The organism is Rhodopseudomonas sp. G2_2311, assembly GCF_047501505.1.
In the GTDB taxonomy this organism is placed as follows: Bacteria; Pseudomonadota; Alphaproteobacteria; order Rhizobiales; family Xanthobacteraceae; genus Rhodopseudomonas; species Rhodopseudomonas palustris_H.
Genome location: NZ_JAZDRK010000027.1, coordinates 1 through 51957, shown reverse-complemented (window position 1 = coordinate 51957; position 51957 = coordinate 1). Strand labels below are relative to the sequence as shown.

General features: G+C 65.5%; 52 protein-coding genes and 1 tRNA gene. 20 read left to right on the top strand and 33 right to left on the bottom strand.

The features are described from left to right. Nucleotides 1-100: 100 nt before the first annotated feature. The gene (gene ruvC, locus VRZ08_RS23055; protein ID WP_107357407.1) at nt 101-625 is read right to left on the bottom strand and encodes a crossover junction endodeoxyribonuclease RuvC; all 525 of its coding nucleotides are present in this window, start codon (nt 623-625) and stop codon (nt 101-103) included. A 328-nt stretch (nt 626-953) separates the two neighbouring features. Here ruvC and VRZ08_RS23050 point away from each other — a divergent pair, with 328 nt between their 5' ends. Beyond that, nucleotides 954-1127 carry a hypothetical protein gene (locus tag VRZ08_RS23050; protein ID WP_234820117.1) on the top strand — a complete coding sequence of 58 codons (174 nt, stop codon included), beginning with the start codon at nt 954-956 and terminating at the stop codon, nt 1125-1127. Between the two features lie 45 nt (nt 1128-1172). Here VRZ08_RS23050 and VRZ08_RS23045 read toward each other — a convergent pair whose 3' ends face one another. Further along, on the bottom strand, nt 1173-1919 hold the full coding sequence (locus VRZ08_RS23045) for a YebC/PmpR family DNA-binding transcriptional regulator (protein WP_164573973.1): 747 nt from the start codon (nt 1917-1919) through the stop codon (nt 1173-1175). A 196-nt stretch (nt 1920-2115) separates the two neighbouring features. On the opposite strand from VRZ08_RS23045, the gene VRZ08_RS23040 reads away from it, so the two are divergent. Then, nucleotides 2116-3867 carry a methyl-accepting chemotaxis protein gene (locus VRZ08_RS23040; protein WP_414534018.1) on the top strand — a complete coding sequence of 584 codons (1752 nt, stop codon included), beginning with the start codon at nt 2116-2118 and terminating at the stop codon, nt 3865-3867. A gap of 12 nt (nt 3868-3879) precedes the next feature. Here VRZ08_RS23040 and VRZ08_RS23035 read toward each other — a convergent pair whose 3' ends face one another. The 7 genes from VRZ08_RS23035 to VRZ08_RS23005 all read right to left on the bottom strand — a co-directional run bounded on the left by VRZ08_RS23035 (nt 3880) and on the right by VRZ08_RS23005 (nt 9327). Continuing rightward, a complete protein-coding gene (locus VRZ08_RS23035; RefSeq protein ID WP_414534017.1) occupies nt 3880-4812 on the bottom strand; it encodes an MBL fold metallo-hydrolase in 933 nt (310 codons plus the stop codon). Nucleotides 4813-5002: 190 nt separating this feature from the next. After that, entirely contained in the window at nt 5003-6217 is a 1215-nt protein-coding gene (locus VRZ08_RS23030) for an acyl-CoA dehydrogenase (protein ID WP_107343256.1), read from the bottom strand. 60 nt (nt 6218-6277) lie between these two features. Continuing rightward, complete coding sequence (gene ribB / locus VRZ08_RS23025; protein WP_107343255.1) at nt 6278-7357, bottom strand: 3,4-dihydroxy-2-butanone-4-phosphate synthase; 1080 nt, start codon at nt 7355-7357, stop codon at nt 6278-6280. A 133-nt stretch (nt 7358-7490) separates the two neighbouring features. Continuing rightward, on the bottom strand, nt 7491-7862 hold the full coding sequence (locus VRZ08_RS23020; protein WP_011156656.1) for a carboxymuconolactone decarboxylase family protein: 372 nt from the start codon (nt 7860-7862) through the stop codon (nt 7491-7493). Between the two features lie 75 nt (nt 7863-7937). Next, complete coding sequence (locus tag VRZ08_RS23015) at nt 7938-8126, bottom strand: DUF2892 domain-containing protein (protein WP_107343254.1); 189 nt, start codon at nt 8124-8126, stop codon at nt 7938-7940. Nucleotides 8127-8241: 115 nt separating this feature from the next. Further along, nucleotides 8242-8916, bottom strand: coding sequence for a Crp/Fnr family transcriptional regulator (locus VRZ08_RS23010; protein ID WP_414534015.1), 675 nt, complete (start codon nt 8914-8916; stop codon nt 8242-8244). 150 nt (nt 8917-9066) lie between these two features. After that, nucleotides 9067-9327: a hypothetical protein gene (locus VRZ08_RS23005; RefSeq protein WP_414534014.1), complete on the bottom strand. Its 261-nt coding sequence runs from the start codon at nt 9325-9327 to the stop codon at nt 9067-9069. A gap of 261 nt (nt 9328-9588) precedes the next feature. Here VRZ08_RS23005 and VRZ08_RS23000 point away from each other — a divergent pair, with 261 nt between their 5' ends. Continuing rightward, the gene (locus tag VRZ08_RS23000) at nt 9589-9849 is read left to right on the top strand and encodes a hypothetical protein (protein ID WP_264075736.1); all 261 of its coding nucleotides are present in this window, start codon (nt 9589-9591) and stop codon (nt 9847-9849) included. 41 nt (nt 9850-9890) lie between these two features. Here the strand turns inward: VRZ08_RS23000 and VRZ08_RS22995 are convergent, their stop codons facing one another. The 7 genes from VRZ08_RS22995 to VRZ08_RS22965 all read right to left on the bottom strand — a co-directional run bounded on the left by VRZ08_RS22995 (nt 9891) and on the right by VRZ08_RS22965 (nt 15420). After that, nucleotides 9891-10604: a lytic transglycosylase domain-containing protein gene (locus VRZ08_RS22995; protein ID WP_414534013.1), complete on the bottom strand. Its 714-nt coding sequence runs from the start codon at nt 10602-10604 to the stop codon at nt 9891-9893. Nucleotides 10605-10687: 83 nt separating this feature from the next. Then, nucleotides 10688-11629 (bottom strand): CsgG/HfaB family protein, encoded by a 942-nt coding sequence (locus tag VRZ08_RS22990; RefSeq protein WP_264054485.1) that lies wholly within the window; start codon nt 11627-11629, stop codon nt 10688-10690. A 51-nt stretch (nt 11630-11680) separates the two neighbouring features. Further along, nucleotides 11681-12097 (bottom strand): curli production assembly/transport component CsgF, encoded by a 417-nt coding sequence (locus tag VRZ08_RS22985; protein ID WP_414534012.1) that lies wholly within the window; start codon nt 12095-12097, stop codon nt 11681-11683. Next, nucleotides 12094-12585: a curlin subunit CsgB gene (locus VRZ08_RS22980; protein ID WP_414534011.1), complete on the bottom strand. Its 492-nt coding sequence runs from the start codon at nt 12583-12585 to the stop codon at nt 12094-12096. The genes VRZ08_RS22985 and VRZ08_RS22980 overlap by 4 nt, the downstream gene beginning before the upstream one ends. Continuing rightward, nucleotides 12582-12902 (bottom strand): curli-like amyloid fiber formation chaperone CsgH, encoded by a 321-nt coding sequence (csgH, locus tag VRZ08_RS22975; protein ID WP_011156647.1) that lies wholly within the window; start codon nt 12900-12902, stop codon nt 12582-12584. The genes VRZ08_RS22980 and csgH overlap by 4 nt, the downstream gene beginning before the upstream one ends. 30 nt (nt 12903-12932) lie before the next feature. Beyond that, nucleotides 12933-14240: a curlin gene (locus tag VRZ08_RS22970; protein ID WP_414534010.1), complete on the bottom strand. Its 1308-nt coding sequence runs from the start codon at nt 14238-14240 to the stop codon at nt 12933-12935. Between the two features lie 133 nt (nt 14241-14373). Then, nucleotides 14374-15420 carry a hypothetical protein gene (locus VRZ08_RS22965; RefSeq protein ID WP_414534009.1) on the bottom strand — a complete coding sequence of 349 codons (1047 nt, stop codon included), beginning with the start codon at nt 15418-15420 and terminating at the stop codon, nt 14374-14376. A gap of 530 nt (nt 15421-15950) precedes the next feature. Here VRZ08_RS22965 and VRZ08_RS22960 point away from each other — a divergent pair. Continuing rightward, complete coding sequence (locus tag VRZ08_RS22960) at nt 15951-16430, top strand: hypothetical protein (RefSeq protein ID WP_414534008.1); 480 nt, start codon at nt 15951-15953, stop codon at nt 16428-16430. 111 nt (nt 16431-16541) lie between these two features. Here the strand turns inward: VRZ08_RS22960 and VRZ08_RS22955 are convergent. The 4 genes from VRZ08_RS22955 to VRZ08_RS22940 all read right to left on the bottom strand — a co-directional run bounded on the left by VRZ08_RS22955 (nt 16542) and on the right by VRZ08_RS22940 (nt 19950). Then, a tRNA-Pro gene (locus VRZ08_RS22955) sits at nt 16542-16618 on the bottom strand. A gap of 122 nt (nt 16619-16740) precedes the next feature. Beyond that, the gene (locus tag VRZ08_RS22950) at nt 16741-17643 is read right to left on the bottom strand and encodes an amidohydrolase family protein (protein ID WP_414534007.1); all 903 of its coding nucleotides are present in this window, start codon (nt 17641-17643) and stop codon (nt 16741-16743) included. Then, the gene (locus VRZ08_RS22945) at nt 17636-18922 is read right to left on the bottom strand and encodes an MFS transporter (protein WP_263990790.1); all 1287 of its coding nucleotides are present in this window, start codon (nt 18920-18922) and stop codon (nt 17636-17638) included. The genes VRZ08_RS22950 and VRZ08_RS22945 overlap by 8 nt, the downstream gene beginning before the upstream one ends. A 125-nt stretch (nt 18923-19047) precedes the next feature. Further along, nucleotides 19048-19950, bottom strand: coding sequence for a helix-turn-helix domain-containing protein (locus tag VRZ08_RS22940; RefSeq protein WP_414534006.1), 903 nt, complete (start codon nt 19948-19950; stop codon nt 19048-19050). Between the two features lie 245 nt (nt 19951-20195). Here VRZ08_RS22940 and VRZ08_RS22935 point away from each other — a divergent pair, with 245 nt between their 5' ends. Further along, nucleotides 20196-21182 carry an L-threonylcarbamoyladenylate synthase gene (locus VRZ08_RS22935; RefSeq protein ID WP_414534019.1) on the top strand — a complete coding sequence of 329 codons (987 nt, stop codon included), beginning with the start codon at nt 20196-20198 and terminating at the stop codon, nt 21180-21182. Between the two features lie 119 nt (nt 21183-21301). After that, nucleotides 21302-22729 carry an FAD-binding oxidoreductase gene (locus tag VRZ08_RS22930; RefSeq protein WP_346296618.1) on the top strand — a complete coding sequence of 476 codons (1428 nt, stop codon included), beginning with the start codon at nt 21302-21304 and terminating at the stop codon, nt 22727-22729. Nucleotides 22730-22731: 2 nt separating this feature from the next. Here VRZ08_RS22930 and VRZ08_RS22925 read toward each other — a convergent pair whose 3' ends face one another. From VRZ08_RS22925 to VRZ08_RS22915, 3 genes are read right to left on the bottom strand one after another with little or no spacing between them, the layout of a single operon-like run. Next, a complete protein-coding gene (locus VRZ08_RS22925; RefSeq protein WP_414534005.1) occupies nt 22732-23028 on the bottom strand; it encodes a type II toxin-antitoxin system RelE/ParE family toxin in 297 nt (98 codons plus the stop codon). Next, nucleotides 23025-23255 carry a hypothetical protein gene (locus VRZ08_RS22920; RefSeq protein ID WP_264054475.1) on the bottom strand — a complete coding sequence of 77 codons (231 nt, stop codon included), beginning with the start codon at nt 23253-23255 and terminating at the stop codon, nt 23025-23027. Before VRZ08_RS22920 ends, VRZ08_RS22925 begins: the two co-directional genes overlap by 4 nt. 25 nt (nt 23256-23280) lie before the next feature. After that, nucleotides 23281-24054: an SOS response-associated peptidase gene (locus VRZ08_RS22915; protein WP_414534004.1), complete on the bottom strand. Its 774-nt coding sequence runs from the start codon at nt 24052-24054 to the stop codon at nt 23281-23283. A 61-nt stretch (nt 24055-24115) separates the two neighbouring features. Between VRZ08_RS22915 and VRZ08_RS22910 the strand changes: the two genes are divergently transcribed. The 4 genes from VRZ08_RS22910 (at nt 24116) to VRZ08_RS22895 (ending at nt 25887) form a co-directional block, all read left to right on the top strand. Further along, entirely contained in the window at nt 24116-24613 is a 498-nt protein-coding gene (locus VRZ08_RS22910) for a hypothetical protein (protein WP_107357405.1), read from the top strand. After that, nucleotides 24610-25053 carry an NUDIX hydrolase gene (locus VRZ08_RS22905; RefSeq protein WP_414534003.1) on the top strand — a complete coding sequence of 148 codons (444 nt, stop codon included), beginning with the start codon at nt 24610-24612 and terminating at the stop codon, nt 25051-25053. The genes VRZ08_RS22910 and VRZ08_RS22905 overlap by 4 nt, the downstream gene beginning before the upstream one ends. Before the next feature lie 62 nt (nt 25054-25115). Then, nucleotides 25116-25493, top strand: a complete 378-nt coding sequence (locus tag VRZ08_RS22900) for a TIGR02301 family protein (RefSeq protein ID WP_346296615.1) — start codon at nt 25116-25118, stop codon at nt 25491-25493. Between the two features lie 130 nt (nt 25494-25623). Next, entirely contained in the window at nt 25624-25887 is a 264-nt protein-coding gene (locus VRZ08_RS22895) for a hypothetical protein (RefSeq protein ID WP_011156635.1), read from the top strand. A gap of 20 nt (nt 25888-25907) precedes the next feature. Here VRZ08_RS22895 and VRZ08_RS22890 read toward each other — a convergent pair whose 3' ends face one another. Beyond that, a complete protein-coding gene (locus tag VRZ08_RS22890) occupies nt 25908-26063 on the bottom strand; it encodes a hypothetical protein (protein ID WP_011156634.1) in 156 nt (51 codons plus the stop codon). Between the two features lie 473 nt (nt 26064-26536). Continuing rightward, nucleotides 26537-27871, bottom strand: coding sequence for a dihydroorotase (locus tag VRZ08_RS22885; RefSeq protein WP_414534002.1), 1335 nt, complete (start codon nt 27869-27871; stop codon nt 26537-26539). A 147-nt stretch (nt 27872-28018) separates the two neighbouring features. Between VRZ08_RS22885 and VRZ08_RS22880 the strand changes: the two genes are divergently transcribed. After that, nucleotides 28019-28900, top strand: coding sequence for a YgfZ/GcvT domain-containing protein (locus VRZ08_RS22880; RefSeq protein WP_414534001.1), 882 nt, complete (start codon nt 28019-28021; stop codon nt 28898-28900). Continuing rightward, nucleotides 28897-29553: a DNA-3-methyladenine glycosylase I gene (locus tag VRZ08_RS22875; protein ID WP_414534000.1), complete on the top strand. Its 657-nt coding sequence runs from the start codon at nt 28897-28899 to the stop codon at nt 29551-29553. Before VRZ08_RS22880 ends, VRZ08_RS22875 begins: the two co-directional genes overlap by 4 nt. A 6-nt stretch (nt 29554-29559) precedes the next feature. On the opposite strand, the gene VRZ08_RS22870 is transcribed toward VRZ08_RS22875, so the two are convergent. Then, nucleotides 29560-29721 (bottom strand): hypothetical protein, encoded by a 162-nt coding sequence (locus VRZ08_RS22870; protein ID WP_414534020.1) that lies wholly within the window; start codon nt 29719-29721, stop codon nt 29560-29562. A 194-nt stretch (nt 29722-29915) separates the two neighbouring features. Here VRZ08_RS22870 and VRZ08_RS22865 point away from each other — a divergent pair, with 194 nt between their 5' ends. From VRZ08_RS22865 to VRZ08_RS22850, 4 genes are all read left to right on the top strand, one after another. Then, entirely contained in the window at nt 29916-30533 is a 618-nt protein-coding gene (locus VRZ08_RS22865; protein ID WP_107343234.1) for a YfbR-like 5'-deoxynucleotidase, read from the top strand. A gap of 66 nt (nt 30534-30599) precedes the next feature. Beyond that, nucleotides 30600-31106: a tyrosine phosphatase family protein gene (locus VRZ08_RS22860; RefSeq protein WP_414533999.1), complete on the top strand. Its 507-nt coding sequence runs from the start codon at nt 30600-30602 to the stop codon at nt 31104-31106. Further along, nucleotides 31103-32098, top strand: a complete 996-nt coding sequence (locus VRZ08_RS22855) for an NUDIX hydrolase (protein ID WP_107343232.1) — start codon at nt 31103-31105, stop codon at nt 32096-32098. The genes VRZ08_RS22860 and VRZ08_RS22855 overlap by 4 nt, the downstream gene beginning before the upstream one ends. A gap of 50 nt (nt 32099-32148) precedes the next feature. Next, nucleotides 32149-34830: a DUF2339 domain-containing protein gene (locus tag VRZ08_RS22850; RefSeq protein ID WP_414533998.1), complete on the top strand. Its 2682-nt coding sequence runs from the start codon at nt 32149-32151 to the stop codon at nt 34828-34830. A 34-nt stretch (nt 34831-34864) separates the two neighbouring features. On the opposite strand, the gene VRZ08_RS22845 is transcribed toward VRZ08_RS22850, so the two are convergent. Together VRZ08_RS22845 and VRZ08_RS22840 are read right to left on the bottom strand one after the other, a co-directional pair. Then, a complete protein-coding gene (locus tag VRZ08_RS22845; RefSeq protein WP_107343230.1) occupies nt 34865-35449 on the bottom strand; it encodes a hypothetical protein in 585 nt (194 codons plus the stop codon). A 114-nt stretch (nt 35450-35563) separates the two neighbouring features. Then, entirely contained in the window at nt 35564-36550 is a 987-nt protein-coding gene (locus VRZ08_RS22840; protein ID WP_414533996.1) for an MDR family oxidoreductase, read from the bottom strand. A gap of 351 nt (nt 36551-36901) precedes the next feature. Between VRZ08_RS22840 and nadA the strand changes: the two genes are divergently transcribed. The 3 genes from nadA (at nt 36902) to nadC (ending at nt 40612) form a co-directional block, all read left to right on the top strand. After that, nucleotides 36902-38014 carry a quinolinate synthase NadA gene (gene nadA, locus VRZ08_RS22835; RefSeq protein ID WP_012494788.1) on the top strand — a complete coding sequence of 371 codons (1113 nt, stop codon included), beginning with the start codon at nt 36902-36904 and terminating at the stop codon, nt 38012-38014. A gap of 93 nt (nt 38015-38107) precedes the next feature. Beyond that, complete coding sequence (locus VRZ08_RS22830) at nt 38108-39721, top strand: L-aspartate oxidase (protein ID WP_414533995.1); 1614 nt, start codon at nt 38108-38110, stop codon at nt 39719-39721. A 15-nt stretch (nt 39722-39736) separates the two neighbouring features. Then, nucleotides 39737-40612 (top strand): carboxylating nicotinate-nucleotide diphosphorylase, encoded by an 876-nt coding sequence (gene nadC, locus VRZ08_RS22825; RefSeq protein ID WP_414533994.1) that lies wholly within the window; start codon nt 39737-39739, stop codon nt 40610-40612. A gap of 506 nt (nt 40613-41118) precedes the next feature. On the opposite strand, the gene VRZ08_RS22820 is transcribed toward nadC, so the two are convergent. The 3 genes from VRZ08_RS22820 to VRZ08_RS22810 form a co-directional block, all read right to left on the bottom strand. Next, the gene (locus VRZ08_RS22820) at nt 41119-42549 is read right to left on the bottom strand and encodes a cell wall hydrolase (RefSeq protein WP_264075711.1); all 1431 of its coding nucleotides are present in this window, start codon (nt 42547-42549) and stop codon (nt 41119-41121) included. A 320-nt stretch (nt 42550-42869) separates the two neighbouring features. After that, complete coding sequence (ppdK, locus tag VRZ08_RS22815) at nt 42870-45881, bottom strand: pyruvate, phosphate dikinase (protein WP_414533993.1); 3012 nt, start codon at nt 45879-45881, stop codon at nt 42870-42872. A gap of 91 nt (nt 45882-45972) precedes the next feature. Beyond that, entirely contained in the window at nt 45973-46128 is a 156-nt protein-coding gene (locus VRZ08_RS22810) for a DUF3096 domain-containing protein (protein ID WP_013500996.1), read from the bottom strand. A gap of 469 nt (nt 46129-46597) precedes the next feature. Here VRZ08_RS22810 and VRZ08_RS22805 point away from each other — a divergent pair, with 469 nt between their 5' ends. Beyond that, nucleotides 46598-47884 carry an MgtC/SapB family protein gene (locus VRZ08_RS22805; RefSeq protein WP_264054461.1) on the top strand — a complete coding sequence of 429 codons (1287 nt, stop codon included), beginning with the start codon at nt 46598-46600 and terminating at the stop codon, nt 47882-47884. Nucleotides 47885-47894: 10 nt separating this feature from the next. Here VRZ08_RS22805 and VRZ08_RS22800 read toward each other — a convergent pair whose 3' ends face one another. Beyond that, nucleotides 47895-49001, bottom strand: coding sequence for a hypothetical protein (locus VRZ08_RS22800; protein WP_414533992.1), 1107 nt, complete (start codon nt 48999-49001; stop codon nt 47895-47897). 587 nt (nt 49002-49588) lie between these two features. Next, nucleotides 49589-51745, bottom strand: coding sequence for a glycine--tRNA ligase subunit beta (glyS, locus tag VRZ08_RS22795; RefSeq protein WP_414533991.1), 2157 nt, complete (start codon nt 51743-51745; stop codon nt 49589-49591). Between the last annotated feature and the right edge of the window lie 212 nt (nt 51746-51957).

The following is a 51957-nucleotide window of genomic DNA, read 5'->3' as shown; positions in this document are numbered from 1 at the left end:
TCCCCGAGCACTGTGCCCGCGTCACCCTCACCCCAGCCCTCTCCCGCAAGCGGGAGAGGGAGCGGTCTGTGCTCGCAGCTAAGCATGGTCCCGATAATCCTCACGCCCCCACCGCCTTCAGCCGCTGCGCGGCGCCGCGGTGGTGGGCGTGGGTGATGGCGATCGCCAGCGCATCGGCGGCGTCGGCACTTTTCGGATCGGCTTTGGGCAGCAGGATCTTCAGCATCATCTGGATCTGGGTCTTATCGGCATGGCCGGCGCCGACCACCGTCTTCTTCACGAGATTGGGCGCGTATTCGGCGACCAGGAGGCCGCGCATCGCCGGCACCAGCATCGCGACACCGCGCGCCTGGCCGAGCTTCAGGGTCGCGGCGCCGTCCTTGTTGACGAACGTCTGCTCGACCGCCGCCTCAGCCGGCGCATGCTCAGCCAGCACTTTCGTCAGCCCGTCATGGATCGCCAGCAGCCGTTCGGCCAGCGGCAACGTATCACGCGGCTCCACCGTGCCGCACGCGACATAGACCAGCCGATTGCCCTCGCTCTCGACCACGCCCCAGCCGGTGCGGCGAAGGCCGGGGTCGATGCCAAGGATGCGGATCGGGCTACGAATCGACGCTGGGGTCATGAGCATGTGATAGCGCCGAAAAGCTTAAGAACAAAATAGCAACGGCGCGCTGCGCGGAGCCTTCCCCAGCGCCGCAACGAGAGTTCCGGCAAACGCGACGCCCCTCGTGCAAACCCGAGGTGAGCAGATTGTGTTTTACAACTTAAAGTTGTGATGATTGCATAGCGCTATCGGAGATAGTCGATAGGAGATCATCATGAGCCGAGTTATCACTCACGGTCAGGTCAAACGGGTTTCGGAAACTGACGCCTACGCAGTGCCGGTGGAGAGCCTGACTTTTCCCACCCTCCAGCCAATCGGCCCTTTGCCGCCGGCTGGAACAACGGGCGTGCTCATCACCCAACGCGTGCCGAACACGCCTTACACGCCGGCTCCGCCGCCGCCGCCACCGGTGCCGGCGAACCAGACCATCATCTACGAGGACGGAAACAACAACAACACCATCTACATGCGAGTGGTGTCGGTGGTCGGGCCTGCGAAGTACAACATCGCGGTGCTTTAAAGCGGCAAGTCATGAATGCGCGGCCGAGCGGCCGCGCAGTCCTGATCAGCCGGCCATCTTCGCCATCAGGGCGTCGGAGACTTCGAAGTTGGCGTAGACGTTCTGAACGTCGTCGTGGTCGTTCAGAGCGTCCATCAGCTTGAACAGCTTCTCGCCGGTCTCGTCATCGACCGCGACCGTGTTCTGCGGCTTCCAGATCACCGCCGCCTTGCGGGCCTCGCCGAACTTGGCTTCGAGCGCCTTGGCGACATCGCGGAAGGTTTCCTGCGAGGCATAGACCTCGTGGCCGGCCTCCGACGACACCACGTCGTCCGCGCCGGCTTCGATAGCCGCATCGAGCATATCGTCGGCCGAGGCCTTGTCGGCGTCGTATTCGACGATGCCGACGCGGTCGAACATGAACGACACCGAGCCGGTTTCGCCGAGGTTGCCGCCCGACTTGGTGAAGAACGAGCGGATGTCCGACGCGGCACGATTGCGGTTGTCGGTCAGCGCTTCGACGATCACCGCGACGCCGCCGGGGCCGTAGCCCTCGTAGCGGATCTCATCGTAGTTCTCGCTGTCGCCGCCGATCGCCTTCTTGATCGCGCGCTCGATGTTGTCCTTCGGCATGTTTTCCGCACGCGCCGCCAGCACCGCGGCCCGCAGCCGCGGGTTCATCGCCGGGTCGGGGGTGCCGAGCTTCGCGGCGACGGTGATTTCGCGGGCGAGCTTGCTGAACAGCTTGGACCGCTGCGCGTCCTGGCGGCCCTTGCGATGCATAATGTTCTTGAATTGCGAATGTCCGGCCATGCGCTCTCTCTCGCGGGTCGATCCGTTGGAATTTCGGGCTGCGGCGCGGCGTTATAAGCGGCGCATCCGCCAAAATCAAAGACTTGCCGCCGCCATCCGGCGCGAAACCCGTAATTCCACTGAAAGAAAATTTAACCGTAACTTCACGGGGTACCGCGAGAGTAGCAGACCATCTTCTAGTTCTGCGGGAGGAACCATGGCGTTCGGCCTATTTCGCAAGCGGTCGCCGGAGACGGCGGCCCTGAACGTCGTGGCGGGTCCATCTCCGGCGGCACCCGAACCGACCGTCGCGGAGACCGATTCTGCCCGTGAAATCCTCGAATTGCTGGAGCTGGAGCTCGGTTCGCTGATTCGGCAGCTCGAACGTGCCGCCCATTCCGTGACCACCGGCGTGCAGTCGACCACCTCGACGCTGCACACCATCCGCGAGCGGACCGACGCCCTCACCGGCCGGACCAGTGCGGCCCAGGCGACCGCCAGTTCGTTCTCCGAGGCCGCCGATAAGTTCACCCATTCGGCCCACGGCATCGGCGCCCAGGTCCGCCAGGCGTCGCAGCTCGCCGACGACGCCAGCGCGGCCGCCAATGAGGCCACGGCCAATGTCGAGCGGCTGCGCGATTCGTCAGCCGCGATCGGCAACGTGGTCAATCTGATCTCCCAGATCGCCCGCCAGACCACGCTGCTGGCATTGAACTCGACAATCGAGGCGGCGCGCGCGGGCGCGGCCGGCCGCGGCTTTGCCGTGGTGGCGACCGAGGTGAAGGCGCTGGCGGTGCAGACCCAGGAGGCGACCGAGGAGATCAAGCGCAAGATCGACGCCTTGCAGCGGGATGCCTCCAGCTCAGCCGATGCCGTCCATCGCATCACGAGCGCGATCGCCGCAATCCGGCCGGTGTTCGATACCGTCAACGGCGCAGTGGCCGAACAGAACGCCACCACCGGCGACATCGCCGGCAATGCCACCTCGGCCTCGACCTTCATCGCCTCGGTCGGCGACAGCGCCGCGGAAATCGACAGCGCCACCCGCGAAGCCGAGCAGCACGGCGACGAGGTCGCACGCGCCGGCCAAAACGTCACCAACTTCGCCGAGAAGCTCCGGGCCAGGACCGCGGTTCTCCTCAAGCTCGGCGACCGCGAAGACGCACGGCGGCGCGAGAAGCTGCCCTGCCACCTGCAGATCGATCTCGACACTCCACGCGGCAGGATCACCGCGCCGGTGTACGAGATCTCAATGGACGGCGTGCTGATCAGCGGCCCTGCCGCGGGCACGCTGACGACCGGCCAACAACTGGCCGCTGAGCTTCAGGACATCGGCGCCTGCCGCGTCCGCATCGCAGAGCACGGCAAGGCCGGCGCGCTGGCGCGGTTCGTCGCCCTCGACGCAGGTCTGCAGCAGCGGATCGAGGATCGGCTGTGGGCGATCCGTGACGAGAACACCGAGTTCGTCACCCGGGCCATCGAGGCCGGGCATGAGCTTTCGAAGATCTTCGAACGCGGCATTGCGTCCGGCGCGCTGACGTTGGAGCAGATGTTCGACGAAAACTACGTCGAGATCGCCGGCACCGATCCGAAGCAATACCGCACGCAATATCTCGATTGGGCCGACCGCGCGTTGCCGCCGTTCCAGGAAAGCTTCCTGGCCAAGGACCCGCGAATGGCGTTCTGCGTGATGATCGACCGCAACGGCTATCTGCCGGTGCACAACAAGCTGTACTCGCAGCCGCAGCGGCCGGGCGACGTCGCCTTCAACACCGCCAATTCACGCAACCGCCGGATCTTCAACGACCCGGCCGGGCTCGCCGCAGGACGCAATACGCGCTCGTTCCTGATCCAAAGCTACGCCCGCGACATGGGCGGCGGCCAGACTGTGATGATGCGCGAGATCGACGTGCCGGTGCGCGTACGTGGCCGGCACTGGGGCGGCTTCCGCACCGCCTACAAGCTGTGAGCGGGTCGGCTGCTAACCAGAAAGCCGGTAGCGGCCGCTGATCACCGGGTCGCCCTCGGTGGCGACAACGCCGCGCATCACCAAATCTTCCAGATGCGCCAGCACCGAGTAACCGGCGGCGCTGACGAGCCGCGGGTCGATGCCGATGTAGATCGCCCGCACCATGCTGGGAATATCGGTCTCGCCCTTGCCGAGGCGATGCAGGATCGAAGCTTCCCGCGCCAGCCGGTGCCGCTTCAGGAACCGCGAGTAGCGCGGGCCCTCGGGAATCTCGGCGCCGTGGCCGGAGAGATAGAGTTGCTCATCGCGGCCGATCAGCCGGTCGAGCGACGCCATGTAGTCCGGCATCGAGCCGTCCGGCGGCGCCACGATGGTAGTCGACCAGCCCATGATGTGATCGCCGACGAACAGCGCATCACCCTCACGCCAGGCGAACGCCATGTGGTTGGCGGTGTGACCAGGCGTCGCCACCGACTCGATTGTCCAGCCGTCGCCTTCGATCATGTCGCCATCTCGGATTTCGACGTCCGGCTTGAAGTTGCGGTCGGCGCCGGACTCGGTCGACACCGTCTCGCTCTCGAAATACGGCCGTGACGCGCGATGCGGCCCTTCGGCATAGACGGTGGCGCCGGTCGCCTGCTTGATCAGCGGCGTGCCGGGCGAATGATCCTTGTGGGTGTGGGTGACCAGGATGTGCGTGACGGTCTCGCCTTTGACGGCGTCCAGCAGCGCATTGGCATGGGCCTCGTCCGCAGGGCCCGGATCGATGATCGCGACCTTGCCGCGACCGACGATGTAGCTGACGGTGCCGGTGAAAGTGAACGGCGACGGATTGTTGCACAACACGCGGCGCAGGCCGGGACGGATTTCCTCGACGATGCCCGGCAGCAATCCGAACTCGCGATTGAACGGAACGTCGTCCTCGGGGCGATTGTCGTCGCTCATGGCGTTTCCAACCAGATTTTGATTGTTGTTTGTTCTTACCAACTCACCCGGATAGTCATCCCCCGCGCATCCGGGGGATCCAGTACTCACCGCCATCGCATATAGCGAACGCCCTGGGATACTGGGTCGCCCGCCTACGCGGGCGATGACGGCAGAGCGGGAAACGGAGGGCGCGGACTTACGCCCCGCCTTACGCGAATGCCTGCAGCCCGGTGATCGCGCGGCCGAGGATCAGCGCGTGCACGTCGTGGGTGCCCTCGTAGGTATTGACCGTCTCGAGGTTCTGGGCGTGGCGCATCACGTGGTACTCGATCTGGATGCCGTTGCCGCCGTGCATGTCGCGGGCCATGCGGGCGATGTCCAGCGCCTTGCCGCAATTGTTGCGCTTGACGATCGAGATCATCTCCGGCGCCATCTTGCCCTCGTCCATCAGCCGGCCGACGCGCAAAGACGCCTGCAGCCCGAGGGTGATCTCGGTCTCCATGTCGGCGAGCTTCTTCTGCACCAGCTGGGTCGCTGCCAGCGGACGGTTGAACTGCTTGCGGTCGAGCGTGTACTGCCGGGCGCGGTGGAAGCAGTCTTCCGCGGCGCCCATCGCGCCCCAGGAGATGCCGTAGCGGGCGCGGTTGAGGCAGCCGAACGGGCCCTTGAGGCCCGACACGTTAGGCAGCAGCGCGTCTTCCGGAACGACCACGCCGTCCATCACGATCTCGCCGGTGATCGAGGCGCGCAAGGAGAGCTTGCCGCCCACCTTCGGAGCCGACAGGCCCTTCATGCCCTTCTCGAGGATAAAGCCGCGGATCTGGTTGTCGTGCGCGGCCGACTTCGCCCACACCACGAACACGTCGGCGATCGGCGCGTTCGAGATCCACATCTTGCTGCCGGTGAGACGATAGCCGTCGGCAACCTTCTCGGCCTTGGTCTTCATGCCGCCGGGATCGGAGCCGGCATCCGGCTCGGTCAGGCCAAAGCAGCCCACCCATTCGCCGGAGGCGAGCTTGGGCAGATACTTCTTGCGCTGGTTCTCATCGCCATAGGCGTAGATCGGATACATCACCAGCGACGACTGCACGCTGTTCATCGAGCGATAGCCGCTGTCGACCCGCTCGATCTCGCGTGCCACCAGGCCGTAGGCGACGTAGCTGGCGTTGGCGCAGCCGTATTCTTCCGGCAGCGTGACGCCGATCAGGCCGAGCGAGCCCATCTCGTTGAAGATCTCACGATCGGTCTTCTCTTCAAGATACGCCTGATTGACGCGGGGCAGAAGTTTGTCCTGAGCATAAGCGCGCGCGGTATCGCGGATCATCCGCTCGTCTTCGGTGAGCTGGTCTTCCAGCAGCAGCGGATCGTCCCACTTGAAGCTCGCCGGAGCCGGCTTGTCCTTGGTTTGCGCGCGCACGCTCATCGATTGTCCTTTCAGACCTTGCCGCATCGGGCGACGTTGATGGGGAGGGTAAGACCTCGGTCAGGTGCCTTCAAGGTGCTCGTTGCCGACGATTTCGATGCCGAAACCGGACAGGCCCTTGTAGTCGATCTGCGACGTGGTGAGATGACGGATCGACGTCACGCCGAGATCACGCAGGATCTGCGCACCAACGCCGATCTCGCGCCATTGCCGATGCCGGTCGGCTTCGGCGGTCTTCTGCTCGTCCAGCGGAGCGACCGGCACACCCGCAGCGCCGTCGCGCAGATAGATCAGCACACCGGACCCGTTCGCCTTGAAATGGTCGAGCACGGCCTGCATCCGCCGAGCCCCAGTGAAAAGCTCCTTGACGATGTTCGGCTTGTGGAACCGGGTCAGCACATTCTTGCCGTCGCCGATCCCATTGTAGACGCATGCGACATGGGCGATCTCGTCGAACGGCGAGCGGTAAGCATACCCCTGCATCGGACCGATCGGACTGTCGATCGGAAACGTCGCGACGCGCTCGATCAGCTTCTCGCGCGCCTGACGGTACGAAATCAGATCCGCGATCGTAACCAGCTTGAGATTGTGCTTCTTGGCAAATTCGACGACCTGCGCACCCTTGGTGACGGTGCCGTCGTCGTTCATCAGTTCGCTGATGACGCCGACCGGCGGCAGCCCGGCGAGCTTGCAGAGGTCAACCGCGGCCTCGGTGTGGCCGGAACGGAGAAGCACGCCGCCCTCGCGCGCGATCAGCGGGAAGATGTGGCCGGGCCGAGCGAAGTCGTTGGCGCCGGCGTTCGGATTGGCCAGCGCGCGGCAGCACGAGGCGCGTTCATCCGCCGAGATGCCGGTGCCGTTGTCCGGCTTGTAGTCGATCGAGACCGTGAACGCGGTGGTGTGGTTGCTGTCGTTGTGCGCCACCATCGGGTCGAGCCGCAGCCGCCGCGCATCGTCCATGGTGATCGGCGCGCAGACGATGCCCGAGGTGTGGCGGATGATGAACGCCATCTTCTCCGCGGTGCACAGCGAGGCGGCGACCACCAGATCGCCTTCTCCCTCACGATCGTCGTCATCGGTGACGACGACGATTTCGCCGGCGGCAAAGGCTTGCAGAACTTCTTGAATGGGGTGCGCCATGGTCGGATCTCTGAGACAGGACCCGACCATATGACGCAGCGCGGGCGGCGACGCAAGGCGCGCGACGGAGCGGCCGCCTTGCGTGAAATTCCCTACCGCAGAGCGGAATTGAAGGGCCGCGCGCGGTTGGCGGTTACTCCGCAGGCGAAGCCGCTGCGGCCTTCTTCTTGACGAACTGATCGTAAGCCTCGACCGCCTGGGCGGCATACATCACGCTCGGGCCGGCGCCCATGTAGATCGCCATGCCCATCGTCTCCATCACCTCGTCGCGGGTCGCGCCGTGCTTCACCGCAGCTTCAGCGTGAAAGCCGATGCAGCCGTCACACCGCGTCGCCACGGAGATCGCCAGAGCGATCAGCTCCTTGGTCTTGGTATCGAGCGCATTGGCCTTGAGCGCGGCCTGGGCGATCGCCGAGAAGCCCTTCATGACGTCCGGCGCGCCGGTGCGGACTTCGCGGAGCGCCACCGACAACTCGCCGGTCAGATCGATCCAGTTCTTGTGCATGGTTTCACCTATTCAACAAAGGCAACTCCCGGGAGCGGGCTGCGCCGCCCCGAGAGCCACACTTGGGTAGTGACGTCAAGACTTGGTCGAGCAGGTCTTAATGCCGAGCAGCGTGTAGGCCGGGCAGAAGCCGATTCCCGCGGTCAGCAGCGGGACGACGCCGATCCAGGCCCAGATCGGACCGCCGGTCAGCGCCCAGTAGATCAGGCCGGCGCCGACGATGGCGCGCAGCAGGCGGTCGATCATTCCCATGTTCACAGTCATCTTCGTTTCCCCTCGCTCGGTTGAGTGACACGCTCGTTCTAGGGCGGGCCACCATCACGGTCTGTGACCAAGTCACCGGCGACAAAGGATCGGTCGAAAATCTGCGAATAGAGGTTCAGCGGGCGGCCTGCGCGGCGGCCCGCAGCGGAGCGGCATTGCGAAGTTCGACACGTCCGCGTCCGAGGCTGACCCAGCCGCGGCGCTCGAACGTCTTCAAGTGACGGCTGACGACTTCGCGCGCCGAGCCGATCTCGGCGGCCAGTTGGGCGTGGGTGATCGACAGTTCGCGGCCGTCCGCCGCAAGCGCCAGCAGGCGTGAGGCCAGCCGCGTCTCGATCGAGGCGAACGCCACGTTCTGGATCACCGCCATCAGATCCGCCATCCGTGCCGCCTGGGCATTGAACACGAAACTGCGGAATTGCGCCGAGCGGCCCATCAGGTCGTGGAAGGTCGCGGCGGGCAGGCCGACCGCCTCGACCGGGCTTTCGGTCACCGCGAATGCGCTGTAGCTGTCCGAGGCGAGCAAAGCCAAGGTGGTGAGAATGCAGATGCTCCCAGGCCCGAGCCGGTACAGGACGATCTCGTTGCCGGCCGGATCGAGCTGAAACACGCGGACCGTGCCGCGGCACACCAGGATGAACATGCCGCAGGGCTGGTCCGGCGCGAACACCGAAGCGCCGGCAGGCAGGCTCATAGTCATGGCTGCCTGCGCAAGCGAGGTTCGTTCCGTCTCCGGCAGTTCCCCCAGGGCCGGGAAACCGCGCAACCAATCCAATGCAGGCAAGCTCATCGCGACCAACCAGGTTCACGCTCGACCTGCCGAAGATAGGGGCCAGGACCGAAGCGCCCGGTTGATCTTAATCAACCAGGCACTGTGGCGACCAGCCGCGGCCAGATGCGCGGAAGATGCTCGCGGACGTGTGAAGGCGAATAGACCCGCTTAAGGATTGTCCGTCGCGGTCGAGGGGCCGGAGATCACGTCGCCGCCGCGATGACGCCAATAGCGGGCCCGCAGGCGGGGAGCGATCCACCAGGCGATCGGCGCAGCCAGAATGAAGCTCGCGATAACTGCCATCGGCACCCAATCCATGGCGTTCCGCGCCAAAGCCGGAACCGTCATGATCGACACCATGCCGATGCCGAACAGCACGGCGTTGGTCATCATGTACACGAGCGCAGCGATGCGAAATCGGTTGGACATTTGAACCTCCTGTTGCGGGTTCAATGTCAATGATGCGAGACTTGTTCCGAAGGGAACACGACGTCCGCTTTCGGCGAATTGCCGCGGTGTAGACGGCTACAAACCGTTCGCATCACTTGGCTCGTCAGTGATGCCGTACCGAACCGCCCTCGCACGCCTTCGATCGCGCGACGGTGCAATGTTGCTGTTGGTTGATTTTCGAGTGCTCGATATTGTCGACTAGATCCTCAGGACCTCAACGCGATGTCTTGTTTCCGGAGAATGCTGCTGATTGGTGCCGCTGTGCTGCTCGCCGTTCCGGTCCAGGCGCAGCTGTCGCCTAACCCGCGGGCAGTCAATGATTGCACGCTGCTGACCGACCCCACTGCGCTGCGCCGCTGCATCGAGAAGCAGCAGGGTGTGACGACGTTTTCAGAGACGCCGCCGCCGCGGAGCGACGTTTCGCCATTGCTGAAACGCGAGCGCGACTATTACCGCAACAGGGCCAAGAAGCCGAAGCGCAAGCGGCACCGCCTGCCGTGATCCGCATCGGCGGCGTTGCAGGACATCCTCAGCGGGAAGCTTCAATACGCCGTCTGCAGAATGCAGCTGCGTCCGCCGGCAGCGACCGAAGCACACAGCTCCGCCTCGGCGGTCGGTTTCTTTGCGCCCTTGCGACCGGCCTCGGCGCGCGACGTTGCGCGCGAGACCACCGGCGATATCGCCGCGGCAGTCGCGCGGGGTGACGCGGCTGTTGCGGACGACGTGATCGGCGGCTTGGCGGGCACGGCTGCCGTGATAGCCGTCGCGTCGGCCCGGTTGGCGGCCCAATCCTCGGCACTGAAGCCAGTGATACGCAGCACGTAATCCCGGGTCTCGGCAGGCAGGTCGGAGCTGCCGCGCAGCCAGGCCGATACCCGGCCCGCGCCGGCATTATAGGCGGCGGCGGCGAGGCCGAGATTGCCGAACTGGCGGCGCAGGTCGGCGAGGTAGCGCGCGGCGGCCGGAATCGCCTTGAACGGGTCGAATGGATCGTCGAGCCCGCGCGCGGCGGCGGTGCCGGGCATGAATTGGGCGATGCCCATGGCGCCGGCGCGACTCACCGCGAGCGTGAACATGGTGCTTTCCTGATTGAGCAGCCGAGTCAGGAACGCCGGGGGCAGACCGTTGTCCTGCGCCGCCTGCGCGATCACGTGCGCCCATGGCGCCATCGGTGCGGCCGGTGCATCAAATGACGAGTCACCGGCGCGCGCAGTCACCATTAAGCCGCCGGCATCGGCGACGCGCTGCTGCGCCATCGCACCGCCGCAACTCGCACCGACCGCGACAAGGGCAAGCGCCACTGTCCACAACCAGGCGAGAGCGGCCCGCGCTGCCATGGTCAGCTCCGCGGCGCCCATTCCGGCGAATGATCGATCTTCTCCGCCTCGATACGCTCCTCCTTGGTGAGATACGGCTTCATGAACGCCGGCTGCGGCTTGTCGCGGTCGAGATAGTCGCGGATCAACTTGGCTTCCATCACCGGATCGGCGAACCGCCACAGCTTATCGCGCGCGCCCTCCATGATGGTGGAATACACCGCGAGGTCGATCGCCTGCCGCACCGCAAGCTGGGTCGGCTCGGTGCGGGTGATGCCGGCTTCGATCTGCAGCAGCTTGTCGAGCGCGACGTATTTGTACGTGTTGCCCTGCAACGACACCGAGTACACCGTCTTCGTGGTGGTGACGCTGGTCAGCACCTCGCCGGTCTGCACCGAGGCGACCCGCAGGGCGACAGTTACCATGTCGCGGCGAAACTTGGTGTCGGCGCCGATGCCGAGATAGTTGGCGCCGATGCCGCCGGTCATGTAGTTGGCATCGAACGCGACGATGCCACCCTCGATCAGAAGTCCGGCGAAGCGCATCGGCGGCAGCGGCTTGGCGCGGTCGCGGTCGAATTCCTGGCGGGTGGCGCGGACAAGCTGCCGCTCCTGCAGCAGATCATTGAGGCCGTTACGCTCCACGACGCGGAACCAGGCGCCACCACCGGCGCGCTTCAGCGCATCGATTGCTAGCCCGGCGCCACCCTGGGTGACGGCGCGCGAGAACACCGCCACGTTGTCGTTCGGCTCGTTCTTGCCGGTGAGATCAGGGAACTGATAGATCGCGATGTCGATCTTCTGCTTTGGCGGCGGCAACGTCTCGAGATTGACACCCGTCGGCGACGGCGGCGTCACCACCGGAGGCTCCTCGAAGAACGCGTCGCGATGGCCGGGGCGCGTGCAGCCGGCGAGCAGAGCGGCCACTGCGGCGAGGCCAATGATCGATCTGAAATAACGTGTCACGCGAAATATCCTCAAACAACCTCCGGCCAACGCCGGCAGGTGAACACAGGGTCAATGCGTCACGGTCGGCAGACTGATCTGGGTGACGGTCGAGCCGTCGTTGATCGTGATGTTGGTCTGACCGTCGACCTTGGCGAAGCTGATCGTTGTCCCCTGGAACGTGAAGGTGCCGCTCTGCTGCGCGTTGGTGCCGAAGATCGCCTGGGTGACCTGGTTGGCGAGCGAGGCGTAGAGCTGGCTCTGCAGCTGCTGGGCAAAGATCTGCGCCTGCGTCAGCTGCTGCGGCCCGCTGGTGGGCGCCGCGCGGTTGAAGTGATTGCCCGCGGTCGCCTGCTGCATCTGCCACGATCCGTTCAGCGGGCTGCCGCCGAACGCCGGATTGGTCGGCGTGTAAACCAGGCTGCCCGCATCCGCCCCGGCGGCACTGGCGCACAAGGCGAAGGCAGCGAGAATGCCGGCGTATTTCATCGATGACCTCCCATTTGTACGATGACGGCTCCGCCATTGTTGCCGACCTGGCTGAGGCCGTAGCTGAGATTGCTGCCGATCTGGGTGCTGCTGTAGGCGTTGCGATTGCCGGTGACGTCGATCCTGGCGCTGTTGTTGTCGCCGATCTGACTGTTGTGCAGCACGTTCTGATTGCCGTTGACGGTGAAACTGGAGTCATTGCCGGAGCCGAGCTGCGACTGCAGCGTCACGTTCAACGAGCCGCGCACGTCGGACGTCACGGAGTTCGCATTGCCGCTCTGGCTGACGATCGCCGTATTGTGGCTGCCGCTCGGCAGCGCGCCGTCGGCGACCGCCCCCTGCTGCGCCCGGTTCACAAGATAGCCGGAAAAATCGGTGTAGAGATCGGCCGACTGCGCCGATGCCACACCGGCAAACGCCACGCCTCCGAGCATCGCCGCGGCTACCCGAGGCATGGCTGCTCGTATGGCTCGAGTCGATGCGGTCATTTGACTGTCTCCGGATCGAGGTCGCATTGAATGGTGATGTTGCCGAACGACACATCCAGCTTTGCGGCGTATCGATTGGCGGTGCTGTAATCGAGCACGACGTTACCGACGGTCACGCGCTGTTCGGCGACGGCGCTGAAGGCGCCGGCTTGTTTGATCCGCGAGGTCCCGGCTGCGCCGGTCTTGTCGACGGCCAGCGTGTAGCTTCCGGCACCGTCGCGCGCCGCAGTGATGACGCCGCGCAACGTGACATGTCCGCCGCTGACCGCAGCCTCGACCTCACACTGAACAACCGGCGGGACTTGATCCACAGCCATGTGACTCTCCGCGACGCGCCTACGGTCGTTTCAGTGCTGGGTCACCTTGATGACGTTGTGCACGCCGGTCTGGTTGGTGGCGGAGTGGTTGCCGTTGCCGGTCTGCGTCAGCGTCAGGCCGTTCAAGCTACCGACCTGTGCGTACTGCGCCGTATTGCCATTGCCGGCCTGTTCGGCGGTGACGGTATTGAGCAGGCCGCCCGACTGCGACCCGTTGATGCTGTTGCCGTTGCCGTTCTGGCTCAGATAAGCGTCGTCGCCACCGCCTGACTGGCTGCTGACAATGGTGTTTCCATACGAAGTCGATGTCTGCGAATAGCGGAGATATTCGCGGGCCCCGCTTTGGGTCGACGTCACACTGTTGCCGATGCCCTTCTGCGTCCCGGTCAACTCGTTAACACTGCCCGATTGAATGTTGAGGGCGACGTTGAACGAGCCGGTCTGCGTGCCGTTGGCCGAGTTGCCGGTCCCCGACTGGAAGTTGCTGTAGCTGTTGTTATCGCCGATCTGCTTGATCGGCGTATCCGGCCCGAGCAGCGTGCGCTGTCCGGCGGCATTACCGTTGTCGGTCTGCGACGAATAGAAGACGTTGCCGGAGCCGGACTGGTTGACGCCAGCGTTGAGCAGCGAGCCGTTCTGTCCAATCGTCACGTGATTGCCGTCGCCGCCGCCCTGCGCCACCGCCGCATAGGTCCAGCCCGACGTCGTGGTCTGGTTGACATCGATCGTACTGTTGTTGCCGGCGTTCGACTTGTACGGCTTCGGGTTGCGGAGCGTCGTGTCGGGCAGACTGGTGTCCTGGCGGACATAGACCATGCCGTTGTTGCCGCTCTGCGATACGTTGGTGCGGTTGCCGGCGCCGCCTTGGGCGATGTCGAACACGTTGTTCTTGCCGTTCTGCTGCAACGTGACCGCGCTGCCGTTGGCCGTGCCGTCCTGGCGAATGCCGTCGGTGATCGGGCCGTTGGTCCACGGAAGAAATGCGACGCCGTTCTTGGTGCCGGTCTGCTGCAGGTCGACGCTCGAGTTCTTGCCCGCCTGCGACACCTCCGCCGAATTGGCTTTACCCGACTGGAAGCCAGGCAGGTTCACGGCGAAGCGATTGTGATCGCCGGATTGGGTCACGGTCAGCGAGTTGTGGCCGCTGCCACTGCCGTCGGACTGACTGAACGGATTCGCCGCGGTGCCGACCTGATTGAAGCCGGAATGCGACTGGGTGATCGTCGCGTCCTGCGAGGTACCGGACTGATCGAGATAGACGACGTTGGAATCGGCCGAGGCCGATACGGCCTGCAGCGCCAGCGCGCTGACGGAAATCAGGAAGATCGAACGTGTCACGGCAATGCCCCCAAATCAAAATTCACCGAATACTGTGCGACTTCGAGCGACCGGAAATGCCCCACCGCACTCCCGTCCGGACTGGAGCAAGGCGCGCACGCCTTGCCCCGAAATCCAAACCAAGTAGCAACCGTCACTTCTGAGTGATGGTCGCCGTACTGCCGGAACCGGTCTGGTTAGTGTAAGATTGGTTGCCGGATCCGGTCTGGACCAGCGCCAGCGTGAGGTGGCTGCCACTCTGGTAATAATTGGCGTAATTACTATTTCCCCACGCTACGCCGCTCACCCCCTGATCGATTTTAACATCGTTGTTATCTCCAGCCTGAATGCCATAGACGCCATTCCCGGAAACATTCGCCAATTGAGAAATCTTGACCGACTGATTACTGCCGCTCTGATAATTATAGATGTAATTCGACGAACCATACTGAGTCAGCACAGCCTTAACGTCGGAGCCAGTTTGATTGTTCAGAATATAGTTATTCGCACCGGTACTCGACGAAGTCAGTGACTGACTTGCCGTCCCGACATTTCCCGACTGGTAACTCTCGATGCCATTCGACGAGCCGGCCTGCGTGATGTCAGCGACGGCATAGTTTCCGCTCTGCTGCGACACGATCCAATTGGACTGGCTGCCAAAGCCGGCGCTGCCATCGACCGCCTGTTTGATCGTGACGCTATTGGATGCATTCGATTGCGAGGCGCTGATGCTATTCCCCTTACCGCCCTGGGTAATGTCAAACAGGTTGTTGCTCCCGTTTTGGCTGAGCGTCACACCGCTCTGGTCCGACGTCGAGTTCTGGACGATGGTATCCTTGGTCACCGGCCCACTCGCAGAGCGACCGTTATTCGAACCGTATTGGTACAAGGCGACGCCGCTAGCCTTGCCGTCCTGGGTCAGATGAGCGGTGTTCTCATTGCCGTACTGATAACCGCTGACCGTGTTCGGCCCATTCGTTTGGCTCACCGAGAGGTAGTTATGCACATCCCCCTCATTGATACCCCCTTGAACGAAGTACGACCCACCGCTCCCGATCGCATTTCCCCCACCGTCCTGGTTAATCACCGCTTCCTGGGTGCTGCCAGATTGATTCAAGAACACCGTGTTGTCGCTGGCAAACGCAGCAGCCGAAGACAACGCCAGCACACTGGCCGTTACAAAAAACAGATTACGCTTCATCGACAAATACTCCCCTGTTGAAAGATCAATGCCGTATGTCCAGCGGGCCTTTGCCCGTCTGGAGCCCCGAATTGTTAGGGGGAAGCCAAAGGTTAAACAATGATTAAGTTGTGTCATTATGGGGCAAAACATGCTTTTAGCGATGTACACTTCATGAGTGAACTATACACTTCTAAGTAATTATCTCCTATTTCCCGAAATAGAACAGTTGATATGATCAGCCACACATCGATTAGCTGCTACTAATCAAGTAATAATTATTGAGACCACTAGACGGCAGCAAGATTGGACTCGCACCCTTCGAAGTTTCGGACTAGAAATTAACTAAGCGCCCAACCATGGGTGGTATCAAAATGATCCGTTTGATCTATGCGGCAGTGCTGGCTTCGAGTGTGGTCGGGGCGGCTCATGCACAGTCTTCACAGCCCGCTCCGGCGTCGAAGCCGGGGGCCGTCAACGTTGGTGGTAATCAATCACCATCGAGCCCCGGGCCGGCAGCCGCCGATTCGTCGAAATGCCCGGAAGCGTGCGTGCGCGCCAACAACGAGAAGGCCTCGGCGATCTGCGCCCGCAAGATCGAGGCGCAGGCTCCCGGCGACTTCGAGTGGATCAGCAGGCCGTTCTCCGGCATTTTCCAGCAGGCCGACCCATCCAAACCAGACAACGCAATCGTCAATTATCGCGGGGACTCGATCCGCTTCCTGTCGCCGCAGAAGGAGTGGGTGCGGGTCTCGTATGAATGCGCGTTCGATGCAGAGCGAGGTGCCGTGGTTGGCGTCCGCGTCCGCCCCGGCCGGCTCGACCAACCAATGGCGCTGCAGGCCCCACCGGCGCCGAACGGCCAGCCGCAAAAGACCGGCCCGGTGAAGGCCGGTCCATTGGCCGAGGCGATCCTGAAGGCCGCCAAGCAGCGTGGCGCACAACCGCAAAAGCCGCCGCCCCCGCCCAAGGTCGGCGAACCAAGCCCGATCGACTTCACCCAGATCGATTCCCGCCGCGGCAGCTGGTGAATGCTGCGGCGGCGCAGCAATGCTGCTCGTCCGCGCAAAGCAGCGGCCGCGTCGAGATGCTGAGAAACGAAGAAGGGATCGGGAAAAGCGAGGGGAAATCGCTGGAAATCTTGGTCGGAGTGGCAGGATTCGAACCTGCGACCCCTGCGTCCCGAACGCAGTGCTCTACCGGGCTGAGCCACACTCCGACAAGAGGCCCGGCTTATAGCGTCCGCCTTCCGGCTTCGCAAGCGTTCCAATGGGGATAATGAGAGGATTTTTATCCAACCGCCGCCCTCCGGTCAGGGGCGGCGGTCGCAGGCCTGAAAGCTCAGCCCTGGAGGGGCTTGAAGCCGTAGAGACGATAGGCGTTGTCAGTGAAGACGCGGTCGCGCGCGGCCGCATCGGGCACCCAATCGGCAAGCAGATCGAGCAGTTCGCCGACATTCATCATGTGCTGCCAGGTCGCGACATGCGGCCAGTCGCTGCCCCAGACGCAACGATCCGGTGCCGTCTCGTGCAACAGGCGGGCGAACGGAATGGTGTCGAGATAGGGGAATCCCGCGACCGTATTCCGATTGGCGCCCGACAGTTTGACCCAGGCGCCGTCGCGCACCAGCGACACCAGCGTCTGGAAGCCTGGATCGTCGATCCCGCGCGACACCGGGAAGTGCCCCCAGTGATCGACGATGAACGGCACCGGCAGATCCCCGAGCTGCGGCGCCAGCGGCACCAGATCCTTGGCGTCGATCAGGAACTGCAGATGCCAGCCGAGCTCCTTGGCCATCGCCGCATATTCGCCGACGCGCTCGAACCCGATGCCGCCGCCATACAGGATGTTCAGGCGGAGGCCGACGACGCCGGCGTCCTTCAGCGCCGCCAGCTCCTTGTCCGGCAGCCCGAGCGGGATCACCGCGATGCCCTTCAGCCGATCGCGATGCGCCTGCAGCGTCTCCAGCATCAGCCGATTGTCGGTGCCGTGCACGCTGACCTGCACCAGCACGCCGTAGGTCATGCCGGTGGCATCAAGCATCGCCAGATACGACTCCGGCGTTGCGGCGGGCGGCGTGTAGCTGCGGCCGCCGACGAATGGATAAGCCGGCGGCAACCCGATGACGTGGGCGTGGGTATCGACCGCGCCGGGCGGGACGACGTAACGCGTCGGCCGTCGCGGCGCCGGATCCGGCCCCGGACACGCCGGAGCCGGTTCCTTGGACGTATCAGCCTTACTCATCGGCGCTCAGCACCGTGCCGCGGGTCTCCGGCAGCGCATAGGCGGCGGCGAAGAACAGCACATAGGCGAACACGGCGAACAGGCAGATCGCATTGGCGAGCGTGGTGACCTGCGACAGATAGCCGACCAGGAACGGGAACAGCGCGCCGACGCCGCGGCCGAAATTGTAGCAGAAGCCCTGCCCCGAACCGCGCAGGCTGGTCGGGAACAGTTCGGTCAGGAACGCGCCCATGCCCGAGAAGTAGCCCGAGGCGAAGAAGCCGAGCGGGAAGCCAAGCACCCACAGCATCTCGTTCGACAGCGGAAGCTGGGTATAGGCGAGCACCACCACCATCGCGCCGAGCGAGAACGCCAGGAACAGGCTGCGGCGGCCGAACCGATCAGCGAACCATGCGCCGACCAGATAGCCGACGAACGAGCCGACGATCAGCGTCGCCAGATAGCCGGTCGAGCCGACGATCGAGAGCTTGCGCTCGGTGGTGAGGAAGCGCGGCACCCAGAAGGTGATCGCGTAGTAACCGCCCTGGCAGCCGGTCGCGACCAGCGAGGCCAGGATGGTGGTCTTGAGGATCCGGCCCTGGAAGATCGCCAGGATCGAGCGGCTGCCGCCCGACGCACTGACTTTGGCGCGGGCTTCGACGGCAACCTGCGGCTCCTTCACATAGGCGCGCAGATACAGCACCAGCAGCGCCGGCAGCGCGCCGATCGCGAACATCCAGCGCCACGCCTGGTCGGCCGGCAGCAGCGAGAACAGCGCAGCCTGTGCCAGCACCGCCATGCCCCAGCCGACCGCCCAGCCCGACTGCACCGAGCCGACCGCACGGCCGCGATACTGCGGACGAATCGTCTCGCCGATCAGCACGGCGCCGGCCGCCCATTCGCCGCCGAAGCCGAAGCCGAGCAGCGCGCGCAGGATCAGCAGCTGTTCGAAGTTCTGCGCGAACGCGCACAGCAGCGAGAACAGCGAGAACCAGATAATGGTGAGTTGCAGCGTGCGCACGCGGCCGATCCGGTCCGCGAGATAACCCGCAGCCCAGCCACCGACTGCGGAAGCCAGCAGCGTCACGGTGCCGGCGAGACCGGCCGAACCGGCGTCGACCTTCCACAGCGCGATGATCGTGCCGATCACCAGCGGGTAGATCATGAAGTCCATGCCGTCGAGCGCCCAGCCTGTGGCACAGGCCCAGAACGTGCGCTTCTCGGTAACGGTCATGTCTTTATAGAAGCCGGTCAGGCTGGTGTCCGTGATCGGCGCGACCGTGCTCGAAGATGTCGTCATACGTATCCTCCCTCGCTCGCCTTCACCGGGCGATCGCTCACGGCCGACAGATTTCCCAATCGCGACAACGCGTCTGCCGGAAAATTGTCAGCGTCCCGCGGTGTCCGCGGCTTTCTGTCGAAAAATTACTCGCGCCCGCGCTGCGCCCGGCGATACCGGGCGGGGCTTTCACCGGTGACCTGGCGGAACGCGACACCGAAATGCGACTGCGACGAGAAGCCGACGCCGAGCGCGATCTCGACGATCGGCAGATCCGACGTCTCGAGCAGCCGCCGGGCGGCAGCGACGCGCTGTTCCACCACGAAGCGATGCGGCGTCATGCCGGTGGAACGCTTGAAGCTGCGAATGAAGCAGGACGGGCTCATGCCCGCGACCTCGGCCATCGCAGCCAGCGTGATCGGCGCGCCGAGATCGGCACGGACGAACTCCGTGATACGGTCGCGCACCGGCGCCTCAAGCGGTGCAGATTGGTCCGCCGTCGCGGCGCGCGGCGCCGAATAGCGGTCCGTCAGATGCAGTGCGAGCGTATAGGCCATTTGCTCGGCCAGCAGCGCGTTCGGCCGGTCGCCGCTGTCGCTTGCCTCGACCAGGCGCTTGGCCGACACCTCGAGCAGCGGATCGTCAACGTCCCACGCGGTGTCGCGCAAGCTGATCGGACCGGCGGAGCCAAGCGACGCCCCGACTTCTTTCAGCAGTGGTTCGCCGAGATACAGCAGCAGCAGCTTGCCCCACTGGGTATCCGGAATTGCATCCACCACCACGCGCCGGCCCGGTTGACCGATGCGAAACCGCCCGGACCGCACCGGTGCGTCACGGCGCACCTTGCCGTTTTCCATCAGAACGTGGCGGCGCACGTCGTACAGCGTGATCGCCACGGTCGGCACCGGCAGCTCGCCGAACTCGTAGATATGCGGCCCCGTCACCTCGCTGACGGCCGCGGCAAATCCCGTGGTCGACCACAGATCGATCAAGGCCGATTGCCTTCGGCCGGTGACGCGTTCGGCATGAAGGAGGGGATTGAGCTGCATCAGAAGGGGCGCCTGTTTGAACGAACTATCCTCACTCTATATTGGAGGGGCTTGCAAGCCCCGGGCCCGAAACGCCGCCTAACCTGCGAATTTGACGGGGTTTTTCGCGTGCGGACCGGCCGGATTCGCGGTTTGCGCGAGGCCGTCAGCCACAAAGCGCGGTCGCAGAACTTCCTCGCGCGGTGCATCGCAGCGCGTCGACTTTGCTACTTCGCAACCGCGCGATTTGCGATATGAACCCCAAAATGATGCTCGACCTGATCACCAAGACGCTAGCCGCGACCGATGCGGACGAAGCTGCGCGTGTGCTGCGCGGCGGCGGGCTGGTCGCGTTCCCCACCGAGACGGTGTACGGGCTTGGTGCCGATGCGGCCAATGCTGAAGCGGTGGCGCGGCTCTACGCGGCGAAGGGTCGGCCGTCGTTCAATCCGCTGATCGCCCACGTCGCCAGCCTCGAAGCCGCACGCACGATCGCGCGGTTCGATGCCGCCGCGCTGCGCCTCGCCGAAGCGTTCTGGCCGGGACCGCTGACGCTGGTACTGCCGAAGGCGGTGAATTGCTCCGTGTGCGATCTCGCCACCGCCGGCCTCGACAGCGTCGCACTCCGCGTGCCGTCGCATCCGGTGGCGCAAGCCCTGCTGCGCGCCTTCGGCGGCCCCGTGGTGGCGCCATCCGCCAACAGATCCGGTCACGTGTCGCCGACCACCGCAGCACATGTCGCTTCCGATCTCGACGGCCGGATCGACGTGATCGTCGACGGTGGGCCGGTGATGGTCGGCGTCGAATCGACGATCGTCAGTTGCCTCGGCGCACCTGTCCTGCTCCGTCCCGGCGGCCTGCCGCGCGAAGCGATCGAACGCGTGCTCGGTCACAAGCTGGGCGCACCAGCGCCAACTAACAACGCCGATGATCACGCGCCGCTCGCGCCTGGCATGCTTGCATCGCACTACGCGCCGCGCGCAACGGTGCGGCTGAACGCGACCGAGGTGAAGCCGGGCGAAGCTCTGCTCGCATTCGGCCCTGATGTGCTGCCGGGTGCTGAGACGGCCGTCGCCGTGCACAACCTGTCGCCCCGCGGCGATCTCACAGAAGCTGCCGCACATCTGTTCGGCGCTCTCCGCGCGCTCGATGATCACGGCGCTCGCGGCATCGCGGTGATGCCGATCCCGCACCACGGGCTCGGTGAAGCGATCAACGATCGCCTGCGCCGAGCAGCGGCACCGCGCCCATGACCAACAAACAAATCCATCGCGACGTCGTCGCAAGCGAAACTAACCGATTCAAACGCGTCTAAGACGCGCTTCGCATCGGCTCGCTTCGTTCCTCGCAACGACAGGGAAGAGGAAACACCATGAATATCGTCAGCCCGCTCTCGCCCGCACCTCTCTCGCCCGAACTGATCGCGCGATTCACCGCGATCGTCGGCGACAAGCACGCGCTGACCGATCCTCTCGAGCTCGAAGCCTACATCACCGAGGAGCGCAATCTGTATCGCGGCCACTCGCCGCTGGTGCTGCGCCCGGGGTCGACCGAGGAAGTCGTAGCGATCTGCAAGCTGGCGAACGAAGCGCGCGTCGCGCTGGTGCCGCAGGGCGGCAACACCGGCCTTGTCGGCGGACAGACGCCGCACAATGGCGAGGTGGTGATTTCGCTGAAGCGGATGGACAAGATCCGCGAGGTCGATACCTCGTCGAACACCATGACGGTCGAAGCCGGCGTGATCCTGCAGCGCGCGCAGGAGAAGGCCGCGGAAGTCGACCGGCTGTTTCCGCTGTCGCTCGGCGCCCAGGGAAGCTGCACCATCGGCGGCAATCTCTCGACCAATGCCGGCGGCACTGCGGCGCTGGCCTATGGTCTGGCACGCGACATGGCGCTCGGCGTCGAGGTCGTACTTGCCGACGGCCGGGTGCTGAACCTGCTGTCCAAGCTGAAGAAGGACAACACCGGCTACGATCTGCGCGATCTGTTCATCGGTGCCGAAGGCACGCTCGGCATCATCACTGCGGCGACGCTGAAGCTGTTTCCGAAGCCGCGCGCGGTCGAGACCGCGTTCGTCGGCCTGCAATCGCCGGACGACGCGCTGAAGCTGCTCGGCATCGCGCAAGGAGAGGCGGCCGGCAACCTGACCAGCTTCGAACTGATCGCCGAGACCCCGCTCGATTTCTCCGTGCGCCACGCCAACAACCGCGATCCGCTCGAGGCGCGCTATCCGTGGTACGTGCTGATTGAATTGTCGTCGCCGCGCGACGACGCCCGCGCCGCGCTGGAGTCGATCCTCGAGCGCGGTTTTGAAGACGGCATCGTGGTGGACGCGGCGATCGCCAGCTCGGTGCAGCAGCAGCAGGCGTTCTGGAAGCTGCGCGAGGAGATCTCACCGGCGCAGAAGCCGGAAGGCGGCTCGATCAAGCACGACATCTCGGTGCCAGTCGCCGCGGTGCCGCAGTTTATCGAACAAGCCAACGCCGCCGTGGTCACCCTCATCCCGGGTGCGCGCCCGGTGCCGTTCGGTCATCTTGGCGACGGCAATATTCACTACAACGTCAGCCAACCGGTCGGAGCCGACAAGGCGGAATTCCTGGCGCGCTGGCACGACGTCAACAAGGTGGTGTTCGACGTCGTGCTGCAGCTCGGCGGCTCGATCTCGGCCGAGCACGGCATCGGCGTGATGAAGCGCGACGAACTCCCCGAGGTGAAGGACAAGACCGCGATCGAACTGATGCGATCGATCAAGGCCCTGCTCGACCCGCACGGCATCATGAATCCCGGCAAGGTCGTGTAGCTTCAGTCGGAACGATTCGGGTCAAATGGCCGGCGCGCCGAATGCCGGATGTGAATGATCCAAACCTCCGCGTTCTCGATTGAATAGTGAACGCGGTAGGGATAGCGGCCGACGAGGCAGCTTCGCAGCGCGGGCGCTCTGGCGTTGCGGAGTCCTATATAAGGACGGTCCGAAATCAATCGGACCGTCTCCAAGATGGCCTGTCGGACCCGATCGGCAGCGACAGGACTGCGCACGTCCAAATAGCCGAGGATTTCACGAAGGTCGTCGGTTGCTCGCCGGGTGAACCGGACGGTCAAGGGCGGGGCGGCGTCAGCAGCGCCGCGATTTCGTCGGCAGAAGCGAATTCGCCGCGGCGCGCTTGCGCCAATCCTTCTTCAATCGCGGCCCACTCGTCGTCGTCAGGCTGATAGAACTCGCCCTCGCGCGCTTCCAATGCGAGCAGTAACTGCGCCGCGTCCTCGCGGCGTTCGCGGGGCCAAGTGAGCACGCGATTCAAAATCTCTTTGACCTGCTCGTCTGTCATGCGCCTATCCTAGCATGTTGGATGCTTAGAACAACGAGCCCTGCCCGCTGTCATCCGCCGAGATCTTGGGCCGCACCGCGCGCTTCGGTGGCGACGGCTTCGTCACGGCTGGCGGCGGAGCCTCGACCTCTTCCGCGGTAATCGGCAGGATCAGTTGCGGATTGTCGTTGGCGGTGCGGTTGACCGCGGTCGACACCGGGTGCCAGACGAACTCGCCCTCGCCCGGCGGGCGTAACAGGGCCATCACCTCCCCGGCATCTGTTTCATCGGTCTCCAGCCAGCGCACGAATTGATGCGGCGCGATCGTGACCGGCACGCGGTCGTGCAGACCGGCGAGGCCGCCGCGCGCCGCGGTGGTGATGATCGCCACCGTATCGAGCTCCTCGCCGTTCGGGCCGGTCCAGGTCTCCCACAGCGCCGCAAATCCGATCGGGCCACCGCCGGCCGGATGGATGAAGTACGGCTGCTTGCGCGAGCCGCCGGCCTTCCACTCGTAGTAGCCATCGGCCGGTACCAGGCAGCGCCGGCGCCTGAACGCGTTGCGGAAGGCCGGCTTGTCCTGGACGGTCTCGGCGCGGGCGTTGATCAGCAGCGAAAACGTCCGCGGATCCTTCACCCAGGATGGGATCAGCCCCCAGCGCATCAGCCGGAAGTGCCGGGCGCCCTGGTCGACGATCACCACGGGAATCGGCTGGGTCGGGGCGATGTTGTAGCGTGACGGAAAATTAGGCTGATCGGCGTAGCCAAAGAGCTGTCGGATAGCGGCGGGAGCCGAGGTGATCACGAAGCGTCCGCACATGCTGTCAGGACCCGGTGGCGTGTTCAGTGCTTGTTAACTTCGGTAAACAAAAATGCCGCCGATGGCGTCGAGTGAATCCACAGCTGCGCAAAGTGCGCCCTCCCGTTACGACGAGGCGCGCGCCGCTCAGCTTGCTGCCGCCAATATCAATCCGAAGACCGGGCTGGCCACCGACTACCTGAATCATTTCAACGAAGCCGTGATGCTGCTCGAAATGATTCCGGACATGCCGGAGTGCTCGGAAGACTTCCTGTCCTGGCATCCCCTCTCCTACGCGGAACACTTCAAGGCCTCGAACTTCAAGGCCCGCGATCTCGCAATCGAAGCCTATGACACGGCCGATCCAGGGATTAGATCGGATTTCGACGACATCACCAACAATATGACCGCGATCCTGACTGCGGTCGGCGAAGCGATGCGCCAGGCCTCGCAGGACGCCACCCGAGCCAAGCTCGCCGAGAGCGCGGTCGGCTGGATCAAACCGCTGATCGGCCGCGCCGGCGGCATCATCAACGGACAGGGCTGCGAAGCCGACGTCGACTTCATCATGGCGCATTGACCGCCGTGACCGAAGCCGCACCGGCGCAGCCGCGCCATCCGCAATTGGCCGTCAGCGCCGCGATTTTCCGGGAGAGCCGGCTTCTGCTGGTGCGCCGGGCCAGGATGCCGGGCAAAGGCCTGTATTCACTACCTGGCGGCCGGGTCGAATTCGGCGAGATGCTGGAACAGGCGGTCGTGCGGGAAGTCGCCGAGGAAACCGCGCTGGCAATCGAGATCGTCGGCCTCGCCGGCCGGCGCGAGGTGCTGCCGTCCGTCGCAAGTGCGGCCGGGCATTACGTCATCATGGTGTTCGCCGCGCGCTGGGCAGGCGGAGAGCCGCAGCTCAATGGCGAACTCGACGACGCCCGCTGGATCCGCCCCGGCGAACTGGCCACCTTTTCGACCACCGAGGGGTTGGCCGAGCTGGTCGAAAGCGCCCGTGAGCTGATCGGAACCTGATGGCTCGTTCGGGAACCGGCAACTCCTTGCTGCGGCCGACGAAACGGCCTATCAGGCCGGCCATGCTGAAGCGTTCCCTTGCCGTGCTGATGATCCTCGCCTGCTGCGGGCTCGCCCCGGCGCGCGCCGAGGACGGCGCGGCGCCGTTCGACGCCGAATTGCAGCGGCTGGCCGAGATTCTCGGGACGCTGCACTATCTTCGCGGGATCTGCGGCGGCACCGACGGCGCCAAATGGCGCACCGAGATGCAGGCGTTGATCGACGCAGAGACCCCTTCGGGCGAGCGCCGGACCCGGCTGATCGCCGCTTTCAATCGTGGGTACAACGGGTTCCAGCAGACCTACCGAACCTGTACGCCGGCCGCGAGCGTGGCGATTCGGCGGTATCTGGAGGAAGGTTCGAAGCTCTCGCGCGACCTGACCGCTCGATACGCGAACTGACCGCTCTATGGCTGCGGGTTTATCCCAGGCCGTTAACCTTTCCTAAAGAACTGCCTAGGCGTTCGGCAGCCGCGTGCTAACACTACCCCATCGCGCTTCGCGGTGGAGCGCGCCGAGACTGCTGAAGTTCATGAGCCTGACGACCTTCCCCATCGATCGCGAAGTGCAATCCGACCGAGAGCAGAAGCAAACTGCGCTCACCTATCTCAGCGAGGCATGGGCCGAAGCCCTGCACGACGGGGTCGACGGCGATTGCCTGGCGCAAGCCAGCCTGTTCACTGCTTTTGCCGAGCTCGTCGCCACCTATGGCGAGGATGCGGTGGCCAAGTTCGTCGAAGGCCTGCCGGGCCGCGTGCTCAATGGCGAGTTCTCGGTCGGCTTGGCGAAGCAGTAACGCGAATCAGTCGGCGACCATCAGGTGCGGGCGAACGCCTGCAGTCCCTTGAATGTCAGCCGCTTCGGATCGCGGACACCGGCGAGATAAAACCGCCGGATGAATTCGGCCACGACGGCCCGGTCATAGCCGGTCAAGGCGACGATCGCTTCGACCGCGGTCTTTTGAGCTTCCATCTGGAATCCCCTTTCGGCGTATCGGTCAATCGACGATCCCGGCGATCGTGCGACGCGAAATGCTGCGCCTGTTGCGTTGCTTTCCTGTTAACCACCGGTCCTGCCGCGACCTCGCGCGGGCCGAATCGCTCTGGCCTCGATCATCGCGGATGATGATCGCGCAGTGGATACGCAAAATACCCCACCGGAGTTCCACGAAGGCACGGACAAAACGACGCGGTGCTAACGGGATGACCGCTGATCATCTCGACGACAGCGGCTGAGGATCAAACCGCCGGATCAATCCGCACCCATCACAGGTCATCCTGGTCCACGGCAAGGCATCTGGAGGCTGTTACTACGCAGTGAACTGGAACCTGCGTGCCGCTTACCAGGACTTCGTAAGGGGCGCCGTTTGACCTCAACGCCAAGGCGGGACGGCCGCGTGTGACGCGGCAGCCCTAGAAAACAACACTGCTGGGCGCAGCACTGCTTTACGGCTTCAGCGTCTCCAGAAACCGCACCGGCTCGCCGCGCGACGGCGTGGTCAGTTCGCCCTGCCACATCACCTTGGCGCCGCGCACGAAGGTGCCGACCGGCCAGCCGGTGACGCGGACGCCATCATAGGGCGTCCAGCCGGCGCGCGAGGCGACCCACTCGTTGGTGATGGTCTCGCTGCGCTTGAGATCGACCACCGTGAAGTCGGCATCGAAGCCGGCGGCGATGCGGCCTTTGCAGGCGATGTTGAACAATCGCGCCGGTCCGGCACTGGTGAGATCGACGAAGCGCGCCAGCGACAGCCGGCCGGCATTGACGTGATCCAGCATGGTCGGCACCAGCGTCTGCACGCCGGTCATGCCCGACGGCGAGGCCGGATAGGTCTTGGCCTTTTCTTCCAGCGTGTGCGGCGCGTGATCGCTGCCGAGCACGTCGACCACGCCCTGCACCAGGCCGTGCCAGATGCCGTCGCGGTGCCAGGCATCGCGCACCGGCGGGTTCATCTGCGCTTTGGTGCCAAGGCGCTCGTAGCACTCCGGCGCCACCAGCGTCAGGTGATGCGGCGTCACCTCGACCGAGGCGACATCTTTGTGCTCGCGAAGAAACTCCATTTCCTGCCGGGTCGAGACGTGCAGCACGTGGATGCGCTTGCCGGTCTCGCGCGCGATCGCGACCAGCCGCTGCGTCGCCTGCAAGGCTGCGACGTCGTCGCGCCACACCGGATGCGAGCGCGGATCGCCCTCGATGCGCTCACCCTTGCGGTCGTTGAGGCGGTACTCGTCCTCGGCATGGAACGCGGCGCGGCGCTGGATCACCGACAGGATGCGCTTGAGGCTCGGATCGTCCTCGACCAGCAAACTTCCGGTCGACGAGCCGATGAACACCTTGACGCCGCAGCAGCCACGAGCGCGCTCGAGCTTGGGCAGTTCCTCGACATTGTCGCGGGTGCCGCCGATGAAGAATGCGAAGTCGCAATGCATCCGGTGCTCGGCGCGCTTCACCTTGTCGGTGAAGGTCTCTTCGGTGATCGTCAGCGGATTGGTGTTCGGCATTTCGAACACCGCGGTCACGCCGCCCATCACGGCACTGCGCGAGCCGGTTTCGAGATCTTCCTTGTGGGTCAGGCCGGGCTCACGGAAATGCACCTGGGTGTCGATCACCCCCGGCAGCACGTGCAGGCCGCGGCAATCGATCGTCTCGCCGGCTTTTTCGGCGCCGAGCGAGCCCAGCGCGGCGATGCGGCCGTCCTTGATGCCGATGTCACCAACGCCCTCGCCGTCCTGGTTGACGATGGTGCCGCCCTTCAGAATGGTGTCGAATGTGCCGGTCATGACGTCCTCGGGTGCCCGTTTTGGCGCGACGCGGCGCGAGTCTTGCAAAGCCTTGTTGACCAGCGCCCGGCCGCCTAACTTGGGATGTCTTAGTCGGCCGGACCGTTAACGCAAGGATGTTTCCGGCCGGCCTCACGAGAGAGATCAATGAAGGCAGCCTTCCTCGCCGACCGTGGCGTTCTCAAGATCAGCGGCCCCGACGCGCGGCATCTGCTGAACGGCCTGGTCACCACCGATCTGAACAGGCTCGAACCCGGCGCCGGGCGTTTTGGCGCCCTGCTGACGCCGCAGGGCAAGATCGTCACTGATTTCCTGATCACCGAGCGGCCGGCCGAAGACGACGGCGGTTTCCTGCTGGATTGTCCGAAACCGCTCACCGAAGCGCTGGCGACCAAGCTGAAATTCTACAAGCTGCGCGCCAAGGCGCTGATCGAGAACCTGTCGGACCGGCTCGGCGTGCTGGCGCTCTGGGGCGGCGAACCGCCGCAGCCGCCGGAGATGGGATTCCGCGATCCGCGCGGCGATCAGCTCGGCTGGCGCATCCTGGTGCCGGAGATCCTGGCCACCGCGACCGCCGAGGCGCTCGGCGCCACGATGGTAGCGGCGGGCGAGTACGAGGCGCATCGCATCGCCTGCGGCGTCCCGGCCGGCGGCCTCGACTTCGGCTATGCCGACGCGTTTCCGCACGAAGCCAACATGGATCGTCTGTCCGGCGTCGATTTCAACAAGGGCTGCTACATCGGTCAGGAAGTGGTGTCGCGAATGCACCACCGCGGCACCGCGCGCACCCGGATCGTGCGCGTCACCTTCGACGGCCCGGCGCCGCAACCGGGCAGCGAGATCACCGCAGGCGACAAGAGCGTCGGCACAATGGGATCGTCGGCGACGGGCCGCGGCCTGGCGCTGCTGCGGATCGACCGCGTCGCCGAGGCGCGCGAAGCATCCCTGCCGCTGAGTGCTGGCGGCGTCACCTTACAGATCGCCGATCCCGAGGAGCTGACGCCGGCGCAGCGGAAGACCGGCACATGACCCGCTCCGCACGCGTCGGAGCTGACGGCCTCGTCCGCTGCCCGTGGCCGGGCGACGATCCGCTTTATGTCGCGTATCACGACACCGAATGGGGCGTGCCGGAATACGACGACCGCGCGCTCTACGAGAAGCTGATCCTCGATGGTTTTCAGGCCGGGCTGTCGTGGATCACGATCCTGCGCAAGCGCGATAACTTCCGCCGTGCCTTCGACGATTTCGATCCGGCGAAGATCGCCCGCTACGACGCCGACAAGGTCGCCGCGCTGATGAACGACGTCGGCATCGTCCGCAACCGCGCCAAGATCGAGGGCACGATTGGCAGCGCCAAGGCGTGGCTGAAGATTCAGGAAGAAGGTCCTGGTTTCTCGAAGCTGCTGTGGGACTTCGTCGGCGGCACGCCGAAGGTCAACACCTTCAAGACCACCGCGGGCGTGCCGGCCTCGACGCCGCTGTCGGTGAAGATCTCCAAGGATCTATCGGCACGCGGCTTCAAGTTCGTCGGGCCGACGATCGTGTACGCGTTCATGCAGGCGGTCGGGATGGTCAACGACCATCTGGTCGACTGTCACTGCCACGCCACCTGCGGGCAGATGAAAAAACCGGCGCGGCGTTCTGCAGCGCCGGCGAAGAGGGCTCCGTTACGTCAGCGCTGAGTTCTCTCAGCGCTGCCCCGCGACCCGCTTCATCACCAATTCGGAGAGGCTGACGACGAGTTCCTTCAGCGTCTCGTTTTCCTTCTCCAGATCCCGCAGCGCCATCGTTGGTGCGGCCCGTTCGTCCGCATCATGGCACTGCAGCCGCTCCCCATCGCGGCGATCCAATCTCCCCATCGTGTATCCCCCTTGGTGCAATACGCCCACCAGCACAAGGACCCCGATCGTACTCTCAAGATCGTGCAGAACTGGGCCGAGACGGTGGCTTAGTTCGGGCAAGGCTGCCTATATGGCGGTCACATCGCCGCGGCCGCCGCGGCCGCCGCGGCGCGTCTACTCAAGCTGTCCCATTTCGAATCGTCATGCCGTCTTCGCCGAAGAAATCGTCGCAAGCCTCCAGCCGCGTCTGGCAGCGGATGCTGTCTGGCCGCAGGCTCGATTTGCTCGATCCCTCGCCGCTCGACGTCGAATTCGCCGACATCGCCCATGGTCTCGCCCGGGTGGCGCGGTGGAACGGCCAGACCAGCGGCGCCCACATCTTTTCGGTGGCGCAGCACACACTGCTGGTCGAGGCGGTGATGCGGGAAAAGAATCCACGGATCGACGCCAAGCTGCGGCTCGCCGCGCTGCTGCACGACGCCCCGGAATACGTGATCGGCGACATGATCTCGCCGTTCAAGGCAGTGATCGGCGAATCCTACAAGCGGGTCGAAAAGCGCCTGCTCGGCGCGATCCACATCCGGTTCGGCCTGCCGGCGGTGCTGGACGAGGCGATCGAACGCCAGATCAAGGCCGCCGACCGCGGCTCCGCCTACCTCGAAGCGATTCACCTGGCCGGGTTCACCAAGGCCGAGGCCAAGCGGCTGTTCGGCAACGATCCGGGCCTCCCGGAGGCGATGGTCGAGGACTATTTGACGCCCTGGCCGGCCGGAAAGGCCGAAAAACGCCTGCTGGCCCGGTTCGAGAGCCTGAAGGCCTAAGGCCCGTCATCGCGCTTTCACCGCCCGCGGCGCAGGATTAAGATCGCGCCAACCTCGGAAAGGCCCATGATTCACGTCTGCTCGCTCGCAGCCTTGCATCCGACCGTTGCGGCGACCGAGGCCAGCCATGTGCTCTCGGTGATGGCCAATGTCGGTCAGGTGCAACGCCCGGCCACGGTGCTCGAATCCAATCATTTGCGGATCGAGATGGATGACATCACCGAGGTGATGGACGGCTTCAATGCGCCGAATCTCGATCACATCACTCAGGTGCTCGACTTCGTCCGAAGCTGGGACCGGTCGGCTCCCCTGGTGGTGCATTGCTACGCCGGCATCAGCCGCTCCACCGCCAGTGCGTTTGCGGCCGCCTGCGCGCTCAATCCGCACCGCGACGAGGTGACGATCGCCCGCCAGATCCGCCGGGCGTCTCCCTGTGCTTCGCCGAACCGGCTGATCGTGGCGCTGGCCGATCGGGCGCTAGGGCGGCAGGGGCGGATGCTGCGCGCCCTCGAAGTGATCGGCGCAGGCGATCTCAGCATCGAGGGCGTGCCGTTTCGCGTCGATCTCGAATGAGCCTCCCCTTCGAGATGAGCGACAAGTCGACCGTTCCGATCGAGATCGGGCTGACCGCGGCGATCGTCGCGATCGAGGCCAACCAGCCGATGATCCTGACCGCCTCGGGCGACGGTGGCGGCAGCCTCGCCGGTCTTCCTTCCGGCCCGTTCGACGCCATCACCCACCGCACCCTGGAAATCGGGCTGCGCGCCTGGGTGGAAGAGCAGACCGGCCTGCGGCTCGGCTATGTCGAGCAGCTCTACACCTTCGGCGACCGCGGCCGCCACGCGCGGCTCGGCGATACCGAAGTCCACGTCGCATCGATCGGCTATCTGGCGTTGACCCGCGCCGCCGACAACGCCGCACGCGCGGCGGGCGCCACCTTCGAACCCTGGTATCGCTTCTTCCCGTGGGAAGACTGGCGCGAACAGCAACCGGCGATCATCGCTCGCGATATCATCCCCGAACTCACCGCCTGGGCCGCCCAGGCCGAGGAGCCGGGCATGGCGCGGGCGCTGGCGCGGCGCGATCGGGTGCGGCTGTTCTTCGGCATGGATGGCGCGCCGTGGGACGAGGAGCGCGTGCTCGACCGCTACGAGCTGCTCTACGAGGCCGGGCTGATCGAGGAGGCGCGCCGCGACGGCCGCCCGGCGGCGCTGTCGCGGAGCAAGATGCCGACGCTCGGCGTCGCGATGCGCTTCGATCACCGCCGCATCCTCGCCACCGCAATCGCGCGGCTGCGCGCCAAGCTGAAATACCGCCCGGTGGTGTTCGAACTTCTGCCGCCCGAGTTCACACTCACGGAATTGCAGCACACCGTCGAGGCGATTTCCGGCCGGCATCTGCACAAGCAGAATTTCCGCCGCTTGGTGGAAGCTGGCGCGCTGGTCGAACCGACCGGCGAGATGTCGACACGAACCGGCGGGCGCCCCGCTGCGCTGTTCCGCTTCCGCCGCGAGGTGCTGCAGGAACGCCCCGCCCCCGGCCTGCGCGTGCGCGGCCGGCGGTAAGTCTATCAAAGCGAAACGCCCCACCACCGGGCCGCTCGCCTGGAGGTTGGATGTTCGAGCTACTGGCTTTTGCGATCGCCATCGTTGCCCTGGTGATCGCCCGCAAGACGCAGACCCAGATCGTTCAGCTGCGCGCCCGGCTCGACGCCCTCACCGCTGGACAGCCCCTCCCCGCGGCACCGCTTGCCGCCACGGCTGCTCCGTCCGCGATCCAGGAAGCTCCGCTGGCTCCTGAGGCCGAGCCGGTGCCGGAGATGGCCGCGACGGTCACGGCCGAAGCACCAGCTCCCGAAACAACGCCCGCCTCCTCCGTCGAGGCGGCGCCTGAAGCAGCGAAGCCTGGCTTCGAAGAGCGGATCGGCACCCGTTGGGTGGTGTGGATCGGCGGCCTGACGCTGGCGCTCGGCGGCTTCTTCATGGTGCGCTACTCGATCGAGCAGGGCCTGCTCGGTCCCGGCGTGCGGGTGCTGCTCGGCGGCCTGTTCGCGCTGGCGCTGCTGATCGCCGGCGAAGTCACGCGCCGCAAGGAAAGCGTCGCGCAGCTCGCCGCGCTGCCGATCGCCAATATCCCGGCGATCCTCACCGCCGCCGGCACCGCGGTGGCTTTTGCGACCGTGTATGCGGCCTACGCGTTGTACGATTTCCTCGCGCCCGCGACCGCCTTCATCCTGCTCGGCCTTGTCGCGCTCGGCACGCTCGCCGCAGCGCTGCTCCATGGACCGGCACTCGCCGGGCTCGGCGTCGTCGCCGGCTTTGCGACTCCGGTGCTGGTATCGTCGGGCGAGCCCGATTACTGGGCGCTGTATATCTACCTGGCGGTCGTTACAGCCGCTTCTTTCGCGCTCGCCCGCATCCGGCTGTGGCGCTGGCTGGCGGTGACGACGGTTGTACTCGCCCTACTGTGGACGTTGCCTGGGCTCGAAGGCGCCGCAACGCTGGTCGCGCCGCATGCCTTCCACGTCATCGCGGGCTTCGCACTCGCCGCACTCTTGGTGGTGTGCGGCCTACTGTTCGGCCCCGCGATCGAGCCGGGCCGGATCGAGCCGGTGTCATCAGTCGCGCTCGCGACCTATCTGCTCGGCTCCGCGCTGATCGTGGTGGCCAGCACGCATGGCGATGCGGCGCTGATCGTGTTCGCCGTGCTGGTCGCCGCCACGCTGGGCATCGCTTGGAGGGCCGCATCCGCCACCGCCGCGGTCGGCGCTGCGGCTGGCCTGGTCGGTCTGGTGTTTCTGTCGTGGGTGGTGCGCGGTAGTCCCGAGCTCCTTGTGCTCCCTGGCGGAGCGCTGCCGGGCATCGGCGCCGACCCGCTGTCGGGTCCGGTGACGACGCATCTGATCGCCGCCGCAGTGTTCGGCGTCGGCTTCGCAGGCTTCGGCATTCTGGCGCAGGGACGATCTCCGAGTGCAGTTGTTCCGGTGATCTGGGCTGCAGCCGGCGTGTTCACACCGCTGGCGCTGCTGATCGCACTGTACGCACGGATCGCGCATCTCGACCGGTCGATTCCGTTCGCGATCGTCGCCATCGTGCTCGCGGCCGCGTTCGGTTTCGTCACCGAACATCTCAGCAAGCGTGAGAACCGGCCGGGGCTGCCGATCTCGATCGCGCTGTTCGCAACCGGAACGCTCGGCGCGCTGGCGCTGGGGCTGACCTTCGCGCTGGAGAAAGGCTGGCTCACGATCGCGCTGGCGCTGATGGCGGCAGGGACCGCGTGGATCTCGCTGCAACGACCGATCCCGTTCCTGCGCTGGCTCGCCGCGATCCTCGCCGGCATCGTGGTGGCGCGGATCGGCTGGGAGCCGCGAATCGTCGGCGACGCGGTCGGCACCACGCCGGTGTTCAACTGGCTGCTGTGGGGCTATGGCGTGCCGGCGGCCTCGTTCTGGCTCGCCAGCATCTGGATGCGCCGGCGCGGCGACGACAAACCGCTCCGCATGGTGGAATCCGCCGCGATCCTGTTCACGGTGCTGCTGGCCTTCATGGAAATCCGTCATGCCGTCAACGGCGGCGACGTCTATCGCGACACCGCGGGGCTCACCGAAGTCGCGCTGCAGGTTTGCGTCACGCTGGCCATGGCAATCGGCCTGGAAAGGTTGCGGCTGCGCAGCCACAGCCCCGTGCACAATATCGCTGCGATCCTGCTCGCGATCTTCGCAGCACTGGGCAGCGTGTTCGGCCTGCTGCTGTGGGAGAACCCGACGTTCTGGGCCACCGATGTCGGCGGGCTGATCATCAACCGCCTCGTACTCGCTTACGCGCTGCCGGCCGTGCTGGCGCAGCTTCTGTCCTATGCGGTCGCAGGCGTGCGGCGCCCGGTCTACGGCAACGGCTTCGCCGTATTGGCGCTGATCATGGGGCTCGCTTACGTGACGCTGCAGGTGCAGCGCGTGTATCACGGCCCGATTCTGTCGTACGGGCCGACCACCGATGCCGAACAATACACCTACTCGGTGGCGTGGCTGATCTGCGGTGTGATCCTGCTCGGTGCCGGGTTGCTGTTCAACTCACAGCGCGCGCGTCTGGCGTCGGCGGTGGTGATCGGGCTGACGATCTGCAAAGCCTTCCTGATCGACATGTCGACTTTGACCGGCGTGTACCGCGCTCTGTCGTTCATGGGCCTCGGTGTGGTGCTGGTGGCGATCGGATGGCTGTATCAGCGCATCCTGTTCCGGCCCCGCAGCACAGCGGCGGCGGACGCGCCATCGCAGCCTCCGCCGTCGGCGGGGGCTTAACTGACCATGAGATCAGCAGCAGGAACGATCAGTGTTAGTCCGTCGAGCGGCGCAGTTCGGACGCGGCTTCGATCTTGGCGGTCTCGGCCCTCGGCGGATCGAGCCGGGCCGATTCGACGCGCGGCGTCGGAACGCTGGCGGTGACTTCGGCGCGTTGCTGAGTGCCCGGCGCGTGCAGCGAGCGCGGCCGGCTCTGCGCGTGAGAATGCGAAATGGCGCGCGCGAGCTGGATCCGGCCCTGGTGGCGGAAGTCGCAATACGCAAAGCCCATCCCCGACACCGAACCGCGGAAGCTGCGTTCGCTGGTCTTGTTGAGGTTGAAGCAGGGCTCGAACGGAATGCCCTTGATCGATGCACAGATCGCTTCGCCGCGAACCTGCAGCGTGTTGCCGGGCAGACGCATGAAACGGTTGGGACCGGAGCCGGAGAACTGAACCTGGCCGGCGGCGCCGCCATCGTCGAACACGCGGCCTGCGCCGCGGGTTCCGTCGAAGCAGGTGAATGCAAACACCTTGTTGGCGACGAATTTGCGCGCCTCGTCCGCATTCATCGAACCAGCCATCGCCGGAAGGACCGCAGCGCCGGATATCACAGCGCCGACAACGAAACGCGCAAACATGCCTGTACTCCTACTGGGAGCGGGTGAAACTCGCTTAACCCGATCCTTACCATACAAACTGCGGCAAGAATGGCGCAGCTTGGTTGGTAAAGTCTGAACGAAGTAACCGATCCCCTACGAAATTTTCACCACGATGCGGCCGCGGACCTGACCGGCCAGCACCTTGGCGCCGGCGTCGATGACCTGGTCGAGGGAAATTTCCTGCGTGATTTCCGCAAGTTTTGCCGGATCGAGGTCGGTTGCGAGTCGCTCCCAGGCGCGCTTGCGCTCCGGCAGCGGGCACATCACCGAGTCGATGCCGTAAAGACACACTCCACGCAAAATGAACGGGGCGACCGAGCTCGGCAGGTCCATGCCGGCCGCGAGGCCGCAGGCCGCGATGGCGCCGCGGTACTTGGTCATCGACAGCAGATTGGCCAGCGTGGTCGAGCCGACGCTGTCGATGCCGCCGGCCCAGCGCTCCTTCGCCAGCGGCTTGGCCGGACCGGACAACTCGTTGCGGTCAATGATCTCGGCGGCCCCGAGCTGGCGCAAGTAAGCCTCTTCGGACGCCCGGCCGGTCGAAGCGATGACGTGATAGCCGAGCTTGGACAACAGCGCGATCGCCACCGAGCCGACGCCTCCGGCCGCGCCGGTGACCACCACCGGTCCATCCTGCGGGGACAGCCCGTGCTTCTCCAGCGCCAGCACGCTGAGCATCGCGGTGTAGCCGGCGGTGCCGATTGCCATCGCGTCGCGCGCGCTCAGCGACTGCGGCAACCGCACCAGCCAGCTGCCCTTGACGCGGGCCTTCTCCGCATAGGCGCCGAGGTGAGTTTCACCCATGCCCCAGCCGTTGCACACCACCTTGTCGCCGGCCTTCCAGTCGGGATGCGACGACTCCAGCACAGTGCCGGCGAAATCGATCCCGGCGATCATCGGAAAACGGCGCACCACAGGTGCCTTGCCGGTGAGCGCGAGACCATCCTTGTAGTTGAGGGTCGACCACTCGACCGCGACCGTGACGTCGCCGTCCATCAGCTCGGCCTCGTCGAACTGGGTCAGCGCCGCAACGGTGCCCTTCTCGGCCTTGTCGATCCGGATCGCCTTGAACGTCGCCATTGTCGCTCCCCCTTGAATTGTGCTTGCCGATGCCGACGTGAGTTAGAGAAAGCGCAGGCCCGCTGTAAAGATCGCTGCGCTGCAGCGATGCAAATGCGTGACTCTGGTGTGACGATTTAGCCCTTTCGGCCTCTGGCGGAACCTGGAGCCACGTGTTATATTAGTTATGCTCTGAATGAGGATAAGTGTTTCCTCATAGGTTCCTGGAAGCGGGGCGCGGGGACGCGAAGGCTTTAGGGAAGCGGTTCATCGCAGCGGTTGGAAAGTTGCCGGCCCATCGTGGCCGGATTTCTCAAACCCAGCATATGCTCAAACTGAGTATATATTGGAGCGCGGTACAAGGAGGCGTCGATGCCGCTTGCTGAACTCTACGGTCCGGAGAATTTCGGCCTGCCGCCGCATGCGCGCCAGGGATCGCTTCCGCGCGCGCCGCTGAGTGCCACTGAACGCGCCCGCGCGCTGCCGATGCCGTCCTTGGAATGGACGCCGGAGGTCGAGGCCGCCACCGCGCACCTGTACGAGAAGGTGCAGACCGTGATTCCGCCGGTCGAGTGGCCGTTCATGGCGCCGTACGTCAAGGCGATCAACGAGCTGAAGCGCGAGCGCGATGCCGTGATCCTGGCGCACAACTACCAGACGCCGGAAATCTTCCACTGCGTCGCCGACATCGTCGGCGACTCGCTGCAACTCGCGATCGAAGCCACCAAGGTGAAGGCTTCGACCATCGTGCAGTGCGGCGTGCACTTCATGGCCGAGACGTCGAAGATCCTGAATCCGGAGAAGCGCGTGCTGATCCCGGATTCCCGCGCCGGCTGCTCGCTCGCCTCTTCCATCACCGGTGCCGACGTTCGTCTGCTGCGCGAGAAATTCCCCGGCGTGCCGGTGGTCGCTTATGTCAACACCTCGGCCGACGTGAAGGCTGAGGTTGATATCTGCTGCACCTCGTCGAACGCCGTGCAGGTGGTCGAAAGCCTCGGCGTCGATCGCGTCATCATGGTGCCGGATCAGTATCTGGCGAAGTACGTCGCCTCCCAGACCAAGGTGAAGATCATCGCCTGGAAGGGCGCCTGCGAGGTGCACGAGCGCTTCACCGGCGACGAGCTGCGCGTCTATCGCGAGGCCGATCCGAACGTGAAGATCATCGCGCATCCGGAGTGTCCGCCGGATGTACTGGCCGAAGCCGACTTCACCGGCTCGACCGCGCACATGATCAACTGGGTCAAGACCCAGCATCCGAAGCGCGTGGTGATGATCACCGAGTGCTCGATGGCCGACAACGTCCAGGCCGAGCTCCGCGACGTCGAAATGGTGCGGCCGTGCAATCTGTGCCCGCACATGAAGCGGATCACGCTGGCGAAGATCCTCGACAGCCTGGTGTACCTGCGTGAGGAAGTGACGGTCGACCCCGCCATCATCGCGCCGGCCCGGCGCTCGGTGGAACGGATGATCAACCTGAACAACTGAGCCTCAGGGCTCGCGACGAATGGCGGCGTCCGTGCCGCCATCGCTGTGCATCGAAGGCGTTCGCGGACAATCGCGTGAGAGTTGGATCGCCGCATGAGCACCACGCCCGAGTTCGCACATCTTGGCGTCCATGGTGACGTCGTTATCGTCGGCGGCGGTCTCGCCGGCCTGTTCTGCGCGCTGAAGCTGGCGCCGCGTCCGGTGACGGTGATCAGCGCCGCGCCGCTCGGCGAAGGCGCCTCCACGGCCTGGGCGCAGGGCGGCATCGCCGCCGCGGTCGGCGAAGGCGACAGCGCCGAATCGCATGCGGCCGACACCATCGCGGTCGGCGCCGGACTGGTCGACGAGGCGGTGGCGCATCGCCTCGCCGGCGAAGCCGCCGCGCGCATCCACGATCTCCTCAGCTACGGCGTGCCGTTCGACCGCGACCTCGAAGGCCGGCTGGCGGTCGCGCGCGAGGCGGCGCATTCGGCGCGGCGCATCGTCCACGTCCGCGGCGACATGGCAGGCCAGGCGATCATCAGCGCGCTCACCGATGCGGTGCGCAAGACGCCGTCGATCAAGGTGATCGAAGGCTGGTTCGCCGACGGGCTGCTGATGCACGACGACGCGGTCGCCGGACTGCGGCTGCGCAAGGTGGGCAACGCCGCCGGTGCGCCGATGCACATCGCCGCGCGTGCCGTGGTGCTCGCCACCGGCGGCATCGGTCATCTCTATGCCGTGACCACCAATCCGATCGAGGCCCGCGGTGTCGGGCTGGCGATCGCGGCCCGCGCCGGCGCGCGAATCGCCGACCCGGAATTCGTGCAGTTTCATCCGACCGCCATCATGGTGGGGCGCGATCCGGCGCCGCTCGCCACCGAGGCGCTGCGCGGCGAAGGCGCGATCCTGATCAACGGCCAGGGCGAGCGCTTTATGCTCACCGCGCATCCGCTGGCCGAATTGGCGCCGCGCGACATCGTCGCCCGCGGTGTGTTCGCCGAAGTCGCTTCCGGCCGCGGCGCTTATCTCGATGCCACCAAGGCGCTGGGTACGCATTTCGCCGAACATTTCCCGACCGTGTACGAGAGCTGCATCTCGGCCGGTATCGATCCTGCGACCCAGCCGATCCCGATCGCTCCGGCGGCGCACTACCATATGGGCGGCATCGCGGTGGACATGCACGGCCGCAGCTCGCTGCGCGGGCTGTGGGCGGCGGGCGAAGTGTCCTGCACCGGCGCGCATGGCGCCAACCGGCTTGCTTCCAACTCGCTGCTCGAAGCGGTGGTTTACGCGGCGCGGATTGCCGAGGACATCGCCGGCACCGAACTCGCTGCGACCAAGTCACGCCTCGATGTGCACGAGACGCCAAGCACGCCGATCGATCCGGCGCAGGAGCAGCTGTTGCGTCAGACCATGGCCGGCAAGGTCGGCGTGATCCGCGATCGTGACGGGTTGACCGAAGCGGTGCGCACCTTTGCGGCGCTCGAAGCCGAGACCTCGTCGACCACGCTCGCCAATATGGCGACGACCGCGCTGCTGGTCGCCACCGCGGCGCTGGCTCGCACCGAGAGCCGCGGCGCGCATTATCGCGCCGACTATCCGACCGAGAACCCGGCGCAGGCCAAGCGGACCACCACATCGCTGGCGCAGGCCCGCGAGCGCGCTGCCGCGCTCGGCGACGCTGCCCCGCGCGCGCCACGCCTCGCCGCGCAATCCCTCGCCTGATCAGGACCACCTTTCATGTTGCCGTCTGCCCTGCTGCATCCCGATGCGTTCCTGTCGCCATTGGCGATCACCGACGCGGTGCGCCGCGCGCTCGATGAGGATCTCGGCCGCGCCGGGGACGTCACCTCGATTGCGACGATTCCGGAAGCGACCCAAGCCCACGCGATTCTCGTCGCGCGCCAGGCCGGTGTGATCGCGGGGCTGCCGCTGGCGATCGAGACCTTCCGGCAACTCTCGGCGGAAGTCGCCATCACCGCCCATGTCCGCGATGGCGACACGGTGGCGGCGGGCATTCAGGTGCTGACGATCTCCGGTCCGGCCCGCACCGTGCTGACCGGCGAGCGCACCGCGCTGAACTTCGTCGGCCGGCTCTCCGGCATTGCGACGCTGACGGCGGACTACGTCCGCCACACCGCAGGCACCAAGATGCGGATCTGCTGCACCCGCAAGACCACGCCGGGGCTGCGCGCGCTGGAGAAATACGCGGTGCGCTGCGGCGGCGGCTTCAACCACCGCTTCGGCCTCGACGACGCCATTCTGATCAAGGACAACCACATCGCGGTGGCCGGCGGTATTCGCCCGGTGCTGGAAGCGGCGCGCGCCAAGATCGGCCATCTGGTCAAGATCGAGATCGAAGTCGACACCCTCGATCAGCTCCGTGAGGTGCTCGACACCGGCCTCGCCGACGTCGTGCTGCTCGACAACATGAACCTCGACACCTTGAAGCAGGCGGTGGCGATGAGCGCCGGCCGCGTCGTGCTCGAAGCCTCCGGCGGCGTCACCCGCGAATCGATCAGCAGCATCGCCGCCACCGGCGTCGACTACGCCTCCTCCGGCGCACTGACGCATTCGGCGCCAAACTTCGACGTCGCGCTGGATATCGACGCGTAGGCAGACGCTCCGCAGCCGAAGACTTCTCGCTTTACCACCGTCATTGCCGGGCTCGACCCGGCAATCCATCCTCTTGAAGAACGGGCCTTCGCCGCGCCGAAGGGGCTTCGGCCCCGCAGGCGCGGTTAAGCCCGCGCATGACGCCGGCATGCAAGTAATAACTCCGCCACGTCATTCCGGGGCGCGCGAAGCGCGAGCCCGGAATCCATAACCACCGTCATCGCGTTGAGGCACAGCGCGATAACCGCTTCGCCCAAAGCGCAAGCGCAGTGGCTATGGATTCCGGGCCTGCGCTGCTCCGCAGCGCATCCCGGAATGACGAAAGCTGAAGGTGTCATTCCGGGGCGCTCGCGAGAGCGAGCGAACCCGGAATCTGAAGCGGGGCAAAGCGCCGCCTTCCAAACCGCGAGATTCCGGGGTCGCGCTGCGCGCACCCCGGAATGACTGCTTGGGCTTGTGGAGGAATCAATCAGCAACAGGCACAGACCTATGTGCGTGTTCACTGCTTAGTTGCCCTTCGCCTGAATCTCCGCCGAGCTCTTGGCGGCTTCGGCGAGTTGGGCGGCGATCGAGGCGGTTTCGGCGGCGGTGCCCCAGCTCGGGGCGTCGCTGCCGTCGCCCCAGGCGCGCGGACGATAGAAGGTGTGCACGCCGAACTTGTACATCTTCTTCATCTCGTGGACCCATGAAGGCCGCACCCAGTACGCGTGGTAATGAGTCGACTTGCCGACTTCAGGCAGCCACAGCTTGCCGTCGAGCATCGCGCGCGCGATCTTGCGGGCGCGGTCCCACATCTCCGGCTCGCGCACCACGTCAGCGATGTTGTCGCAGGCGAAGGTGAACTGGCAGGCGTAGCGCCGGTTCTTGTTCTGATAGACCACGCCGCAGACGTTGGTCGGATAGAAGCCGGAGAACGCGCGGTTGAGCACCACCTGCGCCACCGCGATCTGGCCGCGCACCTTTTCGCCGCGCGATTCGAAATACACCGCCTCCGCCAGGCACTTCTCGTGCTTGGCGCGGAGCTTGGAGTCATTGGCGAGGCCGAGCCGCTCGGCCGGCGTCTTGACGTGGTGATCGGCGTTGACCTGGCCCTTGCCGGCGATGGTCTCGCCCGAAGCGGACGGATCCAGCGCAGCGGTTTGCGGCAGCGGCGACTTCATGTCGGGATCGGCTGCGTTCGGCGACACGATGATCGGCTCTTCGCCCGGCTGCCATTGCTCGAGCGACTCATCCATGCCGCCGAGCGAGCCGGTGCCGAAGAACAGGCTGGCGGTCTTGAACGAGAACGGATCGCGTGGCCGCGGCGCGACAGCGGCCGCCTCGTGATCCTTATCGAGCGACAGCGAGCCGTCGTATTGCGGCAGCGGCTCGGACTTCAGCGCTTCGGCAAGCTCCGGATCGAGCGCCGGCGAAGCTTCGGCCGCGTGGACCGCGCCGTTCTGCTCGGAACTCGGGAATTGGTCGGCTGTCTTGGCACCAGCGACATTCGGCGCCTGCGATCCGGCGTCCTCCGGCGTCGGCGCGACTTCGAGGGTCGGAGACTGGTCGGGCTTGGCAAGCGCGAGGCGGTCGCCCTTCAGCGTGCGGTCGACCTTCGGGTAGTCGGACGCCTGGTAACGGGACGGCGCCTGCAGCAGCGGATTGTGGGTCGCGGCGAGGCCGCCGCTGCGGCCTTCGATGCTGACCAGGCGCGACGAGCCGAGCTGCGGCGTCCAGGTTCCGAGCGGCCGGCCGAACGAGAACGTCGCGACCTGCACCGAGCCGAGCGAGGACGCGAACATCCGCTTCTGCCAGCGCTCGGTGACGCCCGTCTGCCGAACCAGCAGCGACGCAATATCCTGGTGTCCGATTTCATTGGGCAGCGCCGCGAAGACACAGACCCCGAGGCCGAAGGACGCAATCCGCGCGCCCTTCGACCGGTTACGCATGACTGACATCGATACGCTCACGCAACGCTTACTCGCGACCACGTCCGAGGGTTTCGGATAAGTTGATCGTTTCTGTTGTTATCCGATTAAAGTTGCCCGTGCGTTAATGGCCGATGCATCCGCGCAACACGCAATGCCAAGCTGTTAGTTCGTGGAACCGGCTGCGAATGTGGTGAATCAGCGCTTCATAGCGGTGGTTAAGAATGCGTTGTGCGACGTCGTTAACAAGACGTTGCACGTGAGCCGCACCGCTGATTACCAGCGCGCAAATGCAAATGGCCGGGACGAAGCCCGGCCATTCGAAATCTGATCAGTCTTGCGAGGCGCGATTACGCCTGGCTGGCGATGCCCTTGCCGAGCGCGGCCTGCGCGGCGGCGAGCCGCGCGATCGGCACGCGATACGGCGAGCACGACACGTAGTCGAGGCCGACCTCGTGGCAGAACGCCACTGACGCCGGGTCGCCGCCGTGTTCGCCGCAGATGCCGACCTTGAGCTTGGCGCGCGTCTTGCGGCCGCGCTCGACGCCGATGCGGACCAGCTCGCCGACGCCGTCGCGGTCCACCGAGACGAACGGATCGACCGTGAAGATGCCCTTCTCGATATAGGTGCCGAGGAAGCTGGCGGCGTCGTCGCGGCTGATGCCGAACGTGGTCTGGGTCAGGTCGTTGGTGCCGAACGAGAAGAACTCCGCGCTCTCGGCGATGTCACCGGCCATCAGGCAGGCGCGCGGCAGCTCGATCATGGTGCCGACCTGGTACTTCAGATTGCTGCCGGAATCGCGGTTCACCGCCTGCGCGGTGGCGTCGATCCGGGCCTTGACCAGCTCGAACTCGGCGCGGGTCGCGATCAGCGGCACCATCACTTCAAGACCGACCTGCTCGCCGGTGCGCTTCTCGGCCTCGACCGCGGCCTCGAAGATCGCGCGAGCCTGCATCTCGGCGATCTCCGGATAGGCGATCGCCAGACGGCAGCCGCGGAAGCCGAGCATCGGATTGAACTCGGCGAGCTCGCGGGCGCGATCGGCGAGCCGGCGCGGATCGGCGTTCATCGCCCGCGCCACTTCCTCGATCTCCGCCTGGGTGTGCGGCAGGAACTCGTGCAGCGGCGGATCGAGCAGGCGCACCGTCACCGGCAGGCCCTTCATGATCTCGAACAGCTCGACGAAGTCGGCGCGCTGCATCGGCAGCAGCTTGGCGAGCGCGGAGCGCCGCGACTGCTCGTCTTCGGCGAGGATCATCTCGCGCACGGTGCGGATGCGGGTCTCTTCGAAGAACATGTGCTCGGTGCGGCACAGGCCGATGCCTTCCGCGCCGAACTTGATCGCGGTGCGAGCGTCGGCCGGGGTGTCGGCGTTGACGCGGACCTTGAGCTTGCGGACTTCGTCGGCCCAGCCCATCAGCGTGTTGAAGTCGCCCGACAGTTCCGGCTCGATCATTGGCATCTTGCCGGCCAGCACCTGGCCGGTGCCGCCGTCGATGGTGATGATGTCGCCGGCCTTGAAGGTGCGGTTGCCGATCATCATCGTGCCGCGGCCGTAATCGACGCGGATCGCGCCGCAGCCGGAGACGCAGGGCTTGCCCATGCCGCGCGCCACCACGGCGGCGTGCGAGGTCATGCCGCCGCGGGTGGTGAGAATGCCTTCCGAGGCATGCATGCCGTGGATGTCTTCCGGGCTGGTCTCGATGCGCACCAGCACGACCTTGCGGCCGTCGGCATGCAGCTTGGCGGCCTCATCGGAGGAAAACACGATCTCGCCGGAGGCGGCGCCGGGCGAGGCCGGCAGGCCGGTGGCGATCACGTCGCGCTTGGCATTCGGGTCGATGGTCGGGTGCAGCAGCTGGTCGAGCGAACCGGGCTCGATCCGGGTCACGGCGTCCTTGCGATTGATCAGGCCTTCGTTGGCGAGCTCGACCGCGATCCGCAGCGCCGCCTTGGCGGTGCGCTTGCCGCCGCGGGTCTGCAGCATCCAGAGCTTGCCCTGCTCGATCGTGAACTCCATGTCCTGCATGTCGCGATAGTGCTTCTCAAGCAGGGTGTAGATCCGGGTCAGCTCCTTGAACGCCTCCGGCATCGCCATTTCCATCGACGGCTTGTCGGAGCCGGATTCGATGCGGGCGTGCTCGGTGATGTCCTGCGGGGTGCGGATGCCGGCGACGACGTCCTCGCCCTGCGCGTTGATCAGGAACTCGCCGTACAGCCGGCTTTCGCCGGTCGACGGGTTACGGGTGAAGGCGACGCCGGTCGCCGAGGTCTCACCCATGTTGCCGAACACCATCGCCTGGACGTTGACGGCGGTGCCCCAGGATTCCGGAATGTCGTGCAGGCGGCGGTAGGTCACCGCGCGCGCGTTCATCCACGACGAGAACACCGCGCCGATCGCGCCCCACAGCTGGGCATGCGGATCCTGCGGGAAGTCCTCGCCGGTCTCGCGCGCCACGGCTTCCTTGTACTGGCCGACCAGATCGACCCAGTCGTCGGCATCAAGGTCGGTGTCGAGCGTGAAGCCCTTGGCGTCCTTATAGGCGTCGAGGATTTCCTCGAAGTGATGGTGCTCGAAGCCGAGCACCACGTCCGAGTACATCGTGATGAAGCGGCGATAGCTGTCATAGGCGAAGCGGCGATCGCCCGACTTCTCGGCCAGCGCTTCGACCGTCTCGTCGTTGAGGCCGAGGTTGAGCACGGTGTCCATCATGCCCGGCATCGAGGCGCGGGCGCCGGAGCGCACCGACACCAACAGCGGGTTCTTGGCGTCGCCGAACTTCTTGTTGGTGAGCTTGCCGACGTGCTCGAGCGCGCGCTCGACCTGCGACTGCAGCTCCTTCGGATAGGTTTTGCCGTTGGCGTAGAAGTAGGTGCAGACCGAGGTCGGGATGGTGAAGCCCGGAGGCACCGGCAGGCCGAGATTGGCCATCTCGGCGAGGTTGGCGCCCTTGCCGCCGAGCAGGTCGCGCATGTTGGCGCGGCCTTCGGCCTTGCCGTCACCAAAGGTGTAGACCCACTTGCCGGCCTTCGGCGCGGCAACGGCCTTGGCGGCGGGCTTCTTGGCGGGCTTTGCAGCGGCCTTGGCCACCGCCTTGGCGGCCGGCTTCGCTGGCTTAGCTGCCGGCTTGGCCGCAGCCTTGGTCACCGTCTTGGTGGCGGGCTTGGTCACCGCTTTCGACTTCGCGGCAGGCTTTGCAGCGGGCTTGGCGGCCGGCTTGCTAACAGCCTTCTTGGCCGGCTTCGGCGGGCTCTTCGCCACTGCCTTGCGTGCACTCGACGCGGCAGCGCCCTTTCCACGCGCAGTCCCGGAAGACTTGGATTTCGGGGCGGTCTTCTTCTTCGAAGCGGCTTTGGCCATGGCTCTCAACGGTCCGCGAAAGAGGAACAGAAAACGGGCGCTTTAGACCACGTTTTAGCGGTCTCAAGCAAGCTGGCGGAACCCGAGCCGACTAAAGATGCAGGAAACGCAACGCTCCCAGACCGATCAGTCCGACGCAGATCAGATAGATCGCGACGATGAAGTTCAGCAGCCGCGGCATCACCAGAATCAGGATACCGGCGATCAACGCGACGATGGCTGGAATGTGGGCAGTGGTGATTGTCATGGCAGTCTCCGGCGGAGGGAAGCGATCGGATCGAATCGCAGGCGGATTGGTAGCGGACTCAGGCAACGAGCGATACCGGCGGCTGATGACGCCGCTGCGTGGCTCGGGGTTCCCTCACCGGCAAAAATCCGGACCCCTGCGACATCCCTGCACGGAACATCACGCGCGGGCGGGCATTGCCTCAGCAGACCGAGCGGCGCAGCCTCGACAGGCCGCTGCTCTTTGATCGTTCAGGTGGACGCGCAATTCGCTTGAACGTGGGTCCGGACGCCACCGACGCGGCCGGATCGGAGAGCCCCGTCCCGTTCCCCCGCCGGGCGGGGCTCTTCTCCGTCGGTCCTCCCTCGCCTTCCGATTGCTTCTCCCGCATCGCACCGCCTGCTAGAGTTCCGGCACCGGCTCGGCTCTCGCGCCGGTGTCGCGGTGCTCTTCCGCGCCGACGTCCTCCCGCGCAGATGCGGCTTCGCCGATGCCGATGATCGCAACACCGTCCGTTCACAGCCTCGCGCTGTTGTTGCTGCTGAGTTTCTTTCTCGGCTTCGCGTTCGAAGATTTCTTCGAGCAGCGCAAATCCGCGCGGCCGGGCGGCGTCCGCACTTTTCCACTGCTATCTCTCGGCGGCGGCGTTCTGTACTGGCTCGACCCCACCCATCTGGTCGCCTTCACCGGCGGCCTGCTGGTGCTCGGTGTCTGGCTGTCGATCTTCTACACGGTGCATTTGCGCGAGCGCGACGACCAGGGCGAACGCAATGCCGGCCTCGTCGTGCTGCTGCTCAACGTTCACGCCTATCTGCTCGGGGCGATCGCGCTGGCGCTGCCGCATTGGGTCGCGGTCGGCGTCACGGTCACGGCGGTGATGCTGCTGACGGGCCGCGACTGGCTGCACCGGCTGGTGCGCAAGGTGGATACGCGCGAGATTACCACCGCGGCGCAGTTTCTGATCCTCAGCGGTGTCGTGCTGCCATTGCTCCCGGCCGAACCGGTGACCTCGCTCACCAGCATCACGCCGCGGCAGGTGTGGCTGGCGCTGACGCTGGTGTCGGCGCTGTCCTATGCGAGCTATCTGGCGCAGCGCTATTGGCAGCGCGCCGCCCAAGGACTGTGGATGGCAGGCCTCGGCGGGCTGTATTCCTCGACCGCCACCACCGTGGTGCTGGCGCGGCAGGCCGCCGTCAGCGAGTCGTTCCGCCGCCAGGCGACGGCGGGTATCACGCTGGCGACCGGCATCATGTACCTGCGCATCCTGGTGGTGATCGCGGTGTTCAACATGACGCTGGCGCGCGCATTGGCGGCGCCGATGCTAGGGCTCGCGGCGGTCGCTTTGGCAGTCGCAGCGCTGCAATACCTCATCATCAAGGCACCCGGCGGCGAAGCCACCCAGCCATCGGAGCGCGGCAACCCGCTCGAACTCGGCGCCGCCGCAGTGTTCGCAGCCCTGTTCGTGGCGATCTCGCTGGCCTCGACCTGGGTCAAAACCGAATTCGGCACGCAGGGCATCTACTGGCTGGCAGCGATCGTCGGTTTTTCCGACATCGATCCCTTCGTGCTTAACCTGGCGCAGGGCGGCACCGCGGGCATCGGCGAACATGCGGTGGCGATCGCGGTGCTGATCGCGGCATCGTCCAACAATGTCCTGAAGGCCGCCTACGCGGTGGCGTTCGGCGGCCGGCGCACCTGGCAGAGCGCGGTGATGCTGGTGGCGTTGGCGATCGTCGGCGTCGCCCTGGCGGCGTGGCTGGCGAAGATCGCGGCGTGAGCGGCGAGCGCTAACCGCGCTTCAGCATCGACAGCAGCGACGTGGTCGCCTTGTAGCTCTGCACAGCGCTGTCGCGGAACGCCGGCGTCCAGTTGGTCGCGGTGCGCTCCTCTGCGCTCATGCCCGAATAGGCGTTGAGCAGGCCGAGGCTGAAATCCGCCGGATTGCCGGAGGTCTGGCTCTGCTTCAGCGCGGTGAGGATGCTGGCGCGGTTGCGGCCATCGAGCTCGCGCTTGGCGGCGAACACCTCTTCCTGCGAGAACAGATCGTCCTTGTTGAGCGAGATCGCCGACAGCGAGCGATTGTCGAGCACCGACAGATCCGCCTGCTGGCCGGTCTTGCGCGCCGGATCGTACACCAGCAGCTTGCCGGCGGCGGTCGCCTGCGCGGCTTGGTCATCGAGCGTGGCGCGCGCCTGCTTGGCGACGCTGCCGAAATCCTTCGTGGCCGTGGTGGCGCTGCCGGACGGATAGCGCGCCAGATAGGCCGCCACCGGATCGTTGCTGATGCCGGCCGGGATCTTCGACGGATCGGCCTGGGTCGCTGCCAGGCCCTTGGTGATCGCCGCGCGCTCGGCCTGCCAGGTCGCGGTCGCTTTCTCTTCGCCCGAGGCGCCATCGAGATAGCTCGCAGCCGCCTTGTACACGGTGCTGTAGTCGCCGATCAGCTTGGCGGTCTGTGTTGCAGGCGACAGCGCGTCGTTGAACTGCGCAATCCGCGTGGTCGCCGCCAGCGTCTGCTCGGCGTCGGTGAACCGGCCGCCGGCGTTCGAGGCGATCGCGAACAGCGCCCGGCGGTCGAGCCCGGACAGGTCGATCTTCGGCTTGCCGCTGTCGTCGTAAGGCGCGGTGACATTCGCGGCCTTGTACAGCTTGTCGATCGCGGTGCGGCTGTCGCTGATCACCGCGGAGTAATCCTTGGACGAGCCGCTGGCGAGCTGCGCCCGCGCGGCCGCCGACAGCGTCAGCTGCGTCGCCGCATTGTTGCTGGCGCCCGGCAGCACGTCGTCGCTGGTGCCGTTCAGGATCGTGGCCAGCGAGGTCTGCGCGCCCGCGGTTCGCGCATACGCCGCGCCGTACTGCGCGTAATTGTTCAGGCCGTTGGTGATGCTGGTCATGGCATTGCGCCCCGCTGCCGAGGAGGACGGTTAAGGAACCGTTACCGCCAGCCAACCTGTCAGGACATGGTTAACGACCGGTTAATTGTTTCGCAATGTTGCTGATCGGTGCAGCTTTTGAGGGGGCGGCGGGGCTTCCTCGAGGACACGCCTCCCCTCAGTCATTCCGGGGCACGAGCGAAGCTCGTGAGCCCGGAATCCATACTCGCTGAACTCACCGGGAGGCACAGCCGTCGACACGCCCTGCTCCACCACCAACATCGGTGGTTATGGATTCCGGGCTCGCCGCTGCGCGGCGCCCCGGAATGACTCCTGGTGGGGCACTTTCGCCAAAGGTACCGTCATTCCGGGATGCGTGCGACAGCTCGCAGACCCGGAATCTCGAAGTTATTGCAGAGGGCGACGCAGCGAGGCGCGTGGCAAGGAGGCTGCCCCACACCCGGCGTCATGCGCGGGCTCGACCCGCGCATCCATCACCCGCGTAGCGCGTCTCCGAAGATACCTTGGGAAGAAAGGATGGATTGCCGGGTCGAGCCCGGCAATGACGTGGCGTGGCAGCGGCTGGCGCTGCGGACCAACAGCCGCCGTTAGTCCTGGATCTTCGAGAAATCCGCCACCGCGCGCGTCGCGGCGCGGATTTCGTTCAGCAGCTTCAGGCGGTTTTCGCGGACGGCCTTGTCGTCGGCATTGACCGTGACCTTATCGAAGAACGCATCGACCGCCGGCCGCAAGCCCGCCATCGCGGTAATCGCCGCAGCGAAGTCTTCCTTGGCGACCGCCGCGCCGGCCTCAACCTTGGCGCGGTCGATCGCAGCCGCCAGCGCCTTCTCCTCGTCCTGCGCGTACAGCGACGCGTCCGGCGCGCCATCATAGGCGCGGCCGTCCTTCTTCTCCTCGATGCGCAGGATGTTGGCGGCGCGCTTGGTGCCGGCCAAGAGGTTCTTGCCGTCGTCGGTGGCGAGGAACGCCGCCAGCGCCTCGACGCGGCGAACGATCATCAGGATGTCGTCCTGACCTTCGAGCGCGAACACCGCGTCGACGAGGTCGTGGCGGGCGCCCTGGTCGCGGAGTTGGACTTTGAGGCGGTCGGCGAAGAAGGAGAGGAGGTTGTCACTGACGTCGTCATGCCCGCGCTTGTCGCGGGCATCCACGCCTTTCTTGCTGTCAGCCAAGTCGTGGATGGCCGGGACAAGCCCGGCCATGACGGCAGAATGCGCGGACACCAAAGCGAGCAACCGCAAGCGCAGTGAGTTATCCAGCAGCAGCCTAATCACCCCCAGCGCCGCACGCCTCAGAGCATACGGGTCCTTGCTGCCCGTCGGCTTCTCGTCGATCGCCCAGAATCCGACGAGCGTGTCGAGCTTGTCGGCGAGCGCCACCGCGATGCTGACCGGATCGGTCGGCACGCGATCGGCCGGGCCTTGCGGCTTGTAGTGCTCCTCGCACGCCGCCGCCACCGACGCGTCTTCGCCCTGGGCAAGCGCGTAGTACTTGCCCATCAGGCCCTGCAGCTCGGGGAATTCGCCGACGATCTCAGTCAGCAGGTCCGCCTTGCAGAGCTTGGCGGCACGCTTGGTCTTTTCGACATCGGCCCCGACCAGCGGCGCGATCTCGGCGGCGAGGCGCTCGATACGCGCGATGCGCTCGGCCTGGGTGCCGAGCTTTTCGTGGAACACGATCTGATCGAACTTCGGCAGCCGGTCTTCCAGCTTGGTCTTCAGATCGGTCTCGTAGAAGAACTTGGCGTCCGAGAGCCGCGCGCGGATGACGCGCTCGTTGCCGGCCGTGATCGCGGCGCCGCCGTCGCTGGCTTCGATGTTCGCGGTCAGGATGAACTTGTTGGCGAGCTTGGCGGTCGCAGGATCGGCGACCACGAAGCACTTCTGGTTGGCGCGGATGGTGGCGCGGATCACTTCATCCGGAATCGACAGGAAGTCCTTGTCGAACGAGCCCATCAGCGCCACCGGCCATTCGACCAGGCCGGAGACTTCGTCGAGCAGCCCCTGATCCTCGACCAGTTCGTAGTTCTGCGCCTGCGCCAGCGTCTTCGCGTCCGCCAGGATGATGTCCTTGCGCCGGGCGGAATCGAGCACGACCTTGGCGCCGAACAGCTTGGCCTCGTAGTCCTCGAACCGCCGCACACTGAATTCGGCCGGGGCCATGAAGCGATGGCCGCGCGTGGTCTGCCCCGCCTCGATGCCGTCGACGTTGAAATGCACCACGTCGGGCTCTTCGGTTTCCATGCCGAAGGTCGCGATGATCGAATGAAGCGGCCGCACCCATTGCAGCGCGCCCGGTTTGCGGGAACGTTCGCCCCAGCGCATCGACTTCGGCCACGGGAAGGTGCGGACGATGACCGGCAGGAAATCGGCGATGACATCGATCGCAGGCTTGCCCGGCTTCTCGATCAGCGCGACGTAGAAGTCGCCCTTCTTCGGGTCTTTCTGGATCTTGGCTTCGTCGAGCGAGGCCAGCCCTGCGGCCTTCAAGAAGCCCTGCACCGCCGCCTCCGGCGCGCCGACCTTCGGACCCTTGCGCTCATCCTTCAGATCCGGCTGCCGCGCCGGAATGCCATGCACCGTCAGCGTCAGCCGCCGCGGCGTCGCAAACGCCTTGGCGCCCTCATAGACGAGACCTTCGGCAACCAGCTTGTCGGTCACCAGCCGCTTCAGATCATCAGCAGCCTTCCCCTGCATCCGCGCCGGGATTTCTTCGGAGAACAGTTCGAGGAGAAGATCGGGCATTTAGATTCGATTCCGTGCGCGCGGCACCCCCACCCCCGACCCCTCCCCGCAAGGGGGAGGGGAGACGGCGCAGTGCCTGGGAAAAAGACTGACTTCGCCATCGCGAAGTCCGCAAAGAGAATTCATCAGTTCGCCTCCCCGCGACTGCGCGGCCGGCGCGGCTTGCGGGGAGCGCGCGGTTTTGGCTCCCCTCCCCCTTGCGGGGAGGGGTC

Bases quoted from the DNA above. Each gene is read 5' to 3' on its own strand.
- ruvC (WP_107357407.1), bottom strand. From the start codon at position 625: ATGACCCCAGCGTCGATTCGTAGCCCGATCCGCATCCTTGGCATCGAC.
- VRZ08_RS23045 (WP_164573973.1), bottom strand. From the start codon at position 1,919: ATGGCCGGACATTCGCAATTCAAGAACATTATGCATCGCAAGGGCCGC.
- VRZ08_RS23040 (WP_414534018.1), top strand. From the start codon at position 2,116: ATGGCGTTCGGCCTATTTCGCAAGCGGTCGCCGGAGACGGCGGCCCTG.
- VRZ08_RS23035 (WP_414534017.1), bottom strand. From the start codon at position 4,812: ATGAGCGACGACAATCGCCCCGAGGACGACGTTCCGTTCAATCGCGAG.
- VRZ08_RS23030 (WP_107343256.1), bottom strand. From the start codon at position 6,217: ATGAGCGTGCGCGCGCAAACCAAGGACAAGCCGGCTCCGGCGAGCTTC.
- ribB (WP_107343255.1), bottom strand. From the start codon at position 7,357: ATGGCGCACCCCATTCAAGAAGTTCTGCAAGCCTTTGCCGCCGGCGAA.
- VRZ08_RS23020 (WP_011156656.1), bottom strand. From the start codon at position 7,862: ATGCACAAGAACTGGATCGATCTGACCGGCGAGTTGTCGGTGGCGCTC.
- VRZ08_RS23015 (WP_107343254.1), bottom strand. From the start codon at position 8,126: ATGACTGTGAACATGGGAATGATCGACCGCCTGCTGCGCGCCATCGTC.
- VRZ08_RS23010 (WP_414534015.1), bottom strand. From the start codon at position 8,916: ATGAGCTTGCCTGCATTGGATTGGTTGCGCGGTTTCCCGGCCCTGGGG.
- VRZ08_RS23005 (WP_414534014.1), bottom strand. From the start codon at position 9,327: ATGTCCAACCGATTTCGCATCGCTGCGCTCGTGTACATGATGACCAAC.
- VRZ08_RS23000 (WP_264075736.1), top strand. From the start codon at position 9,589: ATGCTGCTGATTGGTGCCGCTGTGCTGCTCGCCGTTCCGGTCCAGGCG.
- VRZ08_RS22995 (WP_414534013.1), bottom strand. From the start codon at position 10,604: ATGGCGCAGCAGCGCGTCGCCGATGCCGGCGGCTTAATGGTGACTGCG.
- VRZ08_RS22985 (WP_414534012.1), bottom strand. From the start codon at position 12,097: ATGAAATACGCCGGCATTCTCGCTGCCTTCGCCTTGTGCGCCAGTGCC.
- VRZ08_RS22980 (WP_414534011.1), bottom strand. From the start codon at position 12,585: ATGACCGCATCGACTCGAGCCATACGAGCAGCCATGCCTCGGGTAGCC.
- csgH (WP_011156647.1), bottom strand. From the start codon at position 12,902: ATGGCTGTGGATCAAGTCCCGCCGGTTGTTCAGTGTGAGGTCGAGGCT.
- VRZ08_RS22965 (WP_414534009.1), bottom strand. From the start codon at position 15,420: ATGAAGCGTAATCTGTTTTTTGTAACGGCCAGTGTGCTGGCGTTGTCT.
- VRZ08_RS22950 (WP_414534007.1), bottom strand. From the start codon at position 17,643: ATGAGTAAGGCTGATACGTCCAAGGAACCGGCTCCGGCGTGTCCGGGG.
- VRZ08_RS22945 (WP_263990790.1), bottom strand. From the start codon at position 18,922: ATGACGACATCTTCGAGCACGGTCGCGCCGATCACGGACACCAGCCTG.
- VRZ08_RS22940 (WP_414534006.1), bottom strand. From the start codon at position 19,950: ATGCAGCTCAATCCCCTCCTTCATGCCGAACGCGTCACCGGCCGAAGG.
- VRZ08_RS22935 (WP_414534019.1), top strand. From the start codon at position 20,196: ATGATGCTCGACCTGATCACCAAGACGCTAGCCGCGACCGATGCGGAC.
- VRZ08_RS22930 (WP_346296618.1), top strand. From the start codon at position 21,302: ATGAATATCGTCAGCCCGCTCTCGCCCGCACCTCTCTCGCCCGAACTG.
- VRZ08_RS22920 (WP_264054475.1), bottom strand. From the start codon at position 23,255: ATGACAGACGAGCAGGTCAAAGAGATTTTGAATCGCGTGCTCACTTGG.
- VRZ08_RS22915 (WP_414534004.1), bottom strand. From the start codon at position 24,054: ATGTGCGGACGCTTCGTGATCACCTCGGCTCCCGCCGCTATCCGACAG.
- VRZ08_RS22910 (WP_107357405.1), top strand. From the start codon at position 24,116: ATGGCGTCGAGTGAATCCACAGCTGCGCAAAGTGCGCCCTCCCGTTAC.
- VRZ08_RS22900 (WP_346296615.1), top strand. From the start codon at position 25,116: ATGCTGAAGCGTTCCCTTGCCGTGCTGATGATCCTCGCCTGCTGCGGG.
- VRZ08_RS22895 (WP_011156635.1), top strand. From the start codon at position 25,624: ATGAGCCTGACGACCTTCCCCATCGATCGCGAAGTGCAATCCGACCGA.
- VRZ08_RS22890 (WP_011156634.1), bottom strand. From the start codon at position 26,063: ATGGAAGCTCAAAAGACCGCGGTCGAAGCGATCGTCGCCTTGACCGGC.
- VRZ08_RS22885 (WP_414534002.1), bottom strand. From the start codon at position 27,871: ATGACCGGCACATTCGACACCATTCTGAAGGGCGGCACCATCGTCAAC.
- VRZ08_RS22880 (WP_414534001.1), top strand. From the start codon at position 28,019: ATGAAGGCAGCCTTCCTCGCCGACCGTGGCGTTCTCAAGATCAGCGGC.
- VRZ08_RS22875 (WP_414534000.1), top strand. From the start codon at position 28,897: ATGACCCGCTCCGCACGCGTCGGAGCTGACGGCCTCGTCCGCTGCCCG.
- VRZ08_RS22865 (WP_107343234.1), top strand. From the start codon at position 29,916: ATGCCGTCTTCGCCGAAGAAATCGTCGCAAGCCTCCAGCCGCGTCTGG.
- VRZ08_RS22860 (WP_414533999.1), top strand. From the start codon at position 30,600: ATGATTCACGTCTGCTCGCTCGCAGCCTTGCATCCGACCGTTGCGGCG.
- VRZ08_RS22855 (WP_107343232.1), top strand. From the start codon at position 31,103: ATGAGCCTCCCCTTCGAGATGAGCGACAAGTCGACCGTTCCGATCGAG.
- VRZ08_RS22850 (WP_414533998.1), top strand. From the start codon at position 32,149: ATGTTCGAGCTACTGGCTTTTGCGATCGCCATCGTTGCCCTGGTGATC.
- VRZ08_RS22845 (WP_107343230.1), bottom strand. From the start codon at position 35,449: ATGTTTGCGCGTTTCGTTGTCGGCGCTGTGATATCCGGCGCTGCGGTC.
- VRZ08_RS22840 (WP_414533996.1), bottom strand. From the start codon at position 36,550: ATGGCGACGTTCAAGGCGATCCGGATCGACAAGGCCGAGAAGGGCACC.
- nadA (WP_012494788.1), top strand. From the start codon at position 36,902: ATGCCGCTTGCTGAACTCTACGGTCCGGAGAATTTCGGCCTGCCGCCG.
- VRZ08_RS22830 (WP_414533995.1), top strand. From the start codon at position 38,108: ATGAGCACCACGCCCGAGTTCGCACATCTTGGCGTCCATGGTGACGTC.
- nadC (WP_414533994.1), top strand. From the start codon at position 39,737: ATGTTGCCGTCTGCCCTGCTGCATCCCGATGCGTTCCTGTCGCCATTG.
- VRZ08_RS22820 (WP_264075711.1), bottom strand. From the start codon at position 42,549: ATGTCAGTCATGCGTAACCGGTCGAAGGGCGCGCGGATTGCGTCCTTC.
- ppdK (WP_414533993.1), bottom strand. From the start codon at position 45,881: ATGGCCAAAGCCGCTTCGAAGAAGAAGACCGCCCCGAAATCCAAGTCT.
- VRZ08_RS22810 (WP_013500996.1), bottom strand. From the start codon at position 46,128: ATGACAATCACCACTGCCCACATTCCAGCCATCGTCGCGTTGATCGCC.
- VRZ08_RS22805 (WP_264054461.1), top strand. From the start codon at position 46,598: ATGCCGATGATCGCAACACCGTCCGTTCACAGCCTCGCGCTGTTGTTG.
- VRZ08_RS22800 (WP_414533992.1), bottom strand. From the start codon at position 49,001: ATGACCAGCATCACCAACGGCCTGAACAATTACGCGCAGTACGGCGCG.
- glyS (WP_414533991.1), bottom strand. From the start codon at position 51,745: ATGCCCGATCTTCTCCTCGAACTGTTCTCCGAAGAAATCCCGGCGCGG.